53 protein-coding genes and 17 pseudogenes (2 of these 70 only partly in view) are annotated in these 56,687 nt (G+C 66.0%); 38 read left to right on the top strand and 32 right to left on the bottom strand.

The genetic code is table 11. The annotated features are described in order from the left end of the window. From M5I08_RS19305 to M5I08_RS19260, 10 genes and pseudogenes are all read left to right on the top strand, one after another. On the top strand, positions 1-512 hold the 3' end of the coding sequence (locus M5I08_RS19305) for a penicillin-binding transpeptidase domain-containing protein (protein WP_219065538.1). Its footprint begins 1,300 nt before the window's first position; 512 of the gene's 1,812 nt are visible here — the last part of the coding sequence; its start codon lies beyond the left edge, outside the window; it ends in the stop codon at positions 510-512. Between the two features lie 220 nt (positions 513-732). Continuing rightward, entirely contained in the window at positions 733-1,590 is an 858-nt protein-coding gene (gene map / locus M5I08_RS19300) for a type I methionyl aminopeptidase (RefSeq protein WP_219065537.1), read from the top strand. A 70-nt stretch (positions 1,591-1,660) separates the two neighbouring features. Beyond that, positions 1,661-3,160: a cobyric acid synthase gene (locus tag M5I08_RS19295; protein WP_219065536.1), complete on the top strand. Its 1,500-nt coding sequence runs from the start codon at positions 1,661-1,663 to the stop codon at positions 3,158-3,160. A gap of 204 nt (positions 3,161-3,364) precedes the next feature. After that, entirely contained in the window at positions 3,365-3,916 is a 552-nt protein-coding gene (locus tag M5I08_RS19290) for an alpha/beta hydrolase (RefSeq protein ID WP_219065582.1), read from the top strand. A 383-nt stretch (positions 3,917-4,299) separates the two neighbouring features. Next, positions 4,300-4,830 (top strand): hypothetical protein, encoded by a 531-nt coding sequence (locus M5I08_RS19285; RefSeq protein ID WP_219065535.1) that lies wholly within the window; start codon positions 4,300-4,302, stop codon positions 4,828-4,830. 26 nt (positions 4,831-4,856) lie between these two features. After that, a pseudogene (locus tag M5I08_RS19280) lies at positions 4,857-5,094 on the top strand (type II toxin-antitoxin system VapB family antitoxin). Then, a pseudogene (locus M5I08_RS19275) lies at positions 5,091-5,201 on the top strand (type II toxin-antitoxin system toxin ribonuclease C21); the annotation flags it as partial. The pseudogenes M5I08_RS19280 and M5I08_RS19275, both read left to right, overlap by 4 nt. Before the next feature lie 139 nt (positions 5,202-5,340). Continuing rightward, the gene (locus tag M5I08_RS19270) at positions 5,341-6,717 is read left to right on the top strand and encodes a glutamine synthetase family protein (protein WP_249762905.1); all 1,377 of its coding nucleotides are present in this window, start codon (positions 5,341-5,343) and stop codon (positions 6,715-6,717) included. A 10-nt stretch (positions 6,718-6,727) separates the two neighbouring features. Further along, complete coding sequence (locus M5I08_RS19265) at positions 6,728-7,498, top strand: gamma-glutamyl-gamma-aminobutyrate hydrolase family protein (protein WP_219065580.1); 771 nt, start codon at positions 6,728-6,730, stop codon at positions 7,496-7,498. Then, complete coding sequence (locus tag M5I08_RS19260) at positions 7,495-8,271, top strand: 3-oxoacyl-ACP reductase (protein WP_219065579.1); 777 nt, start codon at positions 7,495-7,497, stop codon at positions 8,269-8,271. The genes M5I08_RS19265 and M5I08_RS19260 overlap by 4 nt, the downstream gene beginning before the upstream one ends. A gap of 9 nt (positions 8,272-8,280) precedes the next feature. Here M5I08_RS19260 and M5I08_RS19255 read toward each other — a convergent pair whose 3' ends face one another. The 6 genes and pseudogenes from M5I08_RS19255 to rpmB all read right to left on the bottom strand — a co-directional run bounded on the left by M5I08_RS19255 (position 8,281) and on the right by rpmB (position 10,273). Then, positions 8,281-8,919: a PE/PPE C-terminal domain-containing protein gene (locus tag M5I08_RS19255; RefSeq protein ID WP_219065534.1), complete on the bottom strand. Its 639-nt coding sequence runs from the start codon at positions 8,917-8,919 to the stop codon at positions 8,281-8,283. Next, complete coding sequence (locus tag M5I08_RS27015) at positions 8,916-9,134, bottom strand: integrase core domain-containing protein (protein WP_219065533.1); 219 nt, start codon at positions 9,132-9,134, stop codon at positions 8,916-8,918. Before M5I08_RS27015 ends, M5I08_RS19255 begins: the two co-directional genes overlap by 4 nt. Then, the gene (locus M5I08_RS19250; protein WP_219065532.1) at positions 9,082-9,348 is read right to left on the bottom strand and encodes an ANTAR domain-containing protein; all 267 of its coding nucleotides are present in this window, start codon (positions 9,346-9,348) and stop codon (positions 9,082-9,084) included. Before M5I08_RS19250 ends, M5I08_RS27015 begins: the two co-directional genes overlap by 53 nt. Positions 9,349-9,573: 225 nt before the next feature. Then, positions 9,574-9,879, bottom strand: coding sequence for a 30S ribosomal protein S14 (rpsN, locus tag M5I08_RS19245; protein ID WP_219065578.1), 306 nt, complete (start codon positions 9,877-9,879; stop codon positions 9,574-9,576). Between the two features lie 6 nt (positions 9,880-9,885). After that, a pseudogene (gene rpmG / locus M5I08_RS19240) lies at positions 9,886-10,042 on the bottom strand (50S ribosomal protein L33); the annotation flags it as partial. Positions 10,043-10,047: 5 nt separating this feature from the next. Further along, positions 10,048-10,273: pseudogene (gene rpmB, locus M5I08_RS19235) on the bottom strand (50S ribosomal protein L28). Positions 10,274-10,380: 107 nt separating this feature from the next. Here rpmB and M5I08_RS19230 point away from each other — a divergent pair. The 6 genes and pseudogenes from M5I08_RS19230 to M5I08_RS19205 form a co-directional block, all read left to right on the top strand. Beyond that, positions 10,381-10,590 (top strand): annotated as a pseudogene (locus M5I08_RS19230) (ribosome hibernation factor-recruiting GTPase MRF); the annotation flags it as partial. A gap of 38 nt (positions 10,591-10,628) precedes the next feature. Then, positions 10,629-10,937 (top strand): WhiB family transcriptional regulator, encoded by a 309-nt coding sequence (locus M5I08_RS19225; protein ID WP_219065531.1) that lies wholly within the window; start codon positions 10,629-10,631, stop codon positions 10,935-10,937. Between the two features lie 43 nt (positions 10,938-10,980). Next, complete coding sequence (locus M5I08_RS19220) at positions 10,981-11,328, top strand: PIN domain-containing protein (RefSeq protein ID WP_219065530.1); 348 nt, start codon at positions 10,981-10,983, stop codon at positions 11,326-11,328. Beyond that, positions 11,324-11,520: pseudogene (locus M5I08_RS19215) on the top strand (WXG100 family type VII secretion target); the annotation flags it as partial. The gene M5I08_RS19220 and the pseudogene M5I08_RS19215, both read left to right, overlap by 5 nt. Positions 11,521-12,084: 564 nt before the next feature. After that, entirely contained in the window at positions 12,085-13,506 is a 1,422-nt protein-coding gene (locus M5I08_RS19210; protein ID WP_219065528.1) for a DDE-type integrase/transposase/recombinase, read from the top strand. Continuing rightward, positions 13,494-14,302, top strand: a pseudogene (locus M5I08_RS19205) (ExeA family protein). The gene M5I08_RS19210 and the pseudogene M5I08_RS19205 overlap by 13 nt, the downstream one beginning before the upstream one ends. 61 nt (positions 14,303-14,363) lie before the next feature. Here M5I08_RS19205 and M5I08_RS19200 read toward each other — a convergent pair. Next, positions 14,364-15,278 (bottom strand): annotated as a pseudogene (locus tag M5I08_RS19200) (IS256 family transposase); the annotation flags it as partial. A gap of 84 nt (positions 15,279-15,362) precedes the next feature. Here M5I08_RS19200 and M5I08_RS19195 point away from each other — a divergent pair. The 5 genes and pseudogenes from M5I08_RS19195 to M5I08_RS19180 all read left to right on the top strand — a co-directional run bounded on the left by M5I08_RS19195 (position 15,363) and on the right by M5I08_RS19180 (position 20,507). Further along, positions 15,363-18,320, top strand: coding sequence for a Tn3 family transposase (locus M5I08_RS19195; RefSeq protein ID WP_219065527.1), 2,958 nt, complete (start codon positions 15,363-15,365; stop codon positions 18,318-18,320). A 162-nt stretch (positions 18,321-18,482) separates the two neighbouring features. Then, positions 18,483-19,054 (top strand): annotated as a pseudogene (locus M5I08_RS19190) (recombinase family protein). 244 nt (positions 19,055-19,298) lie between these two features. After that, the gene (locus M5I08_RS19185; RefSeq protein ID WP_219065526.1) at positions 19,299-19,556 is read left to right on the top strand and encodes a DUF3761 domain-containing protein; all 258 of its coding nucleotides are present in this window, start codon (positions 19,299-19,301) and stop codon (positions 19,554-19,556) included. Positions 19,557-19,579: 23 nt separating this feature from the next. Further along, positions 19,580-19,897 (top strand): annotated as a pseudogene (locus M5I08_RS27010) (DUF4236 domain-containing protein); the annotation flags it as partial. Between the two features lie 46 nt (positions 19,898-19,943). Then, the gene (locus M5I08_RS19180; protein WP_219065525.1) at positions 19,944-20,507 is read left to right on the top strand and encodes a TM2 domain-containing protein; all 564 of its coding nucleotides are present in this window, start codon (positions 19,944-19,946) and stop codon (positions 20,505-20,507) included. On the opposite strand, the gene M5I08_RS19175 is transcribed toward M5I08_RS19180, so the two are convergent. From M5I08_RS19175 to M5I08_RS19160, 4 genes and pseudogenes are all read right to left on the bottom strand, one after another. Further along, the gene (locus M5I08_RS19175; protein WP_219065524.1) at positions 20,476-20,793 is read right to left on the bottom strand and encodes a DUF4158 domain-containing protein; all 318 of its coding nucleotides are present in this window, start codon (positions 20,791-20,793) and stop codon (positions 20,476-20,478) included. The genes M5I08_RS19180 and M5I08_RS19175 overlap by 32 nt on opposite strands. A 91-nt stretch (positions 20,794-20,884) precedes the next feature. Further along, a pseudogene (locus M5I08_RS19170) lies at positions 20,885-21,229 on the bottom strand (transposase); the annotation flags it as partial. 513 nt (positions 21,230-21,742) lie between these two features. Continuing rightward, positions 21,743-22,078: a YlcI/YnfO family protein gene (locus tag M5I08_RS19165; protein WP_219065523.1), complete on the bottom strand. Its 336-nt coding sequence runs from the start codon at positions 22,076-22,078 to the stop codon at positions 21,743-21,745. Positions 22,079-22,188: 110 nt separating this feature from the next. Further along, positions 22,189-22,449: a hypothetical protein gene (locus M5I08_RS19160; protein ID WP_219065522.1), complete on the bottom strand. Its 261-nt coding sequence runs from the start codon at positions 22,447-22,449 to the stop codon at positions 22,189-22,191. A gap of 56 nt (positions 22,450-22,505) precedes the next feature. On the opposite strand from M5I08_RS19160, the gene M5I08_RS19155 reads away from it, so the two are divergent. The 3 genes from M5I08_RS19155 to M5I08_RS19145 all read left to right on the top strand — a co-directional run bounded on the left by M5I08_RS19155 (position 22,506) and on the right by M5I08_RS19145 (position 25,237). Next, complete coding sequence (locus tag M5I08_RS19155; protein WP_249762904.1) at positions 22,506-22,907, top strand: DUF6941 family protein; 402 nt, start codon at positions 22,506-22,508, stop codon at positions 22,905-22,907. Positions 22,908-23,275: 368 nt separating this feature from the next. Next, positions 23,276-24,349, top strand: a complete 1,074-nt coding sequence (locus M5I08_RS19150; RefSeq protein WP_219065520.1) for a class 1 fructose-bisphosphatase — start codon at positions 23,276-23,278, stop codon at positions 24,347-24,349. Positions 24,350-24,415: 66 nt separating this feature from the next. Then, a complete protein-coding gene (locus M5I08_RS19145; RefSeq protein WP_249762903.1) occupies positions 24,416-25,237 on the top strand; it encodes a phosphoribulokinase in 822 nt (273 codons plus the stop codon). Positions 25,238-25,256: 19 nt separating this feature from the next. Here the strand turns inward: M5I08_RS19145 and M5I08_RS19140 are convergent. Further along, positions 25,257-25,529, bottom strand: a pseudogene (locus M5I08_RS19140) (alpha/beta hydrolase); the annotation flags it as partial. 38 nt (positions 25,530-25,567) lie between these two features. Beyond that, a complete protein-coding gene (locus tag M5I08_RS19135) occupies positions 25,568-26,236 on the bottom strand; it encodes a response regulator (RefSeq protein ID WP_219065517.1) in 669 nt (222 codons plus the stop codon). 142 nt (positions 26,237-26,378) lie between these two features. On the opposite strand from M5I08_RS19135, the gene rpe reads away from it, so the two are divergent. The 3 genes and pseudogenes from rpe to M5I08_RS19120 all read left to right on the top strand — a co-directional run. Then, on the top strand, positions 26,379-27,065 hold the full coding sequence (gene rpe, locus M5I08_RS19130) for a ribulose-phosphate 3-epimerase (RefSeq protein WP_219065516.1): 687 nt from the start codon (positions 26,379-26,381) through the stop codon (positions 27,063-27,065). 115 nt (positions 27,066-27,180) lie between these two features. Further along, positions 27,181-27,225: pseudogene (locus M5I08_RS19125) on the top strand (hypothetical protein); the annotation flags it as partial. A gap of 34 nt (positions 27,226-27,259) precedes the next feature. Continuing rightward, positions 27,260-28,054 (top strand): annotated as a pseudogene (locus M5I08_RS19120) (thiamine pyrophosphate-binding protein); the annotation flags it as partial. Positions 28,055-28,310: 256 nt separating this feature from the next. On the opposite strand, the gene M5I08_RS19115 reads toward M5I08_RS19120, so the two are convergent. From M5I08_RS19115 to M5I08_RS19045, 15 genes and pseudogenes are all read right to left on the bottom strand, one after another. Then, positions 28,311-29,057 carry a DUF6390 family protein gene (locus M5I08_RS19115; RefSeq protein WP_219065514.1) on the bottom strand — a complete coding sequence of 249 codons (747 nt, stop codon included), beginning with the start codon at positions 29,055-29,057 and terminating at the stop codon, positions 28,311-28,313. A 2-nt stretch (positions 29,058-29,059) separates the two neighbouring features. After that, on the bottom strand, positions 29,060-30,199 hold the full coding sequence (hypD, locus tag M5I08_RS19110) for a hydrogenase formation protein HypD (protein WP_219065513.1): 1,140 nt from the start codon (positions 30,197-30,199) through the stop codon (positions 29,060-29,062). A 12-nt stretch (positions 30,200-30,211) separates the two neighbouring features. Then, positions 30,212-30,484 carry a HypC/HybG/HupF family hydrogenase formation chaperone gene (locus M5I08_RS19105; protein ID WP_219065512.1) on the bottom strand — a complete coding sequence of 91 codons (273 nt, stop codon included), beginning with the start codon at positions 30,482-30,484 and terminating at the stop codon, positions 30,212-30,214. A 21-nt stretch (positions 30,485-30,505) separates the two neighbouring features. Further along, positions 30,506-31,618: a hydrogenase expression/formation protein HypE gene (gene hypE / locus M5I08_RS19100; protein ID WP_219065511.1), complete on the bottom strand. Its 1,113-nt coding sequence runs from the start codon at positions 31,616-31,618 to the stop codon at positions 30,506-30,508. Continuing rightward, positions 31,615-32,280, bottom strand: coding sequence for a D-sedoheptulose-7-phosphate isomerase (locus M5I08_RS19095; RefSeq protein ID WP_219065510.1), 666 nt, complete (start codon positions 32,278-32,280; stop codon positions 31,615-31,617). Before M5I08_RS19095 ends, hypE begins: the two co-directional genes overlap by 4 nt. Continuing rightward, on the bottom strand, positions 32,277-32,996 hold the full coding sequence (locus tag M5I08_RS19090; protein WP_219065509.1) for a HypC/HybG/HupF family hydrogenase formation chaperone: 720 nt from the start codon (positions 32,994-32,996) through the stop codon (positions 32,277-32,279). Before M5I08_RS19090 ends, M5I08_RS19095 begins: the two co-directional genes overlap by 4 nt. Beyond that, positions 32,993-35,335 (bottom strand): carbamoyltransferase HypF, encoded by a 2,343-nt coding sequence (hypF, locus tag M5I08_RS19085; protein WP_219065577.1) that lies wholly within the window; start codon positions 35,333-35,335, stop codon positions 32,993-32,995. The genes M5I08_RS19090 and hypF overlap by 4 nt, the downstream gene beginning before the upstream one ends. Then, positions 35,328-35,468 (bottom strand): annotated as a pseudogene (locus tag M5I08_RS19080) (HypC/HybG/HupF family hydrogenase formation chaperone); the annotation flags it as partial. The gene hypF and the pseudogene M5I08_RS19080, both read right to left, overlap by 8 nt. 3 nt (positions 35,469-35,471) lie before the next feature. Continuing rightward, a complete protein-coding gene (locus M5I08_RS19075; RefSeq protein WP_219065576.1) occupies positions 35,472-35,972 on the bottom strand; it encodes a hydrogenase maturation protease in 501 nt (166 codons plus the stop codon). Positions 35,973-36,096: 124 nt separating this feature from the next. Continuing rightward, positions 36,097-37,145: pseudogene (locus tag M5I08_RS27005) on the bottom strand (NifU family protein). 3 nt (positions 37,146-37,148) lie between these two features. Continuing rightward, positions 37,149-37,552: pseudogene (locus tag M5I08_RS19065) on the bottom strand (nickel-dependent hydrogenase large subunit); the annotation flags it as partial. A 213-nt stretch (positions 37,553-37,765) separates the two neighbouring features. After that, on the bottom strand, positions 37,766-38,053 hold the full coding sequence (locus M5I08_RS19060; protein WP_219065508.1) for a hypothetical protein: 288 nt from the start codon (positions 38,051-38,053) through the stop codon (positions 37,766-37,768). Continuing rightward, entirely contained in the window at positions 38,035-38,613 is a 579-nt protein-coding gene (locus M5I08_RS19055) for a hypothetical protein (RefSeq protein ID WP_219065507.1), read from the bottom strand. Before M5I08_RS19055 ends, M5I08_RS19060 begins: the two co-directional genes overlap by 19 nt. A 185-nt stretch (positions 38,614-38,798) precedes the next feature. Then, positions 38,799-39,548, bottom strand: a complete 750-nt coding sequence (hypB, locus tag M5I08_RS19050) for a hydrogenase nickel incorporation protein HypB (RefSeq protein ID WP_219065506.1) — start codon at positions 39,546-39,548, stop codon at positions 38,799-38,801. Positions 39,549-39,560: 12 nt separating this feature from the next. Next, positions 39,561-39,896 (bottom strand): hydrogenase maturation nickel metallochaperone HypA, encoded by a 336-nt coding sequence (locus tag M5I08_RS19045; protein WP_219065505.1) that lies wholly within the window; start codon positions 39,894-39,896, stop codon positions 39,561-39,563. A 265-nt stretch (positions 39,897-40,161) separates the two neighbouring features. Here M5I08_RS19045 and M5I08_RS19040 point away from each other — a divergent pair, with 265 nt between their 5' ends. After that, positions 40,162-40,266, top strand: coding sequence for a DUF6400 family protein (locus M5I08_RS19040; RefSeq protein ID WP_249762902.1), 105 nt, complete (start codon positions 40,162-40,164; stop codon positions 40,264-40,266). Between the two features lie 86 nt (positions 40,267-40,352). Here M5I08_RS19040 and mtr read toward each other — a convergent pair whose 3' ends face one another. Beyond that, positions 40,353-41,732: a mycothione reductase gene (mtr, locus tag M5I08_RS19035; protein WP_219065504.1), complete on the bottom strand. Its 1,380-nt coding sequence runs from the start codon at positions 41,730-41,732 to the stop codon at positions 40,353-40,355. A gap of 12 nt (positions 41,733-41,744) precedes the next feature. Then, positions 41,745-42,767 (bottom strand): alpha/beta hydrolase, encoded by a 1,023-nt coding sequence (locus tag M5I08_RS19030; protein WP_219065503.1) that lies wholly within the window; start codon positions 42,765-42,767, stop codon positions 41,745-41,747. 540 nt (positions 42,768-43,307) lie between these two features. Here M5I08_RS19030 and mqo point away from each other — a divergent pair. From mqo to M5I08_RS18990, 8 genes are all read left to right on the top strand, one after another. After that, on the top strand, positions 43,308-44,753 hold the full coding sequence (mqo, locus tag M5I08_RS19025) for a malate dehydrogenase (quinone) (RefSeq protein ID WP_249763406.1): 1,446 nt from the start codon (positions 43,308-43,310) through the stop codon (positions 44,751-44,753). A 49-nt stretch (positions 44,754-44,802) separates the two neighbouring features. After that, complete coding sequence (locus tag M5I08_RS19020; RefSeq protein ID WP_219065501.1) at positions 44,803-45,267, top strand: GNAT family N-acetyltransferase; 465 nt, start codon at positions 44,803-44,805, stop codon at positions 45,265-45,267. Beyond that, positions 45,264-47,102: a magnesium chelatase subunit D family protein gene (locus tag M5I08_RS19015; protein ID WP_219065500.1), complete on the top strand. Its 1,839-nt coding sequence runs from the start codon at positions 45,264-45,266 to the stop codon at positions 47,100-47,102. Before M5I08_RS19020 ends, M5I08_RS19015 begins: the two co-directional genes overlap by 4 nt. A 21-nt stretch (positions 47,103-47,123) precedes the next feature. Next, positions 47,124-47,738 carry a cob(I)yrinic acid a,c-diamide adenosyltransferase gene (gene cobO / locus M5I08_RS19010; protein ID WP_219065499.1) on the top strand — a complete coding sequence of 205 codons (615 nt, stop codon included), beginning with the start codon at positions 47,124-47,126 and terminating at the stop codon, positions 47,736-47,738. A gap of 88 nt (positions 47,739-47,826) precedes the next feature. Further along, positions 47,827-49,203, top strand: coding sequence for a cobyrinic acid a,c-diamide synthase CobB (locus M5I08_RS19005; RefSeq protein ID WP_219065498.1), 1,377 nt, complete (start codon positions 47,827-47,829; stop codon positions 49,201-49,203). After that, on the top strand, positions 49,200-50,411 hold the full coding sequence (gene cobA / locus M5I08_RS19000; RefSeq protein WP_219065497.1) for a uroporphyrinogen-III C-methyltransferase: 1,212 nt from the start codon (positions 49,200-49,202) through the stop codon (positions 50,409-50,411). The genes M5I08_RS19005 and cobA overlap by 4 nt, the downstream gene beginning before the upstream one ends. A gap of 105 nt (positions 50,412-50,516) precedes the next feature. Further along, positions 50,517-52,031, top strand: a complete 1,515-nt coding sequence (locus M5I08_RS18995; protein WP_370328511.1) for an MFS transporter — start codon at positions 50,517-50,519, stop codon at positions 52,029-52,031. Positions 52,032-52,188: 157 nt separating this feature from the next. Then, positions 52,189-53,940, top strand: coding sequence for a proline--tRNA ligase (locus tag M5I08_RS18990; RefSeq protein ID WP_219065495.1), 1,752 nt, complete (start codon positions 52,189-52,191; stop codon positions 53,938-53,940). A gap of 78 nt (positions 53,941-54,018) precedes the next feature. Here the strand turns inward: M5I08_RS18990 and M5I08_RS18985 are convergent, their stop codons facing one another. Both M5I08_RS18985 and M5I08_RS18980 read right to left on the bottom strand, forming a co-directional pair. Beyond that, positions 54,019-54,465, bottom strand: coding sequence for a ferritin-like domain-containing protein (locus M5I08_RS18985; protein ID WP_219065494.1), 447 nt, complete (start codon positions 54,463-54,465; stop codon positions 54,019-54,021). Beyond that, positions 54,462-54,998, bottom strand: coding sequence for a hypothetical protein (locus tag M5I08_RS18980; protein WP_370328510.1), 537 nt, complete (start codon positions 54,996-54,998; stop codon positions 54,462-54,464). Before M5I08_RS18980 ends, M5I08_RS18985 begins: the two co-directional genes overlap by 4 nt. A gap of 128 nt (positions 54,999-55,126) precedes the next feature. Here M5I08_RS18980 and rimP point away from each other — a divergent pair, with 128 nt between their 5' ends. After that, positions 55,127-55,660 (top strand): ribosome maturation factor RimP, encoded by a 534-nt coding sequence (gene rimP, locus M5I08_RS18975; protein ID WP_219065493.1) that lies wholly within the window; start codon positions 55,127-55,129, stop codon positions 55,658-55,660. Beyond that, on the top strand, positions 55,657-56,687 hold the 5' portion of the coding sequence (gene nusA, locus M5I08_RS18970) for a transcription termination factor NusA (protein WP_219065492.1). Its footprint extends 13 nt past the window's final position; 1,031 of the gene's 1,044 nt are visible here — the first part of the coding sequence; its start codon is at positions 55,657-55,659; its stop codon lies off the right edge, out of view. Before rimP ends, nusA begins: the two co-directional genes overlap by 4 nt.

Below are 56,687 nucleotides of genomic sequence, written 5' to 3'. Positions count from 1 at the left end.
TGACACAGGAGGCAAGCCAGTACGGCATGGGGCTGGATTACCAGGTGGACGGCATCAGCACTGTCACCGGATCGGTACCGCCGACGGTCGATCTGACCGAGCGGACCGAGGACGGCTTCGGTCAGGGCAAGGTGCTGGCGTCGCCGTTCGGCATGGCGCTGGTCGCAGCGACGGTGGCCGCCGGAAAGACGCCGGTGCCGAAGCTAATCGAGGGGCGGTCGACGGCAATCACCGGCGACACCACACCGATCAGCCAGAAGGTGATCGACGATCTGCGTCCGATGATGCGGCTCGTGGTGACCAACGGCACCGGCAAGGAGATCGCCGAGTGTGGCGCGGTGTACGGGAAGACCGGTGAGGCCGAGTTCCCGGGCGGGTCGCACGCCTGGTTCGCCGGCTACCGCGGCGATATGGCGTTCGCTTCGCTGATCGTGGGGGGCGGCAGTTCGGAGTATGCGGTGCGGATGACGAAGTTCATGTTCAACTCGTTGCCGGGCGACTATCTGACCTGAAAGTGGTTGCGCGGCCACGTTTCTGCTAAGGGCCGGGACGTAGCCGGGCGAGAAGCGCTCGCGGCCAAAATCTCGTTATCCAACGAGTGTCAAATAGATTGCTTGCCGACGATGCAGGAAATCGGTAACGCTCTTCGGACCGCACTCCCCTGAGCGAAGCCCTCGCCGGGCCGTTGCCCGACCCACATCGTCGCGGGGCAACGGCGGATACCATGGTCGCATGCCTGTTCGTTCTGCGCTGTCCGCCGGCGCGCTCTCGCCGACACTGCCGGTGCCCAAGTCGATCGCGCGCCCGGAATACGTCGGCAAGCCGACGGCGCGGGAGGGCACCGAGCCGTGGGTACAACCGCCCGACGTGATCGAGAAGATGCGGGTGGCCGGCCGGATCGCGGCCGGGGCGCTCGCGCAGGCGGGCAAGGCGGTCGCGCCCGGTGTGACGACCGACGCGTTGGACCGCATCGCCCACGACTACATGGTCGACCACGGCGCCTACCCGTCGACACTGGGCTACAAGGGTTTTCCCAAGTCCTGCTGTACGTCGCTGAATGAGGTCATCTGTCACGGCATCCCCGACTCGACGGTGATCGAAGACGGCGACATCGTCAACATCGACGTCACCGCCTACATCGACGGTGTACACGGTGACACCAACGCCACGTTTCTTGCCGGCGACGTGGCGCAAGAGCACCGGCTGCTTGTCGAGCGCACCCACGAGGCGACGATGCGGGCGATCAAAGCCGTCAAACCGGGCCGTGCGCTTTCGGTCGTCGGGCGCGTCATCGAATCCTACGCAAACCGGTTCGGCTACAACGTCGTTCGCGACTTCACCGGTCACGGCATCGGCACCACGTTTCACAACGGGCTCGTTGTCCTGCACTACGACGAGCCGTCTGTCACCACGATCCTCGAGCCGGGCATGACGTTCACCATCGAGCCGATGATCAACCTCGGCACGCTGGACTACGAGATCTGGGACGACGGCTGGACGGTGGTCACCACAGACCGCAAATGGACCGCGCAATTCGAGCACACGTTGCTGGTCACCGAGTCCGGCGCGGACATCCTCACGTGTCTCTAGCGCGAGCAGACGCTGAATCGCACGATCACGGGGCGGAAAATGCGATTCTGCGTCTGCTCGCCACAGAAAGGTGAGCGGTGCGCTGCTGGTCGCCGGCACCAGCTCCGACGCCGGGAAGTCGACGGTGGTCGCAGGACTCTGCCGGTTGCTGGCGCGCAAGGGCATTCGAGTCGCGCCGTTCAAGGCGCAGAACATGTCGAACAATTCCGCGGTCACTGTCGAGGGCGGTGAGATCGGTCGAGCCCAGGCGATGCAGGCCCGCGCGGCCGGCCTGGCGCCCAGCGTGCGGTTCAACCCGATTCTGCTCAAACCCGGCAGCGACACCACGTCGCAACTGGTGATCCGCGGACAGGCCGCCGACTCGGTGACCGCGACCGGATACTGGTCGCACCCCAACCGGCTGCTCGATATCGTGCTCGACGAATTATCGCAACTGCGAAGCGAATTCGACGCGGTGATATGCGAAGGAGCCGGATCGCCGGCCGAAATCAACCTGCGCGCAACGGACTTGGCTAACATGGGCCTGGCCCGCGCTGCGAATGTGCCGGTGATCCTGGTCGGCGACATCGACCGCGGCGGTCTGCTGGCGCATCTGTTCGGGACGGTGGCGGTGCTCGAGCCCGACGATCAGGCGCTGGTCGCCGGGTTCATCGTGAACAAGTTTCGCGGCGACGCGGCGCTGCTGGAGCCCGGGTTGCGGCAACTCGCCGAGCTCACCGGTCGCCCGACCTACGGCGTACTGCCGTACTGCGACGACCTGTGGCTCGACGCCGAGGACTCCGTCTCGGCGCTGGCCCACCGGGTCATCGGCAGGCCGCAGCCACCGCGCGGTTCGGGGTGGCTGCGGGTCGCGGTGCCGCGGCTGCCGCGGATCTCCAACTCCACCGATATCGAAGCGCTGGCCTGCGAACCCGGCGTGCTGGTGCGTTGGGTCAGCCAATCCGCCGACCTGGTCGACGCCGACGTCGTCGTGCTGCCGGGCACCAAGGCCACCGTCGCAGACCTGGGCTGGCTACGGGAGCGAGGGCTGGATTCGGCCATCGCCGCGCATGCCGCGGCCGGGCGCACGGTGCTGGGTATCTGCGGTGGCTTCCAGATGCTGTGTCGCTGGATCGACGACGCGGTCGAAAGCGGGTCAGGCCGGGTCGCGGCGATCGGGATGCTGGACGCCGACATCGTGTTCGCCCCCGACAAGGTGTTGCGCCGCTGGCAGAGCACACTCCACGGCTACGAGATTCACCACGGACGCCTGTCCCGCTGCGCGGAGGCCGGCTGGTTCGAGGTGAATGGATTCCCGCAGGGCTATCGGCGCGGCCAGGTTTTCGGAACGCACTGGCACGGCCTGTTCGACAACGACGACTTCCGGCGCCGTTGGCTGACCGACGTCGCGGCGGCAACCGGCCGCGACGGGTTTGTGGTAGCTGATGACATTGACGTTCCCGCGCGCCGGGATGGCCAACTGGATATGATGGCAGACCTGTTGGACGCCCACCTCGACGTCGATGCAGCCATCGGATTATTAGGCAGTGGCCCGCCGCCGCGCCCGACCGTCATCGCCGCCCTGCACTGACAACGTCGCCGGCCGTTTCAAAACGGCGGTCAGTCAAAAGCTTCAAAAGGGCCGTTCCCTTATCGTCGCGGTCATCGTCGCAAATTGACGCGCCAGTTCTATGTTGCAAGAACGTTTCCAATTGCAACTGTGTCAACACACTGCGCGAAAACGGCCCGCGCGCGGGCTACTCGACTGTAATTTACTCTAGTGCCTTCGACGATGATGACAACCGTCGACGGGTTTCCCATCCAGGTGAGTGATACCGGTCCGGATCAGGGCTCCGTCGTGGTATTGCTGGCTGCCGCGCAGCGCGCGCCTGCCGCGTACGACGCGGTCTGCGGTCGCCTGCATACCGCGTCGCTGCGGACGATTGTCGTCGGATCAGACCCACGCCTGACGCCGAAGTCGGTCATGGGCATTCTCGATGTGCTTGACATCGACTGGGGCGTGCTGGTCGGCGATCGGGTCGGCGGCGAGCTGGCCTGGGAGCTGGCGGCGACCAGGCTGGACCGCTTCACCGGTCTGGTGGTCATCGACCGGGGGCATCCGCGGGTCGCCGACGCCGCCGGGGTGATTCGCGACAACCACTGTCCACCGGTCGAGATCAACACAACCGCGCTGGTCAGCATGCCGGCTACGCAGGCGGTGGCCCGTGCCAGCCAACGGTTCGTTTACGGCGATTACCGCGTTGTCGAATTGCTTACCCGGCGCAACGCGTACGAGTCGACGGCCCAGTTGGCCGCCGAGATCGTCCTGCGAACCAGCACCTGGTGACCCGCGAGCCGGATCAATCCCGCTACGGAAGTGGTTGTTGCGCCCGATGACCTGATCGCGTACTTCGACGCCGCAACAATCGCAAGCCTTGTACACATTTTGGGGTGATTGTGACTTGATCGGCGTGTCGTCGTGATCAGGCGGTGATCATGAAGAAAGCATCGGCGGGTGACATGTACTCGCCCAGATGTTCGAGACGCCGCCGATGCTTGCGGCCTGAGCTTACCGGCCTCGTGGCGTGAACTGCTGGCAACACTGCGGCCGGTGTTTGGCCGGTCGGCCACGTTCGGGATGTTCGCGCTGCTGGCAGCCGGGCTTGTCGCCCGCGCGGCTGATCGTCGAGCGGGTGCTCGGCGCCGGCGCGGCGGTCGCAGCCGCCGTCGATGACACCTTGTTTCGGCGCTGGGGCAAAAAGGTCCACCACGCGTTTTGGGCCCGCGACGGCGCCGCGCAAGGACCGGCCGAACTCGGCCGCGGCAACCGGCTGCGTTGGCCGGCAGCCGGGTGGTGATCGTGGCACCGACACCGCCGCCGGCACCGCGGGCATCATCGCCCGCTACGCCGAGCGCTGGTCGATCGAACCGGCCAACGCCGCCGGCAAACAACTGCTCGGGGCCGGCCAGGCCCGCAACCGTGTGCAACGCGCCGTGGAGCGCACCGTGCTCTTCGGGTTCTTGATCCAGACCCTGGTGATCATCTGGCACATCCTGTTCGGCTATCGCCCCGATGACCTCACGGCCCGCCACTCCGCCGGGCCCTGGTATGACCACAAGGCCCAACCCGCCTTCGAAGACACGCTCGCCAAGCTCCGCCGCGCCCTGATCGCCGCCCGATTTAACGGCATTGGCCCAGCTCAACCCGATCCCCACAAATACCGCGACTACAAACTGGCCTGCGCCGCAGCCGCCGCATAACTGCGAAAGTCGCGTATACCAGTGATATGTTAAAAGGCGCGAATCGCACCATGATTGACCTCGACGACGACCTACTGGCGCGTGCGGCCGAAGGAACTCGGTACTACGACGAAGAAAGACACCGTTCACGCCGCCCTACGAGCCGCGGTCCGGGCAAGCGCGGCTCAGCTGCTCATCGAGGCGATGGCTGCAAATACCGCTGGTATCGAAGACGAAACGTTGGTCAATGCGATGTGGCGAGACCGCCAGCCAGACGCCACCTGACTACTCGCTATCTTTTGGACACTTCCGCGGCTACTCGAATCCACATTCGAGTAGTCCGAGCCCGGGTAGGCCCCTTGATGGAACGTGGTCTGCTCGCGATCACTGGCCAACCCATTGAATGGGTTGGCCCAGCAGGATCTACGTAGAGACCGCAACTGTTCGTCCCGAACAGCAATACCGAGCAGAAAGACAAAGACACAGTCTGATGGGGATTCTCGCAATCCAGAGGCGCGGTAGGAAGGCCTTGTGACCGGCGCCAGATGCGGCGCATTGTTGCCCGACGAGCTCGCGCGGCTGGTAGCCGCCGGTGACGTCGACACCGTGATCGTCGCGTTCGCCGACATGCAGGGCCGGCTCATGGGCAAGCGGGTCGCGGCGCGCTTCTTCCGCGACGAGGTCTCCGAACACGGCGCCGAATGTTGCAACTACCTGTTCGCCGTCGACGTCGAGATGACCACCGTCGGCGGCTACGCGATGTCGAATTGGGACGCCGGGTACGGCGACATGGTGATGCTGCCCGACCTGACGACGCTTCGGCTGATTCCGTGGCTGCCCGGGACCGCGCTGGTGCTGGCCGATTTGGCGTGGCACGACGGCAGCCCGGTCGAGCCGGCACCGCGTCGCGTCCTGCGTCGTCAACTCGACCGGCTGCATCAACGCGGGCTGCGCGCCTATGTCGCCACCGAACTGGAATTCCTGGTTTTCCACGACACGTATCGGCACGCCTGGGCGAGTGGTTATCGCGGGCTGACTGCGGCCAGCGACTACAACATGGACTACGCGGTGCTGGGCTCCACCCGCGTCGAGCCGCTGCTGCGCGACATCCGACAGCACATGGAAGGTGCGGGCCTGCGCTGGGAGACTTCCAAGGGCGAATGCAATAAGGGCCAGCAGGAAATCGGGTTCCGCTACGACGAGGCGCTGGTCACCTGCGACAACCATGGTATTTACAAGAACGGGGCTAAAGAAATCGCCGACCAGCACGGCAAGTCGCTGACTTTCATGGCGAAATACGATGAGCGCGAGGGCAACAGCTGCCATATTCACATGTCACTTCGGGCGACGGATGGCTCGGCGGTGTTCGCCGACGAGCAGCAGCCGCGCGGCATGTCGCAGACGTTTCGCAGCTTCCTCGCCGGCCAGTTGGCCACGTTGCGGGAACTGACGCTGCTTTACGCGCCGAACATCAACTCCTACAAGCGGTTTGCCGATCGCAGCTTTGCACCTACCGTGGTGGCGTGGGGTTTGGACAACCGGACCTGTGCACTGCGTATTGTCGGTGATGGCGACAATACGCGGGTGGAATGCCGGGTCCCCGGCGGCGACGTCAACCAGTATCTGGCTGTTGCGGCGCTGATCGCCGGCGGGCTGCACGGTATCGAGCACGGCTTGCAGCTGCCCGAGCCGTGCTCAGGCAATGCCTATCGGACTGCCGGCGACGTCGAACGGCTGCCCGGCACGCTGGCCGAGGCGGCGGAGCTTTTCGAGGCGTCGACGGTCGCCCGGCAGGCGTTCGGGGAGAATGTGGTGAACCACTACGCCAACAACGCCGACGTCGAGGTGGCGGCGTTCAATGCAGCGGTCACCGACTGGGAGAGGGTGCGCGGGTTTGAACGGTTTTGATCCGGCGACGATGCGGGCCGGGACGGCCCGAGGAGGAGCCGGGCAATCAAGGTGTAGACCGCCGGTGATCGGCTTGACCACTTATTTAGACCAAGCACAGATGGGCGGGTGGGATGTTCGCGCGAGCTTTCTGCCCGCCGGCTATTTCCAGGGCGTGATCGCGGCTGGCGGGGTGGCCGTGTTGCTACCGCCCCAGCCGGTCGGTCCCGACATCGCGGAACGGGTGCTCGACGGCCTGGACGGGCTGCTGATCACCGGTGGCCAGGACGTCGACCCCGCGGCCTATGGCCAGCAGCCTCATCCGGCCGCCGAAGCGCCCGATCGTCAACGCGACGCCTGGGAATTCACGCTGCTGGCCGCGGCGCTGCGGCGCGAGCTACCGGTGCTGGGCATCTGTCGCGGCGCGCAGGTGCTCAATGTCGCGCTCGGCGGAACGCTGCATCAGCACCTGCCGGACGTCGTCGGACACAGCGGGCATCGGGCCGGCAACGCAGTGTTCAGCCAACTGCCGGTGCGCACGGTCGCGGGTACCCGGCTGGCCGCATTGGTTGGTGAATCCGTCGACGCGCAGTGCTATCACCATCAAGCCGTCGCCGAACTCGGCGAGGGCCTGGTTGTCAGCGCATGGGATGCCGACGGTGTGGTCGAGGCGCTGGAATTGCCCGGGGACGCACTTGTGCTCGCGGTGCAGTGGCATCCGGAGGAGAGTTTGGACGACCTTCGACTCTTCTCGGCGATCGTGGAGGCAGCGCGCTGCTATGCGAGCGGACGGGTGGGCTGATGGATCTTACGCGGCGGTTGGCCGGCAGGATCGCCGTTGTCACCGGCGGGGGCGGCGGTATCGGCTTGGCGTCGGCGCGGCGGCTGCACGCCGAGGGAGCGACCGTCGTCATCGGCGACATCGACAAGCGGAGCGGTGCAGCGGCCGCCGACGAACTGGGCGGCCTGTTCGTCGGGGTGGACGTTTCGGATGAAGCAGCGGTCAACGCGCTGTTCGACACCGCGGCGCACGCCTACGGTTCGGTCGACATCGCGGTCAACAACGCAGGCATTTCGCCACCGGAGGACGGTCTGATCGAGAACACCGAGCTGCCGGTTTGGCAGCAGGTGCAAGACGTCAACCTGACATCGGTCTACCTGTGTTGCCGGACGGCGTTGCGCCACATGGCGCCTGCGGGTAAAGGCTCGATCGTCAACGTGGCGTCGTTCGTCGCAGTGATGGGATCGGCCACCTCCCAGATCTCCTACACCGCATCCAAGGGTGGGGTGCTGGCGATGTCACGGGAGCTCGGCGTGCAGTTCGCTCGCCAAGGTGTCCGGGTCAACGCGCTGTGCCCCGGGCCGGTGAATACCCCACTGCTGCAAGAGCTTTTCGCCAAGGATCCCGACCGCGCGGCCCGGCGGCTGGTGCACGTGCCGATGGGCCGCTTCGCCGAAGCCGACGAAATCGCAGCAGCTGTCGCATTTTTGGCCAGCGACGACGCCTCGTTCATCACCGCGGCGACGTTCTTGGTGGACGGCGGTATCAGCGCCGCCTACACCACCCCGCTGTAAGGCTGCCGGTTACCCCGCTGCCGGTGAATGCGCCACCACCGTCGGGCGGAACCCGTATTTGGGAACGGAGCCGTTGAAGTGGTTTCCGGCTGCGCTGGTAGCCGGCATTCCCGGCATGCCGGGCACTGCGGGTGGGGCGCTGATCGGGGCGCCTCCCAACAACGGGGCGATAGGGCTTGTCGTCGGCGCGATCACATCCCAGCTCGGCGGCACGGCCAGCGCTCCGATCACCGTACCCCGACCCAAGGCCGCCGACACCGCGCCGCCGAGCCCGCCGGTCGGGACCAGCAGGGCACGTCCGCCGAGCCCCTCGGCTGCCGCCGCCCCATCGGCCGCAGTCCCAGTCCCGAGGAGCCCGGGGATCTCCGACAGGATCCCGATCCAGTTGCCCGGCATGTAGACGCCGGACGAGAAGATGGTGTTCCAGATGCTGCTGTTCAACCCTAAGCCATTTGAGCTGAACAGGTCGTTGAAGACTGCCGACAGGCAATGTTCCGGATCCTTCATCTGTACCGGGGAAAATCGCGTTGGGACTGACCGCCTGCCGCAGCCGGTGTCAAGGCTGGCCGTAGGCCACCGGTAGAGCTTGGCCTTGACGCCGGCGAGGACACCTCCATACTGCTCCTTGCCGGGGTGCGATGCACTCATGACGCTTGCCCGGATTCGGACCTGCCGTTACGGAGCTGCTGTTCGTGCTGCGGCGGAGATCGCATGTTCAGTGCCGAATGACGACGATCAGTGTTGTAGTCCTCGATCCAGGCGACCAGCTCACGGCGGGCCTGGACCTTGGTCCAGTGATCCTCCCGAGGTCTAATCCTGTGCCGGTGAACGCAGTAACGCGTCCCAGTGGACGCGGGCCACACCCACTACAACGTCACAAGAGCCGTCGGTGACCAGTTCGAGCAATGCGCAGGATGCTTCTCCCAGTCCGACCCCGCTGGCGCGCACGACGTCGATGATTTCATTGAGTGCTTGCTCGGCCGAACAACGACGAATGCCCATGACGACGCCGATCGCCTGGTCGATTTCCCGTCTGGACCGGTGGTCGGCGGGCCGGTAGTTGGTTGGATGGATCATGTTCGCTCCCAGCGGTGTGAAGTTTCTTCGAGGATTCAGTGGGCATGAACGACGTCCCACGGTGGCAGCGGATCGGGGTGGTCGACCCACCGCCGAGGACCTTGGGCCAGTTCGCTGTCGGTCAGCGACGCCGCCCGCATAAGGCCTAGCACATCGAGAAGATTCTTCTTAGGCGCGCGGCCGGCCAAAGGAGCGGACCTGCCTGTTCGCGCGGGTTTTTGGCCATCACCAGCTCGTCTTTCGCACGCCCGGGAGCTGTCCGGCGTGCGCAAGTTCGCTGACCCGGACTCTCGACAACCCAAATTTGCGGACGTGGCCGCGTAGTCGCCCGTCGACGGCGTCGCGGTTGTGCACCCGCACCATGCCGGCGTCTCGAAGTTGGCGCGCCAACTCGTTTTGCGCCGCGATGCGTTGCACGGGGGCGCTCCGCGGCGAGCGAATGATCTCCTTGATCTCGGCGCGTCGTTGGGCGTAGCGCGCGACAGTATTGCGACGGCGATCGTTCCTGACGACCTGGGATTTCTTGGCCATGCTTAAGCGCTCCTCTCGAAATTCGACGTCCTGGCGGATCACCCGGTCATACGTGCGGAGCACCAGCCGGTCGGGGTCATTGCGCCGGTTCTTTCGGGTCATATAGGTGTAGCCGGTCCCTGCGGTGGACCGAAGTTTGGGGTCGGATCTCGTTGCGCACCATCAGATTCACTGTCCTTGGTGACGCAACCGCGCCACCACTGCCTCGATGCCGTCCCAGTCGATCACTTTGATTTGCACTGACCCGTAGCCGAATGCGACGGCCCTCAGACAGCAGGTAGTACGTCTTGAGTTGGATATTCGGTGACCACCGCCGACGGGTGCGGCGACGGGAATGCGACACGGCGTTACCGAAACCCGGGATACGGCCGGTCACCTGGCAGTGGGCGGACACTGCACACCTCCATAGGAATACTTATTGAAAATTATTCTCGACAAGATCTGTCGAAGACGCTACCGTACGGAGGGTCTAGATGACAATGATTCTCAACAAGGAGCCTGATGCGGACGCCCGTCATCCTGTTCGCCGGCCAAACGGACACAGATCCGGTCGTGGGTGCGCTGCTGCGCAGCCCGGGACGCTGGTCGTCGAGCACCGCATGGACGCTCACGTGGTGGTTCGAACGACGGTGATGCTGCAGCGAGGCGCGCCTTGACGACCCCAGGAGTGCGCTCGAATTGGCGCACGGTATGCCCGACGCACCTGTTCGCAAACTGGCCTGACCGTGAGCGTGTAGAGAGGGACTTCAATGCCACAGCCGCAGCAGCTATCAGGCCCCAACGCCGATATTTGGGAATGGCAGTTGCAAGGCCTTTGCCGTGGGGCGGACTCGTCGGTGTTCTTCCACCCGGACGGCGAGCGCGGCCGGCCCCGCTTGCAGCGCGAGCGGCGCGCCAAGGAGATGTGCCGCCAGTGCCCGGTCATGGCGCAGTGCCGCGCACATGCCCTGGAAGTCGGCGAGCGGTATGGCATCTGGGGTGGCCTGTCGGAGACCGAACGTGAGCTGTTGCTCAAGCGCGAGATCGGCGTGACGCGCAGCATCCGCCGCACCGCATAGTCGGACAACGGTTTCGGCTTCACTGCCAGCCAGGCAACGGACGATGAGTCGCTGGACGTCCAGCTGTACGACCAGAACCCCTGGTAACGCCGCAAGCTTCGATCAGTCGGCCTTCACGTTCGAACTCACCTACGACTTCACCAGCCTGGATTACTTCCTGGTTGTCACGTCGGCTGAGGTGATTCAGGAACTGCTGCACGCGTACCTGCCTGCCGGCCGGGCAGCCGCGCTGGACGCAGCGCTCACCTTGACACGGTCGCTGGTCGAAAGCTGGCCTGTCGAGCCTGCGGAGGTCTATCACGCTCGAAGCCTGCACAACTGCCTCGGTCTCGGCGCGCGCGATCTGCTCCACCTGGCGTGCTGCCGGCGTCGCGGCGTCACCCGGATCTGAGCAGGCGGCGTTGTCGGCGGGCTGGCAGGGTGACACCGGGATGAGCTATCAGAGGCGTGGCAGGCCCAGTGGAATCAGACCACGGAGCAGTTGGTGTTGGCCTACCGCGCGATGGCCGGCACCCGCGAAAACAACACCACCTCGATGCTGGCACGCGACCAAGCCGAAGGTGCCAAATGGGGCGGCGGCTAGTTGCGAGAGCTGTTGGTCCCAGCGAATTTAGTTGCGATCGCAGGTGTCGCGGGAGGGTGCCAATGTTCCAGCCGCCGCGCTCAAGCCAGTTCCGCACAACTTCTGCATCCGCCAAGTTGCTGAGGGGTCCGATCCATCGCGGTGGGCCGACGGGTGATCAGTCTGTGAAGCAGGGCTGCAGCAGCACCATGGTGCCCGAGCCGTCGGTGCGCGCCGCGCAGGTGAGCCTTCCCAGCAGGCACGGCGCGGAGGCCAGCATGCCGTGCCGGCAGCGTCGGATGCTCTCACGAAGGCCCTGCAGGACGGATAGCCCGGGCTCGGCCGCGCAGCAGGAGCAGACGATGACAGTGAATGCGCGGTCGGTCGCGCGGCGCCCGGATGTCACCGCAGTGCTTTCGGGCAGGGCAGTAGCGCCACCTCACGCGCATTCTTGATCGCAGTGGCAACTTGGCGCCGGGCTGGCCCGGCGAGCCCTTGCAACACGAGTCGACCCTGCCGCCGACGTCGATGAGGCCGTAAATCTTTGCGCTGTTGTGTTTTCAAGGACAGCAAAGGAGGCAATCGGTGGCGGTTGGCGATGATGAGGCCAAGGTTCGGGGCGAACGGGCCCGGGCGATCGGGTTATTTCGGTATCAATTGATTCGCGAGGCCGCCGATGCGGCGCTTTCCACCAAGGCGCGGGGAAAGGTGGTGCGCGAGCTGGCCTGCCGTGAGCACACCGACCCGTTTGGGCGGCGGGTGCGCATTTCCCGGCAGACCCTCGACCGCTGGATCCGCGACTGGCGGGCTAACGGGTTTGATGCGCTGGTGCCCAGTGCGCGCCAGTGCACCCCGCGCACCCCAGCCGAGGTGCTGGAGCTGGCGGTGGCGCTGCGCCGGGAAAACCCGCAGCGCACCGCCGCGGCCATTCAGCGGATCTTGCGCACTCAGCTGGGCTGGGCGCCCGATGAGCGCACCTTGCAGCGCAACTTTCACCGGCTGGGGCTGACCGGCGCCACCTTCAGGCCGGCACCGGCGGTGTTCGGCCGGTTCGAAGCCGAGCACCCCAATAGTCTGTGGACTGGGGATGCGTTGCACGGCATACGGATTCAACTCCGCAAGACGTATCTGTTTGCGTTTTTAGACGATCATTCCCGGCTGTTGCCGGGCTACCGGTGGGGTTATGCCGAGCACACCGTGCGCCTGGCCGCCGCGCTACGCCCAGCACTGGCCTCCCGCGGTGTCCCCAAGGCCGTCTATGTCGATAACGGTTCGGCCTACGTCGATGCGTGGTTGTTGCGGGCATGCGCGAAACTCGGTGTGCGCCTTGTTCATTCCACACCAGGTCGGCCCGAAGGCAGGGGGAAGATAGAGAGATTCTTTCGCACGGTGCGTGAGCAGTTCCTCGTCGAGATCACCGGCGAACCCGATGTCGTCGGCCGGCATTACGCCGCTGATCTGGCCGAATTGAACCGGCTTTTCGCGGCCTGGGTCGAGACCGTCTATCACCGCACGATTCATTCCGAAACTGGGCAGACCCCGCTGGCCCGCTGGTGCGCCGGCGGCCCGATTCCGCTGCCCGCCCCCGAGACGCTCACCGAGGCGTTTTTGTGGGAAGAACACCGCCGCGTGACCAAGACCGCGACCGTCTCGCTACACGGCAACGCCTACGAGGTCGACGCCGGCTTGGTGGGGCGGAAAGTGGAGCTGGTGTTCGACCCTTTCGATTTGACCCGCATCGAGGTCCGCCTGGCCGGCGTCCCGATGGGACTAGCGATTCCGCATCACATCGGCCGGCACTCGCATCCCAAAGCCAAACCCGAAACACCCACCACACCAACGCAACCCACCGGCATCGACTACGCGCAGCTCATCGAGACCGCCCATGCCGCTGAGCTGGCCCGCGGCGTCAACTACGCCGCCTTCACCGGGGCTGCCGACCAGATTCCCGGCCAGCTCGACCTGCTCACCGGCCAGGAGGCCCAACCGCAACGATGGACAAACTGATCTCCTACTTCGGGTTTTCGCGGACCCCATTCGGCCGCGATCTGGCCCCGTCCATGCTGCACCGCCATGCCGCCCATAACGAAGCGGTCGCGCGCATCGGCTGGTGTGTCGCCGACCGCCGCATCGGGGTGATCACCGGCGAAGTCGGCGCCGGCAAAACCGTCGCCGTGCGCGCCGCGCTGGCCGCCCTCGATGCCAGCCGCCACGCCGTCATCTACCTGCCCGACCCCACCGTCGGGGTCCGCGGCATCACCACCGCATCGTCGCCTCCCTCGGCGGGCAACCCCTGACCCATCATGCAACTTTGGCTCCCCAAGCCGCCGACGCGCTGGCCGCCGAACAAGACGAGCGGGGACGCACCCCCATAGTGGTCGTCGAGGAGGCACACCTGCTGGGCTACGACCAATTGGAAGCGTTGCGGCTGCTGACAAACCATGACCTCGACTCCTCTAGCCCCTTCGCGTGCCTACTCGTGGGCCAGCCCACCTTGCGGCGGCGGATGAAACTCGGCGTGCTCGCCGCCCTCGACCAGCGCATCGGACTCCGATATGCCATGCCGCCGATGACCGACCAGGAGACCGGCGGCTATCTGCGCCACCACCTCAAGCTCGCCGGACGTGACGACACACTGTTCTCCGACGACGCCGTCGGGCTGATCCACCAGACCAGCCGCGGCTACCCCCGAGCGGTCGACAACCTCGCACTCCAGGCACTTGTCGCCGCGTTCGCCGCCGACAAGGCCATCGCCGACGAATCCTCCACCCGCACAGCCATCGCCGAAGTCACGGCAGACTGAACACCACCCCGACACCCCGAACGGGGCTGTCAAGTTAACGGTGTAACTGGTTGTTGTGGTGTTACTTTCGGCCTGGGCTTAGTCGTCCCGGGAAGGCCAGCTCGAACGCGTTGAGCGGTGCCTTCCATCGATTCATCCAGCGTTGCCGGCCCTTGCCAGTTGGATCGAGGCTCATGATCGCCAGGTAGACGCACTTGAGCGCGGCCTGCTCGGCCGGGAAGTGACCGCGGGCGTTGACCGCCCTGCGGATGCGGGAGTTGAGGCTTTCGATGCTGTTGGTCGTGCAGATGACTGTCCTGATCTCGGTGTCGAAGGCGAGGAATGGGACGAACTCGGCCCACGCGTTGTCCCACAGCTTGATGATCGCCGGGTAGCGCTTCTCCCATTTCTCGCTGAACGCGACGAACGCGTCCAGCGCCGCAGCCTCGCTGGCCGCGGTGTACACCGGCTTGAGATCTTTGGCGATCGCCGCCCAGTCTCTCTTCGACGCGTAGCGAAAGCTGTTGCGCAGCAGGTGAATGACGCAGGTCTGGGTGATCGCGGCCGGCCACACGTTGGCGATGGCGTCGGGCAGCCCCTTCAGGCCGTCGCACACCACGATGCAGATGTCCTGGGCGCCCCTGTTTTTGATCTCCGACAACACCCGCAGCCAATACTTCGACTATCCCTCCCCGTCGCCGTGTTCGCCGGCCCACGGCCCCAGCACGTCGCGGGTGCCGTCCACAGTGACACCCAGCGCGACGTAGATCGGCCTGTTCGCGACGTTGCCCTCTCGGATCTTGACATTGATGGCGTCGATGAACACCACCGGATACACCGCATCCAGCGGCCGGTTGCACCACTCGCTCATGCCCTCGATCACCCGGTCGGTGATCGTGGAGATCATCTGCTTGGACACCTGCGCGCCGTACACCTCGGCCAGGTGCGCGCAGATCTTGCCATGGGTCAATCCCTTGGCCGACAACGAGATCACCAGTCGGGGCGCCGGTAAGGATCGTGTCACCAGGTACAAACGGCGTTTCGGGCGTGGCGCGTGGCCTGTGGCTGTAGCTTCTGCGGGGTGGCTCGCGAGGTTGACCGGGATGAGCTGATCGACTGCTGGACGCTCGTCGGTGATGAGTTGCCGCTGGTGGTGGGTAAGCGCGGGCCAACGAAGCTGGGCTTTGCGGTGCTGCTGCGGTTCTATGCCGAACGGGGCTGCTTTCCGCGCGGCCGTTCAGAGATTCCCGATGCCGCCGTTGATTATGTGGCTCGCCAGGTTGGAGTGGAGCCGACCGAGATCGCGTTTTACGAGTGGGCGGGCCGAAGCAGCAAGTTTCATCGGACCCAGATCCGCCAGGCGCTGGGCTTCCGGGAGTGCACGGTTGGTGACGCTGAGGCGTTGACCAGCTGGCTGGTCGAGCACGTCACTCAAGTCGAGCGCAGCACCGATCGGGTACGTGAGCACCTGCTGGACGAGTGTCGCCGGCGGCGGGTGGAGCCACCGACTGCCAGGCGAGTCGATCGGATCGTGCGGTCGGCGTTAAGCCGCGGTGAGGACGTTTTGTTCGACCGGGTGGCGTCGCGGCTGGCCGAGCCGCAGCGGCAGCGACTGCTCGCGCTGATCGAGCCCGATGGTGACGAGGACGGGGAAATCGAAGATGGTGCGGCGGTATTGGCCGCGATCCGTTCCGATCCGAGCAACGTCAGCCTCAACACGATGCTGACTGAGATCGCCAAACTGGAGGCGGTGCGTGAGGTCGGAGTGAACGCGGATGTTTTCGCCGATGTGGCGCCCAAGATCGTGGCCGGCTGGCGGGGTCGGGCGGCGGTGGAGTCGCCGTCTCACCTGCGTGAGCACCCTTTGCCGGTGAAGCTGACCTTGTTGGCCGCGCTGCTGTTTTGCCGGCGCCGCGAGATCACCGACACCCTGGTGGAGTTGCTGTGCTCGACTGTGCACCGGATCAACGCCCGCGCCGAGGTGCGGGTCACCAACGAGTTGATCAAGGAGTTCAAGCGGGTCACCGGCAAGGAGAATCTGCTGTTCCGGGTCGCCGAGGCCACCGTCGACGCCGGCGACAAGCTGGTCCGCGACACCGTGTATCCGGTCGCGCCGCCGGCCGTACTGCGTGACCTGGTGACCGAGTTCAAGGCATCGGGTCCAACGTATCAGCGCACCGTGAAGGCCACCCTGCGCGCCTCGTATACCAATCACTACCGGGCGGGGTTGATCAAGCTGCTGTCGGTGTTGGAGTTTTGCTCCAACAACACTGCGCACCGGCCGGTGCTCGACGCGTTGGAGCTGATCGGCCGCTACGCCAGCGCCGGGAACCTGCGCTACTACCCGCGCGACGAACCGGCACCGGTGCACCGGGGCCTCTCGGGTGACTGGGCGCAGTTGCTTCATCACACCGACAAGCGTGGGCAGCGGCGGGTGGTGCGGATGGTCTATGAGATCTGCACGTTTCAGGTGCTGCGAGATCAGCTGCGGTGCAAGGAGATTTGGGTGTCAGGTGCCGACAAGTGGCGCAACCCCGCCCAAGATTTGCCGCTCGACTTCGAGGAAAACCGTATCGAGCACTACCAGGCGCTGCGTAAACCGTTGGACCCGAGTGAGTTCATCGACGAGCTGCGTAAGCAGATGCACACCGAGCTCGACGCGCTGCACGCCGCGCTCCCTGAGTGCGGTTGGCTGCAGGTCGCCGATCGCCGTCAGGGTGCGATCAAGTTGACACCGCTGCCTGCGGCGGCAGAGCCCCGCAACCTGCGCCGGCTGAAAACCGAGATCCGGACGCGCTGGGGTGCGGTGCCATTGATCGACATCCTCAAGGAGACGGTGCTGCGCACCGGCTGTCTCCGGGCGGTCACCTCGGTCGCCGACCGCGGCACCCTGCCCGAGCATGTGCTGGCCGAACGGCTGCTGCTGGCGATCTATGCCTACGGCACCAACACCGGCATCCGCGCGGTCGCCGGCGGGGCCCACGGTCACGATGAGGACGAGATCCGCTACACCCGCCGCCGCTACCTGACCGTCGAGGCGGCGCGGCGGATCGCGATCGAGATCGCCAACGCCACCTTCGCCGCCCGCCGCACGACGATCTGGGGCGAGTCGTCGACGGCGATCGCATCGGATTCCACCCATTTCGGGGCGTTCGACCAGAACATCTTCACCGAGTACCACTCCCGCTACGGTCGCCGCGGCGTGCTCATCTACTGGAGCGTGGAGAAGGGCTCGGTGGTCATCCACTCCCAGCTGCTCAACTGCTCGGCCTCCGAAGTGCATGCCATGGTCGACGGCGCGATCCACCACGGCACCGAGATGGCGGTGGAAGCCAACTACGTGGACACTCACGGCCAATCCGAGATCGGGTTCGGCATCACCAAACTGCTCGGATTCGATCTGCTGCCCCGGATCAAGCGCATCAACAAGGTGAAGCTCTACCGGCCCGCCACCGGGGAGCCGGACTTGTGGCCAGGGCTCAAACCGGCGCTGACCCGCCCGATCAACTGGACGAAAATCGCCGAGCAATACGACCAGATGCTCAAGTACGCCACCGCGATCCGCACCGGCACCGCCTCCACCGAGGCGATCCTGCGGCGGTTTATGAAGGCCAACGCCGCACACCCCACCTATCAGGCGATGATCGAGCTGGGCCGGGCACAAAAGACGGTGTTTTTGGCCCGCTACCTGCGCTCGCGTGGGCTGCAACGTGAGATCAACGACGGGCTCAACGTGGCCGAATCGTGGAACCGCGCCAACTCGATCATCTTCTACGGCAAAAACGCCGAACTCGCGTCCAACCGACGCGACGAACAGGAGATGAGCGTGCTGTGCCTGCGGATCTGCCAAGCGGCGATGGTCTTCGTCAACGTCCTCATGATCCAAGACGTCTTGGCCGATCCGGACTGGAACGGCGTACTCACCGCCGAGGACGAGCGCGGCCTGACACCGCTTTTCTGGTCACACGTGCTCCCGTACGGCGAGGTCAAACTTGACATGAACACCCGACTTGCGCTGAGTGGATCACCGACCGATTAGGGATCGCTAAGCGGACACCCCGTCACCGGCGCTATCCGAGCCGCGGACAACTCACGACCAGGAGCGACATGTGACCAGGGCATTCTCAGATACCTGGTCCGAAATCATTCTCATTGAAGGGTGGCTATCCGTTACACTGTCCGGGTGGCCTCCGGCGCACTCATCGGCTACGCCCGATGCTCCACTGACGCCCAGGACCTCACCGCACAGCGGCAACGGTTGGGTGAACTCGGCGTCACCGAAGCCCGGATCTACCTGGATCACGGCTACACCGGCGCCAGCCGAGCCCGCCCCGGCCTGGATCAGGCCCTGGCCGCGGTCCGCGAAGGTGACACCTGGTGGTGCCCAAACTCGACCGGCTCGCCCGCTCGGTGCCCGACGCCGGCGCCATCGGCGACGACCTGGCCGCCCGCGGCATCAAACTCTCCCTCGGCGGACAGGTCTATGACCCCACCGACCCGATCGGCAAGATGTTTTTCAACATCTTGGCCACCTTCGCCGAATTCGAAGTCGACCTGCTGCGCGCCCGCACCCGGGAAGGAATGGCCATCGCCCGCGCCAAGGGCCGGCTCAAAGGCCGCCGACCCAAACTCACCGCCAAACAACAGAAGGAGCTGCGCCGGATGCACGACACCGGCAACTACACCATCACCGACCTTTCCGAGCTGTTCAAAATCTCCCGCCCCACCGTCTACCGCACGATCGACCGCGCGCCAGCTGCGCAAACCCATTGAAACTGCGAGCAAAATGAACTGGGTCACCCGAGACGGCGCGAGTTGGCGGGTTGGCGCGGACACAGACATCGCCTGGATCGACGCGTTCACAACGATCGACTGTCACGATTACCTCGGCGATCCCGCCAGGTTTTGACGCTTACGCCACGCGTCGGTGGGTACTTCGTCAATCGCCAGTGATCAAGCCCGCCTCCGCCTTACGCTGCCATCCGTTCGGCAACGTCACACAAGGAGGTCGGGCGCGATGCTTCTCCGTGTTGCAACCCTCGTCGCGGTCGCGATCGCTTCCGCCGTAATCGGGTCGACATCGCCGGCCAACGCTGTGATGCAATGCTCTAAGGGCTATTACAAAGCCGCCTCCGGCGACTGCGTTCACCGCCCAGTATGTGGCGTGCCCTCGCCACCTCCGGGTGCCACCGCTAAATGCGCGGACGGCTGCTACACGTTCAGTGAAACCCTCGATGGCGATTCCACCTGTCACGGCCACGGCGGCGTGGCGTGAAACTGTACTTGTAGGCTCAGCTGATGGTCCAATATCGCAAGCAAAAGAAACTCGGCCCCTTTCGGTTTACCGTCAGTCAGCGTGGAATCTCGACAAGCTTTGGGGCTGGACTATTCCGTATCAGTAAGGGCGCGGACGGCAAGGTTCGGCGAACTGTCCGCATCCCTGGCACTGGCATTTATGACACCAAGGTCGTAAGCAGACCACCACGGAAACATGCCAGCGGAAAGGAGATGAACAGCATCATGCCTCCAAACCAGCACCAACCACCAGTGGGTCCACCATCGGCTGGTTGGTATCGCGACCCTGGCGGCGGAGCGTTTCGTCGATATTGGGACGGACACCAATGGACACAAGCGACCGACGAGCCGCCGCAACCACCGCCTAATGTCGCCACCACGCCGGAAAATAAACCCGAAAGCTTTCTCCGACTCACGGTGGCCCTACCCGGGCGGCCAAGAACAGTGGCCCTACCCGGGCGGCCAAGAACAACCAAACCCCGTACCGCCACCGCCGCAGGGGTATCCGACCTATTCCGGTCAGCCGGATCACCCCTACCCGCCACCGCCGCAGGGATATCCGAGCTACCCCGGTCAGCCGGATCAGCACTCCGGCGCGGGCTGGGGCGTTGACTCCGAGGCACCGTACGGACGCGATCAAGTCACGGGTAAACCACTGTCCGACAAAAAAGCCGCGACTGCCGGATTGTTCCAGTTATTCCTCGGCATGTTTGGCGCCGGCCGTTTCTACATTGGCTCCAAGGCCATCGGAGGTTGCCAGCTAGGTCTGACCGTCCTCGGCATCGTGCTCGCGCAAGTGACCGCATCTTCCGACAACGCCTCAGGGCTGGTCGGTCTCCTGTTGGTCGGTGTGATCATTTGGGCGATCATCGACGCCGTCCGGATATTTAACAAATCAGTTAACGACGGCCAGGGCCGCAAACTGCGCTGAAACGCGGGCGTTGCCCAGAACACGGCGAGCTGACCGGTGGTTTGCGCCCCGACCACTCGTAGAACGCGATGTCGGTGGGCGTCACACCCACCTGGCGGGCGACGTACTCGACAGCGGCATCCGGGATCTCACCCCGCCCATGCGGGAACCGACCGCACTCGACGTAGAACCGCAGCAACAGAGCAAACCCCAACCGGGTCGCACCCCGCTTGCCCGAAACCAACTCCAGCTCATCGCCAACAAGCGTCCAACGGTCGATCAGCTCGTCCTGATCCAACTCCCTCATCACGCGCGGAAGCTACACCGCAAACCACCCACTCACATCACGAATGCTCGTTTGCGGCTGGTGACACGATTCTTACGGGCACCCCCAGTCCATCGATCCCGGACAGCCGGCGTTGCCGCTTGCGCACGATCTGCGGCTCGAACGTGCCGTCGCGGTCGCGTGGCATCGCGACCTCCACCGGCCCAATGTCGGTGAGCACCGTTTTGGCGCGCGCTCCGTTGCGGGAGTTTCCGCCGTCGCGGCCGGCCGGGTCGTGCTTGGCGTAGCCCAGATGGACGTCCATCTCGCCCTCGGCCGCGGACTCGATGATCCGCTTGGTCAACTGAGCCAGCAGGCCGTCCTCGCCGGTCAGCCGCAGCCCTTCCGAACGGGCCCGATCCACCAACTGCCCGATCAGCTGCTCGTCGAGGTCGTCCAGCCGGACCATGCCCTGCATGTCGGGCCGCTCGACGATCTTCTCGTCCATAATCACATCAGTCACAGTGCTCTCCTTCTTCCTCAGGAGTTACACCGTTTAACTTACAGACCCCCCCGAACACCACCGACCCCGCCGGACACCCACCGGCGGGGTCATTTCATAGCCGCACATCCTCACCGCCAACGCCGCCATCATGCTCATCCTGAATGCCGGTCAACAGACCACTTCCAGATGCAGCCGCCGCTGTAGCCACAGATTTATTCACCCATTCTCGGGCGTGTCCGCGATAGCGTTGATCGCATGGGAGTAATGACCTGTCAGCAACTGCAAACACGCCTCCGGTCGGTTCTCTGAGCACGCCCCGATCTTGGGACCGTCTGACTGACGGCGGCAATCGGTGCCGCGGCTGCCCCGAGTGCCGCCGGTTGGCGTCGAAGGGTTCGGACGACTAGCCGAGCGGCTGTAGCCACGCCGCGGCTGCACCTGCCATTTTGCTGGCATAGAAAACGGGCTGTCGTGTCCGAACGACACCTAGACCAGTTCGGCATCCTTGGTGGCAACGGTCGAGGGCTGCGATGTGAGATCACCCGACGCAGTGATGGTCCAGTTCTGGCCGGTGCTGGAGGCGACGCTCTGCGGCCAGCGCGGGCGTCGGCGCTCCACTTCGGCACCGACCACGTCTCTGACCCACGTGCTGACCGTCTTGCGGTCCTTCTCGGCCAGTTGCTTCACATCGGCGATCATCTCGGGCGTGAACCTGATCGGGACGTGCGTCGACTTGGCCGTGCGGCTACGACCGGGGCCTGCCGGCACCTGGTTCTTGGGGTCGGCGTAGTACTCGCACGCCTCATCGTCAGCAGCAGCCATAGTCGTCACCTTGTCTCGCGGGTCATTCGATCTGTCCAGTATCACGGAGATACATCGTCTTGGTCAGGCCAGTTGCGGGATAGATACTGATCGGCCTGGCCTTGGTTGGGTCACCGCTGTTCGGGGCCGCGAGCGGCACGAGCAACGGCTGTTCGCCCGGCGGCTGGCCGACCATTCAGCCACTGGGCCCTGCGCCGCCCGTCGATTATCTCCTCCCCTTCGCCCGTCGGGTAGAACTTCGCGTCGCTGTCGAAGATGATGTCGCGCAGGTCAGCCTCGCTATACGGAGGGTGACCGCACAGGTGGGGGCGGTTGCCTTCATCGAGTTCGAACGGATCCTCGGGGTCGAGGTCGTTCGGGTCGGATGGCATGCCCCCAGTGTACACCTCGCTGTGTTACGATGTAACACATAAAAGTCAGTTCAATCATGTTGGCCGACGCGGCGACCGTTGCGGACGGCAAGCTCTTCGTTCATGGCGGCTGCTGGAACACGATCATCACGCCGCAGATCCCCGCCGTCCACCCGACGCTGGCGCTGGCGCTGGTCTTCAAAATCAACTGGCACGAGGCCAACGAGGATCTCCCCGTGGCCCTTGCGCTGGTGACCGAGGACGGTCAGCCTGCGGGGTTTCGCATCGAACTGAAACTGCGGGTCGCGCCGACGGTGTTCACGAAGAAGGGCACCGACCTCTACCAAGCGAGCGCCCACACCATCCAGGGGCTGACGTTCAACGCCTATGGGTCATATTCGTTTCAGGTCAGTTCCGGCGATCAGATTCTCGCGTCGGTGCCGCTGACCGTCGGGCCGCCGGGAGCGTTCTCGGCCTAGCCCGTCACCGCATCCGCGCCGGGCCGTCCAGAATGGCGCAGTCGACGCCGAGCGCCGGGCCAAACGTGATTGGCCGCACGTGTTGCAGGCCCACGACAAATGCCGGTAGCCGCACGAGCAGGGCCGCGCGGCCAGATGCAATTCCCGGCCCCAGGACTCTGGACATAGAGGCGGCTCCCTGCTGACGAGTTTGGCGTTTTTCCTGGTAGCCGCCTGTTTCTGGGTGTGTCGTTAGCGGGATTCGATTGCGGTTTATGCGATCATTCATGTGATGATTTGTCTCGGATCGATGTGGTCCAACTAATGGCAGTGGTTGGCCACCCAGGCGGGGGATGCCCGGTTGCCTGGAACCGGGATATCCTTTAGCCATGCTGAGAGAGCACACCACGCTGGTGCACTTCCTGATCGAAGCGCGTCGGCGCCATCCCGGCGCCTCCGGAGACCTTAATGGACTGATCCTCAATGTGGCGGTGGCCTGCAAGGCTATCGCGAATCGGGTAGCGGTCGGCGCCTTGGGCGGTTTGCTGGGCTCGGCCGAGCACATCAATGTGCAGGGCGAGGTGCAGCAGAAGCTGGACGTGTTGGCCAACGAGTACTTCTTGCGCGCCACCGAGTGGGGCGGCCAGGTGGCCGGCATAGTCTCCGAGGAACTGGCGGACCCCTATCAGCTGCCGACCGAGTATCCCAAAGGCAAGTATCTGCTGGTGTTCGACCCGCTGGACGGTTCGTCGAACATCGACGTCAACATGTCGGTGGGCAGCATCTTTTCGATCCTGCTGGCGCCCAATCCCGGGACGGATGCGCAGCGAGAGGATTTCCTGCAACCTGGCACGGAACAGGTGTGCGCCGGATACGCGATCTACGGCCCATCGACGATGCTGGTGCTGTCCGTGGGAACCGGCGTTCACGCGTTCACGCTGGACCCGAGGCTCGGCGAGTTCATCCTCACCCGCGAATCTATCCAGATTCCGCCCGCAGGCAAGGAATTCGCGATCAACTCATCCAACCAGCGGTTCTGGGAATCGGCGGTGCAACGCTATGTGGACGAATGCCTGGCTGGCCGGTCGGGGCCGCGGCACAAGGACTTCAACATGCGCTGGGTCGCCTCGCTGGTGGCAGAGATCCACCGTATCCTTACCCGCGGCGGGGTGTTCCTCTACCCGCGCGACTCCCGCGACCCGGCCAAGCCCGGCAAGTTGCGGCTGCTATATGAGGCCAACCCGGTGGCGTTCCTGGTCGAACAGGCCGGCGGCGCGGCAAGCACCGGGCGCGGCCGAATGCTCGACGTCGTGCCCGAGGATGTGCACCAGCGCATTCCGCTAGTCTTCGGCGCCCGCGACGAGGTCCAGCGTATCGAGAGCTACCACGAAGAGATTTACGACCCACCGAACGCCTGGCCAATGTATGGAACCCGTGGCCTGTTCCGCGCCCCTGCGGGTTGAGCGACCATGTCACGTCAGCATCCTATTGTCTCAGTCACCGGTTCTTCCGGGGCGGGCACCACGTCGGTGACACGCACCTTCGACGAGATCTTCCGCCGCGAAGGTGTCAACGTCGCCTATGTCGAGGGTGACAGCTTCCACCGCTATGACCGCGCCGAGATGAAAACAGCCATCGCGGATGCCCGTGCCCGGGGCGATCATGGTTTCAGCCATTTCGGCCCGCAAGCCAACCTGTTCGAGGAACTCGAAAAGCTGTTCCGGACGTACGGCGAGACCGGCACTGGCCAGATCCGCAAATACCTGCACGACGACGTGGAGGCCGAACCGTACGGTCAAAAGCCCGGCACATTCACACCGTGGGAAGAGCTGCCGGACACCGACATGCTGTTCTACGAGGGCCTGCATGGCGCCGTCGTGACCGACACCGTCGACATTGCCCGCCACGCCGATCTGCGCATCGGCGTCGTCCCGGTGATCAACCTGGAATGGATTCAGAAACTGCACCGCGACAAGGTGGTTCGTGGATACACAGAGGAGGCGGTGACTGACACGATCTTGCGCCGCATGCCGGACTACGTGAAATATATCTGCCGCCAGTTCTCCGCGACCGACGTCAACTTCCAGCGCGTCCCGGTGGTTGACACCTCAAACCCCTTCATTGCCAGGACGATTCCAACCGCCGATGAATCCATGCTGATCATCAGGTTCCACGACCAACATGGCATCGATTTCCCGTATTTGCTCTCGATGCTGCACGATTCGTTCATGTCGCGGGCGAACACGATTGTCTGCCCGGGCGGCAAGATGGATCTGGCGATGCAACTCATCTTCACCCCGATGATTCTGCGGCTCATCCAACGGCGCAACGCCGAGCTCGCCAACCACTGACCAAGGGCGGCCACTTCTATCACCAAGAGTGCGAGCGCAGCACGATCTCGGTCGCCAGTTGGACAGTGAAATGGCGGGAGCCTCGCCAGCCGGCCAGCTCCACCAGCCGGAAGTCGCCTTGCACATATCGCCTGCTTGCTTGAGCGACCGTGCGCGCCGCCGGGGTGCTGGCCAGTGCGGTGGTGTCGACCTGGACGTGCGGGCAATCCTCGTCGCGGACCACGCCTTCCACGTCGGCGACCCGAGGATGCCCGCCGTCGACCACCACTAGCCCGGTGAAGCGTTCGGGGCGATCACTTCGGTCGGCTAGCCGCGCTAGAGCTGGATAGGTCACTGGTCGATACCTTCTCGCAGCGCAGTCGCCACGGCGCTGGCCCGGTCGGCGACTTCGAGCTTGCGGTAGATAGCCCGAAGGTGACTTTTAACCGTCTCGTCGCCGATGATGAGCTTCGTGGCGATACGACGACTGGACAGGCCGCGCACCATATGCGACAGGATCTCGCTTCCCCGCTGGGTCAGACCATGCCGCGCGCCCGGCCAAAACCGGTCCCGCTGCAGCCGCGCCGCGGTGTCGACACCGCGCGCCGCCAGCCCCGGGTCGATCGCTGTGGTCCCACTGCGCACAACTTCGAGCTGGCGGACCAGGTCGTCGCTGCCGATGCTCTTGAGCAGATAGCCTGACGCGCCAACGCGCAACGCTTGAAAGAGGTATTGCTCGTCGTCATAGACCGACAGCATCACGATCTTGCGTTGCGGATCGCGTTGGCGCAGGGTCAAACACAGATCGAGTCCACTGGAGGCCTGCATCCGCACGTCGCACAGCACCACGTCGGGATCGAGGCTGTCGACTACCTTTACCGCTTGCTCGACCCCCACGGCCTGACCGACGACACGTACCCGGCTTTGAAAGCCGGCCAGCATCGCCTTGAGACCCTCGATGACCACCTCGTGGTCGTCGACCAGAACAAGTCGCACTGGACCTGTGACAGTCGTAACCATGGCGACACCGTATCGACGGAAGATAGGCGCTGTCATCCGGCTCTGGGGGTTACCATCGGTTTAACCCGCTCAATCCCCCGCGCGGGGGAAACCGCGGCAGCAGCGGCGCTCCTAGCGTCGCCGGTAACCCTGAGGAGGTTGGATGGATACGCGCACGCCGACGCTCGTCGCTTCGGTCCTGCCAGCGGACTTTTCAAAATTGGGCCAACAAGTCAAGCAGCTGGAGAAGGCTGGAGTCGACCGGATCCAGTGGGATGTCATGGATGGCCGGTTCGTGCCCAACCTCACCTTCGGCCCAGATGTCATTGCCGCGAATCGCGGGCAAGTGACGCTGGGCTTCGAGGCGCATTTGATGGTCGAGGATCCCGACCCGATGCTGCCGCGGTGGGTTGAAGCGGGCTGCGAGATGGTCATCGTTCACGCCGAGGCGACCCGGCACCTGCATCGGACTCTGTCTGCGATCACCGATTCGGGTGCGAAGGCCGGTGTCGCGTTGAACCCAGCCACGCCGCTAGAAGCCGTCACGAACGTGCTGCACCTCGTTGATCTCCTGCTGGTGATGACGGTCAATCCCGGATTCGGTGGCCAGCAGTACCTGTCCGCGATGGAAACCAAGATCGCCGCCGCACGCGCCGAAATCGACCGGCGCGGTTGGGAAATCGAGCTTGAGGTCGACGGTGGGATCGCCTGCGCCACGATTGGCGACGCGGCACGCGCCGGTGCGGATGCGTTCTGTGCCGGCTCGGCGCTATTTAGCGGCCCGGGAACGATGGCGGACCGCGTCGTGGCGCTGCGCGCCGCGGCCACCGCCGGGATGAAGCAAGGATGAGCATCGCGCCCAGCACGACAACGAATCAGGAAGTGCTGACCGACGAGACCGACCGACTGGCGATCACTGCGTCGTCGACCACCGCACCTGGGTGTTAGCCAGCGATGGCGACCTGATGGAGGGGATAAGCCATGAGGCCGCCTCGCTAGCCGGACGGCTCGGGCTGGGCCGGTTGACGGTCATCTTCGACGACAATGACGTCACCATCGACGCTGCGGACGACGATCGGGTACGGCGCACCGGCGGCGGAAGGCACCTCGAAGGCGCACGGCAGTCCGCTGGGTGTCGACACGCTTGCGGCGATGCGCGTCCGGTTCGATTGGCCAGACACATCGTTCCATGTCCCTGCCTCTGTCCGGTCCGCCACGGCCGCGGTGGCTGCCGAAGGTGCTGCCGCACGGGCGGATTGGCTTCGCGGGTACGCCACCTGGTGTGCCGACCACCCGCAACTCGCTGTTGACTTCCCGCTCGACCGGACGCCGGCCCCCAAAGACCTCGGGGTGCTGGCGGCGCTCGCCGACACGACGGCCGGTAGCCGCGCCGCGACCCGCCAGGCATCGGGCGCAGCGCTGGGCGCACTAGCCGGCGCATTCCCGGCGCTGGTCGGTGGATCCGCCGACCTGGCCTCATCGACTAACACCGCCATCCCCGGCGGCGATGTCAGCACCGACAGCTATGCCGGCCGCACCATCCATTTCGGGATCCGTGAACACGCGATGGCCGCGGCCCTGAACGGGATCGCGTTGCACGGCGGTCTGCGGCCGTTCGGCAGCACATTCCTGGTCTTCGCCGACTACCTTCGACCGGCGCTGCGGCTGTCAGCATTGATGCGTCAGCCGGTCATCTACATCTTTACCCATGATTCTGTGTACGTCGGACAGGACGGGCCGACTCATCAGCCGGTCGAGCATGTCGAATCGCTGCGTCTGATACCGGGGCTGACGGTGCTGCGACCGGCCGACGCGGCCGAGACCGCGCTGGCGTGGGAAATCGCCGCGCACAACCTGTCGGGGCCGACCCCGCTGGTGCTGACCCGTCAAAACCTGCCGGCCCTGGGTGGCGCGGGGCTTGCCGACATCCGCGAAAACGGCTTCCGTGCCGTGCGCGGCGCGCTGGGCGAGGCCGACGTTGTCCTCGCCGCGAGCGGTTCGTCGAGGCGCTGTCGAGCGGGGGTTTTTCGCTGCCCGACGTCCCGGTGGTTTGGACCGAAGCCGGCGTTCAGGGGGACGCAGCCCGCCCACCAAGCTAGACCTGCGCCAGCCTCCGATTGGTTACTCGCAACTGGCGGGCGGTGGCATCGGCCAGCGTCCGAGCCTGCTCGGGGCCCAACCGACCACACACCCGGCTCCAATGGATCGCGACTGTGTCGCCGGCGGCGACGTCGGCCACTGCGCTATACCCGTCAGCCCAGACGTCGAGCCGGCGCGCCGACGGTTCGGACAGGGCCAGCGCGTGACCGTCCCATATCAGCCGCCGACACGACACCTCGACATCGTCGCCGTCGCGGGAAAGTACTGTGCCCCAGGTGATTCGGCAGTTGTCCAGCACATTTACTGGTTGTTCGGCGATGCCCTTGCCGAGGAGTCTGGACCATGGGTAGACCCCGAGCACGTGGAAGCAGTGGTTGGCGGCCACCTCGCACCTCAATTGCGGGTTGAGGTGCGCCCAGTAGTGGCCGGCCTGTGGGCCGATGATCGCGAGCAACTCGGCGATGAATTCGGTTGCGTCCAGCTCGGCGCCGACGCCGCCGCCGAGCCAGTAGGATTCGACGAGTCGGTGATCGAGCGGGTCGGCGATGCCGGTCATCTTCGATAGCACTTGCAGATAGGGCCAGGCACCGGAGAATTGTTTGGCCATGGCTTCGATGCGCTCTCGCGATCCGCTGGTCAGTGCCGCTGGATCGGGTGGGCCGCAGTAGCCCAGCGCGTTGGGGGCATACGCGTAGCGGGCGAACATTTGTGTTCCTCGGGTGTCGACGGTGGGTGCGGCCATGGTCACGTCCGTTTGGCGGAGGTCACGAGTTTGACGGCGTCGCGGTGCATGCGGCCGAAGTTGTAGTAGGCCGCGCAGGCTCCCTCGGGTGACACCATGCACGTGCCGATTGGGGTCTCCGGGGTACACGCGGTGCCGAAAACCTTGCATTCCCAGGGTTTCAGCACACCCTTGAGCACTTCGCCGCACTGGCAGGCTTTCGGGTCGGCGACCCGTACGCCGGGCATCGCGTATCGCAGCTCGGCGTCGAAGTCGGCGAAGTCGTCGTGCAGCCGCAGCGCGCTCTGCGAGATGAAGCCCAGCCCACGCCATTCGAAGTGCGGACGCAGCGCGAACACTTTGCCGAGGAGCGCCAGCGCCGCCGGGTTGCCGTTTTCGGGCACCACCCGCTTGTATTGATTTTCCACCTCGCATCGGCCTTCGCGGATCTGGCGCAGCAGCATGGTGACCGCCGCCAGAATATCCAGCGGCTCGAACCCGGCCACTACCAACGGCTTTCGGTACACCTCAGTCACGAACCGGTACGGCCGGTTGCCCACCACCGTCGACACGTGCCCGGGGCCGATGAAGCCGGATAGCCGCAAATCCGGCGATTCCAGGATGGCCTTGATCGGCGGAACGATCGTGACGTGGTTGCAGAACACGCTGAAATTGCGCAGGTGCAGCTCGCGTGCGCGCACCAGCGTCACCGCGGTAGACGGCGCGGTGGTCTCGAAACCGACGGCGAAGAACACCACGCTTTTGTCGGGGTTGTCGATCGCGACCTTGAGCGCGTCGAGCGGCGAGTAGACGAACCGCACGTCGGCGCCGCGCGCCTTGGCGTCCAACAGGCTGCCGGCCGACCCGGGGACCCGCATCATGTCACCGAAACAGGTGAAGATCACGTCGGGTTGGCCGGCCAGCCACATCGCGTCGTCGATACGGCCCATCGGAATGACGCAGACCGGGCAGCCCGGCCCGTGGACCAGTTCGACGTTGTGCGGCAGCAGATGTTCGATGCCGTGCCGATAAATGGTGTGGGTGTGCCCGCCGCACACCTCCATGAACTTGAAGTGCTCGGGACCGATTCCCGCCAAGTGCTCGATGGCAGCCAGCAGCTTGCGGGCCGCAGCCGGATCGCGGAATTCGTCAACGAATTTCATCGTGGTCTCCCTTTAGACAATCGCCGACGAGTCGAAGGCTTCGATTTCGGTCGTGTATGCCTCGCCCAGCTTCTTGACCGCGGCCAGGGTCAGCAACGCCTCGGTCTCGTCGATCTTGGCCATCGCGAACCCGACATGGACCAGCACCCAGTCGTCGGGCTCGGGCATGTCGTTTTCCAGCAGCCGCACACTGATGCTGCGCTGCACACCGCTGACGTCTACTTTCGCCAAATAGTTGGCGGGATCGGTGATTTCAACGATCCGACCCGGAATCCCAAGACACATCGACGGTCTCCTCCTCTTCGCTCAGCAGATTCGCGGCAGCGGGTCGCCGACAAGCATGTCGACAATCCGGGTACCGCCGAATCCGGTACGCAGGACCACGCTTTCCGCCGGTTCGGTGACGATTTGCCCGACCTCGGCGGCGTCGGCGCCCAGCGGATGCGACCGCAACGCGGCCAGCCCCGCCTCGGCTTCTTCGGGCGCGACGACGGCGACAAACTTGCCCTCGTTGGCCACGTAGAGCGGATCGATGCCGAGCAGCTCGCACGCGCCATTGACCATGGGCGCCACCGGCAGTCGCTCCTCCTCGAGCAGCACCCCCAGACCACAAGCCTGAGCCAATTCGTTGCAGACGGTGCCGACCCCGCCCCGAGTCGCGTCCCGCAGCCAGCGGGTGGATGGCGCGGCCGTCATCAGCAGTTCCACCAGCGGGCTGAGGCAGGCGGTGTCGGAATGGATTTCGGCCTCGATGGCCAGGTCGCCGCGGGCCAGCATCACCGCCATGCCGTGGTCGCCCATCGAGCCCGACAGAAGCACCTTGTCGCCGGCGCGGATCGACGCGGGCGAAAGGCTGCGTCCTGCGGGAATGACACCGACCCCGGTGGTGGTGACGAACACGCCATCGGCGGCGCCCTTGGGCACCACCTTGGTGTCGCCGGTGACGATCTGCACTCCGGCGTTGACTGCCGCCGCGGCCATGTCGGCGACGATCTCCTTCAGCTCGGCGATCGCAAAACCTTCTTCCAGCACGAATGCCGCCGAGATCCAGGCCGGCACCGCGCCGGTCATCGCAACGTCGTTGCAGGTGCCGTGCACAGCGAGCTCGCCGACGGAGCCGCCGGGAAAACGCCTGGGCGCCACCACAAATGAATCGGTGGACATCGCCAGCCGGTCACCGCCGGGCAGCGTGAGAACTGCGCCGTCGCCAAGCGACTCCAGCAGCGGGTTGCGAAACGCCTCCACAAACACCGCGTCGACCAGCGCGGCCGAGGCCTTGCCGCCCGCTCCGTGCCCCAGGTTCACGTGGTCATCAAGCAACCGGGGGCGGCGCCGCCGGAACACCTCGATCCGCTCGATCACCTCGCCCTCGGCGAACCCCGGTCCCGACGACAGGTATTCACCTGCTGACTTGCTCATGCGGCCCCCAAACCTGGATCGTCGGCCCGTTGCTGGATGGCCAACCACAGCCTATAGCCCAGCAGCGCTTGCGATTCCTGAATCCGATGCACGCTTTGCGAGCGAACGGTGAAGCAGATGTCCACATTTGGGTTGTCCGCGAACGCGCCGCCGTCATATCCGGCGAAACCGGTGGTGTACAAACCACGCTGGCGAGCCTGCGCCAGCGCGGTAAGCAGGTTGGGCGAATTTCCGCTGGTCGACATCGCGATCGCGATGTCGCCGGCCTTGGCGCGGGCGATCAACTGGCGGGCGAACACCAACTCGAACCCGACGTCGTTACCCAACGCGGTCATAATCGCCTGATCGGCCGTCAACGACCAAGCGGGTAACGGCTTTCCGGCAGGCGGACGGGAGAACAGGGCGGCCAACGTGGTGGAATCGGTGCAGCTGCCGCCGTTTCCGAAGGTGAACATCCGGCCGCCGGCCGCGAAGCGGCGTGCCATCTCGCTAGCAGCCGCCTCCAGCAGGTCGGCGTTGGCTTCCAACGTGCCGCGCCGCAGCGCCAGGCTCTCGGTGGCCTTCGCCTGTGCTGACGCGGCGAGGTCGGCAAGTAGCGATTCCAGGTTGTCTTCCTGTGCGTCGATGAACGGATACAGGAAGTTGGTGGGCTCTTCACTCATGGGCGCCGCCGCTCCTCGATGCGACTGATCGCGGTCCCCGCGTGCACCAGGACCAGCTCGCCGGCGGCGACCGGGTCGATCAGCGTCGTCGCCACGTTCTCGACGCCACGCGCGGTGCGCACCGCGGCCATCCCGTCGGTCGACGGCGACACCACCTCGCCCAGCCTTCCCTCGTCGCTACACGTGACGCAAACCTGCTCGGCGGATGCGGGTTTGAGCAGTCCCGAGTGCTCGAAACACACGTGGGTGAGCTCCCACAACAGGTGATAAAACAGCACAAAGCCGCCCGTCGCGGGGATCCGGGGATCGGGATCGTCGAGCCACAGCACGTGATCGGCCACACCGGCCGGGGGCCGTTCACCGCTGCCGATCCATACGGTGGTGGCGCCCCAGGCCGGGCTGCGGCGCATCACCGAACCCAGGCTGGGGTCATCGGCGCCACCAACCCCGATCACGATGTCGCCGGGCTGCACCGACACCCGCGCCAGATCGAGCAGGTCCGGTCCGGTCAGGGCAACGGCCGGCAGTGCGCGTTTGCCCATGATCACCGGATGCACGAACTCGACCGCGATGTGCAGCGCATGCGGCTCCCACAACGGCGCAATGGACCACATGGTCGCACCCGCCGCGAACCGCTTGGCGAGGGTGAAGGCGGCGGCGGCCAGATCAGCGGCCAGCTCGGCGCCAACCCCGCGATCGATCGCAGTGATCGTCATCGCAACTCAGCCTCTTCCAAGGCGGTCAGCACGGAAATCGCGGCCTGGCCCAGCGCCAGCCCGCCGTCGTTGGGTGGCACGGTGTGATGGGTGAGCACCTCGAACCCAGCCTGCTGCAACCGTTTCCGAGACTCCTGCAGCAGCAACACATTCTGGAACACCCCGCCGGTGAGGCCCACCAACCGCACCGGCCCGGCGACCTTTCCCACCGCCTCGGTGACGGCGACCGCGACCGCGCGGTGGAACTCGGCAGCCAGCACCGCCGGTTGCAGACCTGCGCGCAGGGCCGTCACCATGGCCCGCAGCATGCCGGCGGGATCGATCACCCCGTCGGGGCGTACCGCCAGCCGCAGCGTCGGTCCCGCCGTGTCGCCGATCGAGTCGGCGAGTGCCTCGAGCTCGATGGCGGCCTGGCCTTCGTATTCGATGCGGTGTCGCAGCCCCAGCAGGGATGCGACCGCGTCGAACAGCCGCCCCATGCTCGAGCACGGCACGCATCCGGCGCCGGATTCCAATTGCGAGCGGATAAGGCGCAGTTCGGCTGGCGTCGCCGCAGAGACCGGGGGTAGGTCCGGTGTCCAGTCGATCTCCGCCGCCCACATCTGCGACAGCGCCATCCGGCACGGATTGCGCACGGCGGCGTCACCGCCGGGTAGCGGTACCGGCATCAGGTGGCCGGCCCGGACAAACCGGTGACTGTCACGGCCGAGCTTGAGAATCTCGCCGCCCCAGATCGTTTGATCACAGCCGTAGCCGGTGCCGTCGAACGAAACCCCGATCACGGGCTCACCGATACGGCCGTGCTCGGCCAGCAGTGACACCACGTGCGCGTGGTGGTGCTGAACCAGATCCAGCGGTCGATCGCCCGCCCTGCGCTCCGCCCAACCGCGGGTGTGATACCCCGGATGCAAGTCGGCGGCCAATCGCACCGGCGTGCAGCGGATTTCGCTGAGTTGGTTAACCGCGCGCTCGAACGCCCGCAGGGTCTCCAGTGTCTCCATGTCGCCGATGTGCCCGGACAGGTATGCGCGGGAGCCGTCGGTGAGGCAGAAGGTGTTCTTCAGTTCGCCGCCGACCGCCAGCACCGCCGGTCCGTCTCGGCCGAGGTCGACGGGCAGCGGCGCGTATCCGCGGGACCGGCGGATCGGCAGTTCCCGATCGTCCACCACGCGGACCACCGAGTCATCGCACGGTACGTGGATCGGCCGGTCGTGATCGAGGACCGCGTCGCACAAGGGGGCGGAAGGCCGCAAAAGCCTGAGCGCGGCATCATCCTCCGTGAAGCAGATCGGGTCGTCGGAGCGGTTGGCGCTGGTCAGCACGAGGGCGTCCGGTGCCGGTGCGTCGACACCCGGGACGGGCGCGAGCAGTAAGTGATGGATCGGTGAGTACGGCAGCATCAGGCCGATGAGTGGGCTGCCGGGGGCGACGGCCTCGGCGAGCGGCGCGTCCCGGCGACGCCGCAACAGCACGATCGGCCGGGCGGCACTCGAGAGTACCGCGGCTTCGGTGGCGTCGACGCGCGCGTAGCGGCGAGCGACGGTGAGATCACGCACCAGCACGGCGAATGGCTTGGCGGCGCGGGCTTTTCGGGTGCGCAGCGCGGCGACTGCCGCCGCGTCGTCGACCCGACAAGCCAGGTGATAGCCGCCGATGCCCTTGATCGCGACCACGGCGCCCGCGGCCAGCGCCTGCTGGGTGGCCGCCAGCGCGGCATCGGATCCGTCGACCCGCTCGCCGTGCGCGGCGAACCACAGCAGGGGCCCGCAGTCCGGGCAGGCGATCGGCTGCGCGTGGAAGCGCCGGTTGGCGGGGTCGCGATATTCGGCGGCACACCGCTCACACATGCTGAATGTCGACATGGTGGTGGCCGGGCGGTCGTAGGGCAGGGCGCGGATGATGGTGAACCGTGGACCGCAGTTGGTGCACGTCACGAAGGGGTGCCGGTAGCGGCGGTCGTTCGGGTCGAACAACTCGGCGATGCACTCGTCGCAGACGGCGATGTCGGGCGGAATCGGGGTGCTGACACCGGCGACCGGCTGACTCTCCACGATGCGAAAGCCGCTGTCGGACAGCGTGTCGACATCGACGACGTGGACAGCGTTGATCGCCGCCAACGGCGGTGCCTCGGCGCGCAGCCTCCGACCGAATTCGTCGATGCGTGCACCGAGTCCCTGCACTTCCAGGAAGACCGCGCCGGAATTATTGCCGACGAATCCGGTGAGCCCCAGCTCGGTGGCGATCCGGTGGACGAACGGGCGGAACCCCACCCCCTGCACGACACCGGTCACGGTGAACCGTTGCCGGACGTCGACGGGTCGCATGAGCGTGTCAGTCATCATCGCGGCCCCGGCCCATCAACTCCAGACCGGCCATTGCCTGCTCGGCGCCGGCCCGGTCGGTCTTTTCGACGACGAACCCCATGTGGATGATCACCCAGTCGCCGGGCGCGAACGTTTCCTCCAGACACATCGCTCAGCCCTGCCCTTCGACGGATGCCGCCGGTAACCGAGACCGCAGACCCGCGACGACCTCCGCAACGGCGTGGACGGCCCGTGGCACCGCGCCCGCGACGGCGTCGGTGAGGCCGATGCCGTCGTCGACGCTGCCGGCCTCGCAGCCGATGACGACCGTGTAGGGCGGTCTGCCGCCGAGTGCCTTCAGGCTGTCGAAGACGGCCGCGGGATCCATGCTGTGGGCGTCCAGAGCGGCCGTGGCCGAATGCGATTCATGGTCGGCCTCGAAGACGTGCAAAGCGCCCGGGCTGCCGCGACCGGGGACCGCGTCGACGATGACCAGCGCATCCCAGTCGTCAAGCAGGTCGTAAGCCAAGTGCATGCCCCCGGTCCCGTAGTCGACGACCCGCACGCCCGGATCGTCCTGCTGGACTGGGACGTGCCGGACCACCTCGGAGCCGAACCCGTCGTCGCCGAGGAAGATGTTGCCGATGCCGGCCACCAGAATGCGCAATGGAATCGGACCGTCCGGCGACGCTACATGTGCCGGATCTTGAGGTACCGGCGGGCGTCCGGAAGGGATATCAGCCCTATCACGACTCCGATCACAACGAACAGGCCCAGCAGGAAGATGAACACCCATCCTACGATCGCCATGACGAATCCCTTCTGTGGTGGTGGTGGTGGTGGTTTCGAGCGGCTCGACTTCGTCGGGGGAGAAGTACAGGTAGCGGCCGTACCAGTCGTGTAGGTCGGCCGCCGGATCGTCCTCGACCACGAGGCGCGACATGGCTTCGGGCGACATGGCGTCACAGCGGTCGATGATCTGCGCGGCCAGCGGGTCGGTCGCCCGGGCCTGCGCCTTCTCTTGGTCGGTCATCGTCATCACCCGCAAGGTCAGGATCTCGTCGATCTCGGTGCGGTCGTATAGCGCGGTTTCGCTCTGCTCGGCGATCTCGGGGTGGTCGTAGAGGATGATCGGGGAGATCAGCAGCAGATCCGCAGCGCCCGGCGCGCCGGCCAGCACCGGGAAACAGCGGCGCCGGCTACATCGGGATGCCGCGTCAGCGGCGGGTAGCGGTGGTTCGAGCAGCGAGACGAACTTGCCGCCAATGACGTGCGCGATGACGTGGGTGCCGATCAGGGAACGCGCGATCGCGCCGACAGGACCCAAAACGCCCCATTGCCAACGTGATCGGTTCCTGCTCGACGTCGACGAAATCTCCGGTGCGGCGGCGCGAATCGCATCCTCCACCGCCAGCTCCAGCGTCACCGCCGACGACGGACAACTCTTACAGCTACCGGCGAACGCAAGCTGCACGGTGTCGCCGGCGACGTCGAGCAGGTGCACATCGCCGCCGTGCGAGCCTAGATATGGCCGGACCCGGTCGAGCGCATCGGATACCCGACGTCGCACGGTGTGCGGGTGCAGGCCATGGACGAGCAGCAGGCTGGCCACCAAGTCGTCGGTGACCAGGCGATCAACGGTGCTGGGATCCGCCCGATCGCCTACTGCCGCCATGATCCGCGCCAAGCCCGCGCCGTACAGGTCGACCACCTCGCGAACCAGCTGCTCGGCGCGTTCACGCGCGACCGTTCCGCCGGACGACGTCGCGTCTAGCAGCGTCTGGATTCGATCACCCGCCGAGCGCCAGTGCGTGTCCCCCTGCAACTCCTCGGGGCGATCAGCCATACATCACTCCCCGGTCGCTGCTTGTGTTGGTGAATGCAGCCGCTCCAGTGTCTTGCCCTTGCCCAGGTACATGTGCACGCCGCAGGCAGGCACGGGTCGAAGCTGCGCACCGTGCGCATGATGTCGATGCCCTTGAAGTGCTCCCGGTCGTTCTCCTCGAAGATCGGCTGGCCCTGCACCGCGTCCTCGTAGGGGCCCGGCGTGCCAAAGCTGTCGCGCGGGTTGGCATTCCACGGGGTGGGCGGGTACGGGTGGTAGTTGGCGATCTTGCCGTCGCGAATCACCATGTGGTGGCTCAGCACCCCACGCACCGCCTCGGTGAATCCGCAGCCGATGCCCTCATCGGGCACGGTGAACTTCTCCCAGGTCTTAGTGCGACCGGCCCGGACTTCCACCAGTGTCTTCTCCCTGACGCCACGGGGGTCGACGGTCGGCCCGCTTACGCGGCGCTGTTTTCTGGGTCTACCCTCGCTCAACTACCTTGTCAACGCTGTATTGGCAAATTCGGAAACCCCGTACGGGTTTTCCGGATTTTCGGCATGACTTCGGCGGTCGAGGGGTATTCTGAGCGCCGATCGCAGTCGGCGCGTGCCCATCAGCAACACAATTAGTCTTGCCAATTAGTTGCATGTGTTGTCGCTCGGCTTTCGCGGTTGTGCGGCGGCTGCGGCGCAGGCCAGTTCGTTGTCGCGGTATTTGTGGGGATCGGGTTGAGCTGGGCCAATGCCGTTAAATCGGGCGGCGATCAGGGCGCGGCGGAGCTTGGCGAGCGTGTCTTCGAAGGCGGGTTGGGCCTTGTGGTCATACCAGGGCCCGGCGGAGTGGCGGGCTGTGAGGTCATCGGGGCGATAGCCGAACAGGATGTGCCAGATGATCACCAGGGTCTGGATCAAGAACCCGAAGGGCACGGCGGCGACGCCAAAGTGCGCAGGGCTGCGTTGGCCGGCAGCCGGGTGGTGATCGTGGCGCCGGGCATCGGCAGCGGCTTGCCGTGGCAGGCGGCGTCGCCCGCAGCGTGGATCTGCTTGTGCCAGAACGCTTGCGCAAGCACGGCGATCATATCGCGGGTCGGCCGCACCGGGGAGGCGGCGCCTTTGCCGGCCCAGCGCCGAAACAAGGTGTCATCGACGGCGGCGGCGACCGCCGCGCCGGCGCCGAGCAACCGCTCGACGATCAGCCGCGCGATCGCCAGGCCCGGCTGGCCGGTGTCCCGGCGATAGGTGCAGAACAACCGGCAGTCCGAGTGAAACGACACCAGCGCGGCCATTCCCGCGCCGGCGGGCATGCTGGCTACGGTGCGCCCCATGGTGCGGGCGACAAGCCCGGCTGCCAGCAGCGCGACCACCCCGAACGTCGCCGACCGGCCAAACACCGGCCGCAGTGTTGCCGGCAGTTCACGCCACGAGGCCGGTAAGCTCAGGCCGCAAGCATCGGCGGCGTCTCGAACATCTGGGCGAGTGCATGCCATCCGCCGATGCTTTCTTCACGATCACGGCCTGATCACGGCCTGATCACGACGACACGCCAATCAAGTCACAATCACCCCAAAAATCACACCCGCCACACTGACCAAACTGCGAAACTCAAGTTGTCAGGTAAGCGATTAAACGCTCCGGCGGTATACGCCACTAAAACGCCGGCCCACGGTTGCTTTTAGCCGACGTGGCCCACCGTGAACCGTCGCAGCCAACCGAACCAGTCGGCCATGCCGGCACCGGTGCGGGCGCTGATCGGCAAAACCGTCGCTGTCGGGTTGACGGCGCGGACCCGGGCGATGTACGTGCCGACATCGACGTCCAGGTAGGGGACCAAGTCGATCTTGTTGAGCAGCACCACGTCAGCGGCGCGGAACATCACCGGGTACTTCAACGGCTTATCGTCGCCCTCGGTGACCGAGTACACCATGGCTTTTGCATGCTCGCCAACGTCGAACTCGGCTGGGCAGACCAGGTTTCCGACATTTTCGATGATGACGAGATCGAGGCTGGCCAGATCCAGTCCCTGCAGCGCGCGGTTCACCATCGGTGCGTCGAGGTGACATTCGCCGCCGAACCCGTTGCCGGTATTGAGCAGGGATATCTGGGCGCCTCGGCCACCGAGCTTGGCCGCGTCCAGGTCGGTGGCGATATCGCCCTCGATCACCCCGACGGCGATCTCGTCGGCCAGTTCGTCTAGGGTGGCCTGTAACACCGTCGTCTTGCCCGAGCCGGGGGAGCTCATCAGGTTGACAGCACGAACTCGGTTGTCTTCGAACGCGTGTCGGTTAAAGTCGGCCCGGATGTCGTTCTCGGCGAAGATCGCCTCCAGCACGTCGATCCGCTGGGAACCGGTGTGATAGCCACTGTGATCGTCGTGGTCGTGGGTATGCGCGGTTCCGTCGTCGTGCCGATGAAATCTACCCATCGCCAATTCCTTTCACGAGACCTCCAATGACGTCACCAAGAACTCGTTGCCGTGCAGCACCTCGACGTCGGCACTCTCGCAATGCGGGCATAACAATGACCAGCGCGAGTCGATCGTCGACTGGTGGCCGCAGGAGCGGCAGCTCACTTCGGCGTTGACGAACTCGAGCTCCAGCTCGGCGTCGGGCATGTCCTCGTAGTCTCGGACCAGCATCCAGCAAAACGACAGCGAGTCGGGGACCACCTGGCGAAGGGCGCCGATCGTGACCCGCACGACATCGACGTGGCGGCCGTCTGCGTATGGCTTGACCACACCGGCAATCGCTTGGCACAACGACAGCTCGTGCACGGCGGATCACCGCCGCGGCGCACTGACGGCAGCAGAGCCCACAGGCACTGTTCTACACCTGGGAGCCCGCCGAGATTTCACAGCCGCCAAACACAGCGCGGGGGCAGGTGGCCAGGCGTTGGTTTGGGTCACCTGCGCCTGCGTACGCCGATAGTGGCCTCTCACGCAAAACTGCGGCGGGCCTACGCTCATCCCGTCTGCGGGGGTCGCGCGCCGCCGGGCTGCCATCCTGGCGGCGATCGGGGAGGACTGGGACCCACGGGCGGTGCTGGCCGAGGAGGATCGCGCCTACGCGATGTTGTATTCCGGCCTGGATGACGAGCAGCAGCGCACGCTCCCGGATCGGGCGGCCGGTTGTGTTTCCGATTGATCCCACCGCTGATCCGGGGCGCCGGGCGTGGTTCGGCTGATCGGCAGTGCGACCACGGCGCCCTAGGCTCAACCCGCCGGCGGGACTCACGACAGGTCGAGTAGCGCGTTCTCGACGACTTCTGGCAGCGCCGGGTGAATCCAGTACTGACCGCGAGCCATCTGCTGGGCAGGCAGTCCGAAGCTGATCGCCTGGATCAGCGGCTGAATGATCGACGATGCCTGGTGTCCCATGATGTGCGCACCGAGCAGTCGCCCGGTCCCGCGGTCGGCGACCAGTTTGACGATGCCGGTGCTGTCCTCCATCGCCCAGCCGTAGGCGACACCCCCATAATTCTGAATAGCGCATGATACGTCGAAACCCTTCGCGACAGCTTCATTTTCACTCAGCCCGATGGTCGCGATCTGCGGATCGGTGAACACCGCGGCGGGAACGTAGCGGTGGTCGGTGGCGACCAGCGCCTCGGCGTCGTCCCAGTCGCAAAGCAGATTGTGCTGCACGACGCGCGCTTCGTGGTTGGCCACGTGCTTGAGCTCGTAGGGCGACGACACATCGCCGAGCGCGAAAACGTTGCGCGCCGAAGTTCGTTGGTATTCATCCACGACGATTCGGCCGTCGTCGACCTCGATGCCGGCTTGCTCGGCGTCCAGCTGATCGCCGTTGGGGCGCCGGCCGGTCGCCACTAGCAGCGCGTCGGTGCTCAGCGTCGAACCGTCGTCGAGTTCGAGCACGATGCGGGAGCGGTCTTGCTGGGCGCCGATGAGGTTGCGGTGGGTGCGCAGTTCCCATTTGGTCGATGCGATGCGGGTAAACCTTTCGCACAGCGTGTCATCGAGGTGGCGTAACAGGGCGCCGCCGCGGATCACCAGGGTGATCCGGACGCCCAGTGCGGAGAAGATGTGCGCGAATTCGGCTGCCACAAAACCGCCCCCGACGATCACCAGGTGCGCGGGCAACTCGGGTACCCGCATGACGGTGTCACTGGTGTAGTAGCGGACTCCGCATTCGACGACGGCCGGCGGGATCATCGGTCGCGCGCCAGCGGCAATCACCACCTGCTCGGCGGTGAACTCGTCGCCGCCGTCGGTGCGCAGCAGGTACCGACCGTCGGGCTGGACCGTGCCGAATCGGGTGTGCCGGTCGTAGACGTCAACATTGGGTGAGGCTCGTCGATAGTCCTCACCGCCGATCGCGATCGGGTCGATGCGCCCGAAGACGCGCGAGACGATGTCGTCCCAGCGCACCCGGTCGATGTGCGCGTCGATGCCGTAACGGGCCGCAGCCCGGATGATCTCGGCGACTTCGGCGGCGTAGACGAACATCTTGGTGGGGATGCATCCGACGTTCAGGCAGGTTCCGCCGAATGTTCCCTGTTCGCAGATCGCGACTCGTTTGCCGGCGTAGCGTTCGTCGAGAATGCTGTTGCCCGAGCCGGTTCCGATAATCGCGAGGTCGTAGGTCTCCATCTGTCTGCTCCCTCAACCGCTTTCGGACGTGACGTTGGAGGTGGCACCCAGGTAGTCATCAAGCCAAGTGTCCAGCTGTCGGTAGGCTACCTTCCGCGGCTGCGGCATCGACAAGAACACGTCGTGCTTGGCGTCGGTCACCGGAACGATGGTGCTGTGGTTGCCGATGCAGCCGGCCCAGCGGGCGATATGTGCCACGTTGAGAACCGCGTCACCGCATTGCAAAGCGATTGGGTCCGCGGTTTCCGGCACGCTGCGATCTGACCGCAAGATCAGGTTCGGCACGCCGACGTCGAGCCCGCGGTGCAGCCGCGCCAGGCCACGCTGGATCGCGCGCAGCCAGCCGAAGGTGATGGGGAAGCCGCCCAGCGGTTTCCACTGCAGGTTGTAGTCGAACTCGCCGTAGTAGTCGCGGTGCAGGCTGGCGCCGTAACCACCGGCATTTTCGCTCGGGGAGCGGGCGACCCGCTTAACGCCGGTGCAGGCGATCGCGGCGATCAAGGCTGTCGTCGTCGGCCAGCGCAGCACTGCCGGGCCGGGCAGATCCAGGAACGGGCTGTTGAGCACCAGTCCCGTCACGCCGGCGCGTGCGGACGCGCCACTGCTGCTGCGTCTCCGACGCAACCGGTCCAGCCACAGCGACACGATCAACCCGCCGGCGGAATGGCCGTACACCAGCACCCGCGCCGGACCGGTCTGCTCGCCGATCACCGCGAGCGCGCGGTCGAGTTCGGCGTCGTAGCGGGCCAGGTCGGTGGTGAAGTGCGGGGTTTGGCCGGTCCGCCACGACCGCCCGCACTTCTGCAGGTCGAGCGCATAAAAGGCGAATCCGCGGTCGGCAAAGTGGTCGGCGAGCGGGGTGTGGAAGAAGTAGTCGGTGTATCCGTGCACGGCCAGCACGGCATCGGTGGTCCTCACTTCGTCACCACGGCGCAGCAGGGTCGCGACGACGTCGCCCTCGCCGTCGGGATCGTCACCCAACGGGATGGTGAGCTGCCAGTAGCCGGGTAGGACGTCGGGGTGCCAGCCAGTCACGCACGCCAGCGTAAAGCGTGCGAGATTCAGCCGGGTCGAGCCAAAACGACCGGGCCGGCGGAGCGCAAGCCGTTGCCGCCGTCCGTGCACAAGCTACTCGGCACCGGCTGCTCAATACTTGCCTCGTATCGGGCGAGGTGGATTCGGAAACGGGCGAGTCGCAGCGACCGACGGCGACCGCCTCGCCGGGCGCCACACCCCATTCCCGTCGTTCGTTGCGGCGCAACACATCGGCGATGGCTGGGCGCTCAGCCACCCGGGTTGCTTCCCGCAGCATGTACTCCGACAGGGAGAGCCCGACCGCAGCGGCCTTCGAACGCAGGGCGGCATGGACGTCCTCGGGCACGTCGCGGATTGGAGCGCATCCTAGGGCCATCAGGATGATGCGGGCGGCATAGGCGGCGACACCGGTGTTGAATCCGTCGCCGCGGGATAGGGTGGAATGCGGCCCGTTCACGCGAGCAGGTAAGGACCAGCAACCCGGTGTCAGACCCAGCGGCAACCGCGAAGGCCGATGTGGTGTTGGTCGGGGCGGGCATCATGAGCGCCACCCTGAGCGTGTTGTTGCGGCGGCTGGAGCCCGGGTGGTCGATCACTTTGGTGGAGCGGCTGGACGCGGCCGGGGCCGAGAGCAGCGACGCGTGGAATAACGCAGGCACTGGACATTCCGGGCTCTGCGAGCTGTTTTACACACCCCAGCAGCCGGACGGCTCGGTCGACGTCAGCAAAGCGGTGCGCGTCAACGAGCGATTCCAGCTCACCCGTCAGTTCTGGGCTTATGCGGCCGAAAACGGCATCCTGTCGGATGTGCGCGGCTTTCTGCGCCCGGTTCCGCATGTCAGCTTTGTGCAGGGCGCCGATCGTGTCGACTATCTGCGCCGCCGCCGCGAGGCGTTGGCGCCTAATCCACTGTTTGCTCGCAGCGAATGGATCGACGACGCCGACGAGTTCGCCCGCCGGCTGCCGTTGATGGCCGCCAAACGCGACTTTTCCGAACCGTTCGCGCTGGATTGGGCCGCCGATGGCACCGACGTCGACTTCGGTGCCCTGTGCCGGCAACTCATCGGCTTTTGCGTGCGCAACGGGACGGCGGCGTTGTTCGGTCACGAGGTGCGCAACCTGTCCCGTCAGCATGACGGCAGCTGGACGCTGACCGTTCGCAACCGCCACACCGGCGAAAACCGCAAGCTGACCGCCAAATTCGTGTTCGTCGGTGGCGGCGGGCAGGCGTTGCCGCTGCTGCAGAAGTCCGGCATCGCAGAAGCCAAGGGATTCGGCGGTTTCCCGATCGCCGGCAAGTTTTTGCGCAGCGGCAGACCCGCGATCGCCGCTGGGCACCGGGCGAAGGTCTACGGCTTACCCGCGGTCGGCGCGCCGGCGATGACGGCGGCACATCTCGACGCGCGGATTGTCAACGACAAGCCCTGGCTGCTGTTCGGGCCCTTCGCCGGGTGGTCGCCGAAATTCCTCAAGCACGGCCATATCACCGATCTGCCCCGCTCCATCAGGCCGGGCAACCTGGCGGTCATGATCAGCGTCGGCGTCACACAGAGGAAACTGGTCAACTACTTGATCGGCCAGCTGCGGCTTTCGCATTCCGACCGGGTCCGTTGGCTGCGCGAATTCGTGCCCAGCGCAGTGGATTCCGATTGGGAGCTGACGACGGCCGGTCAGCGGGTGCAGGTGATTCGGCCCACCAAGCGCAGACGTGGGGAACTCGAATTCGACACCACGGTGCTAAGTGCCGCCGACGGCAGCATCGCCGGTCTGCTGGGAGCGTCACCGGGGGCCTCGACGGCGGTGTCGGCGATGCTCGACGTGTTGGCCCGCTGCTTTCCCGGCCGGTATCAGGCGTGGCTGCCTACCCTCAAAGACATGGTGCCGTCGTTAGGAGCCACCCTCTGCGAGGAACCGGGGCTGTTCGAAGAGGTGTGGTCATGGGGCGCCAAGGCGCTGCGGCTGGACGACCCGGCGGGCGCGTCATGACCCGCGTCCGCGACGATGCAGCGCCAAGCGGTGAGGAGCAGCGACGCGCATGACTGCGACGTTGCACCGCGCGTGGGCCAAAGACCTTGACGTTGCGACACTTTACGCGCTGCTCAAGCTGAGAGTGGAGGTCTTCGTGGTGGAACAGGCCCGCCCCTATCCCGAATTGGACGGGCGTGATCTGCTCGCCGAAACCCGGCATTTTTGGCTGCAAGCCCCCGACGGCGCGGTGATCTGCACCCTGCGGTTGATGGAAGAACACGCGGGCGGGAAGAAGGCATTTCGGCTTGGGCGGTTGTGCACCGAACGCAGTGTGCGCGGTCAGGGCCACACCACTCGGCTGCTTGACGCGGCGCTGGCCGAGGTCGGCGACTATCCTTGCCGCATCGACGCGCAGACCTATTTGACGGACATGTATGCCCAGCACGGATTCGTCCGGGACGGCGACGACTTCGTCGACGACGGCGTTCCGCACGTGCCGATGGTCAAACCGGGTTTCGCGGGGCAGCTGTGAAAACGTACCCGTTCAGCGCGATCGTCGGCCACGACCAGCTGCGGCTGGCGCTGATTTTGTGTGCGGTGCGCCCGGAGGTCGGTGGCGTGCTGATCCGTGGCGAGAAGGGCACCGCCAAGTCGACGGCCGTGCGTGGCCTGGCCGCGCTGCTGTCGACGGCGGATGGCTCGGCCGACGCGCGTCTGGTCGAGCTCCCGATCGGCGCCACCGAGGACCGGGTGGTCGGTTCGCTGGATCTGCAGCGGGTATTGCGCGACGGCGAGCACGCGTTTTCACCGGGGCTGCTGGCCCGCGCCCACGGCGGTGTGCTCTATGTCGACGAGGTCAACCTGCTGCCCGACCACCTGGTCGATTTGCTGCTGGATGCCGCCGCGATGGGGCGGGTGCATGTTGAGCGCGACGGGATTTCGCATTCGCACGAGGCACGGTTTGTCTTGATCGGCACGATGAATCCCGAAGAAGGCGAGCTGCGCCCGCAGCTGCTGGACCGGTTCGGGCTCACCGTCGACGTGCATGCGTCTCGCGACGTCGATGTGCGGAGCCAGGTTGTCCGGCAGCGAATGGATTACGAGGCCGACCCGGACGCTTTCGCGCAGCGCTACGCCGCCGACGACGCCGAGCTGGCCCGCCGGATCGCCTCCGCGCGCCGGCTTGTCGGCGGTGTGACGTTGCCGGACAAGGAGTTACGGCGGATCGCTGCGCTGTGCGCCGCGTTCGACGTCGATGGCATGCGCGCTGACCTGGTGATCGCCCGGACCGCGGTTGCGCACGCCGCCTGGTGTGGCCGTGACACGGTGGGCGAAGACGATATCCGGGTGGCAGCCGAGTTGGCGCTGCCGCACCGCCGCCGCCGCGACCCGTTCGACGATCCCGGAATCGACCCGGGCCAACTCGACGCGGCGTTAGCCGCCGCCGACCCGGACCTGGCCGGGCCGCCCGATGACCCCGATCCCGAACCTGACCCGCCCGGCGCCGGACAAGGCATGAACGATGCTGAGCCGCAGCTGAATTCGTCGCGCCCACAAACATCGAGGCCCAGTGCGTCACCGTCGGCGACGTTTCGCACCCGCGCGCTGACGGTGCCCGGCGTGGGCGCGGGTGCGCCGGGGCGTCGGTCGCGGGCCCGCAACGCAACCGGTGCCGCGGTGGCCGCCACCGAAGACGATACGGCCGGGTACGGCCTGCATCTGTTCGCCACGGTGTTGGCCGCCGCTGGGCGCGCCGAGGGGGCCGGGCGACTGCGGCTAGGGCCCGGCGATGTCCGCCGAGCGGTACGGGAAGGCCGCGAGGGCAACCTGGTCATCTTCGTCGTCGACGCATCGGGATCGATGGCGGCCCGCGACCGGATGGCCGCAGTCAGCGGCGCCACGTTGTCGCTGTTGCGCGACGCCTATCAGCGCCGCGACAAGGTCGCCGTGATCACCTTCCGCGGGCAGGACGCGCAGCTGCTGCTGCCGCCGACGGCATCGGCGCACATCGCGGCGCGCCGGCTGTCGCGTTTTGACACCGGCGGCCAAACGCCGCTCGCGGAAGGTCTGCTCGCCGCACGCGAACTGGTGGTCCGCGAGAAGGTCCGTGACCGGTCGCGGCGCGCCTTGGTGGTGGTGCTCACCGACGGCCGGGCCAACGCGGGACGGGACCCGTTGGGCCGCAGCGGGTCTGCGGCGGCGCTCATCGTCGCCGAAGGCGCCGCCGCGGTCGTCGTCGATTGTGAAACGTCGTATGTGCGGCTTGGGCTGGCCCAGCAGCTGGCGGCGCAGCTGGGTGCGCCGTCGGTGCGGCTCGAGCACTTGCGAGCCGATCATCTGACCTATGTCGTGCGCAGCGCGGCCTGAATCGCCGAGAGGTAAGCGCTCATGCCGCAGGGCCGTCCGCTTTCCGTCCCCGACGACGGCCTGACCACCCGGGCCCGACGCAACGTGCCGGTGCTGGCAGTGCACACGGGTACCGGCAAAGGAAAGTCGACGGCCGCCTTCGGAATGGCGTTGCGGGCATGGAATTCGGGCTTGAGCGTCGCGGTGTTCCAGTTCGTCAAGAGCGCCAGGTGGAAGGTCGGCGAGGAGGCGGCGTTCCACCAGCTGGGGCGACTGCACGAGGAGCACGGGCTGGGTGGCCCGGTGGAATGGCAGAAGATGGGCGCCGGCTGGTCCTGGACGCGTAAGACCGGCGGCGGCGACGACCATGCCGCGGCGGCCGCCGACGGCTGGGCCGAGATCAGCCGTCGGCTGGCCGCTGCGCAGCACGACTTCTACGTGCTCGACGAGTTCACCTATCCGCTGAAGTGGGGCTGGATCGACGTCGACGAGGTGGCGGAAACCCTGCTGACGCGACCGGGCAATCAGCATGTGGTGATCACCGGTCGTGACGCTCCGCCGCGTCTGCTCGAAGTCGCCGATCTGGTCACCGAGATGACCAAGGTCAAGCACCCGATGGATGCCGGCCGCAAAGGGCAGAAGGGCATCGAATGGTGACCCCACGTTGCCGCGAGCGCGCGTGTTTGTACGCCGACACGCCGCCGCGACTGTCATTTTGCGCGCGCTCACGCACGTGGGGCAGAGCGTGAGTGTCCCCGCCGTCATGGTCGCCGCGCCCGCGTCGGGCAGCGGAAAAACCACCGTCGCGACGGGGCTGATCGGCGCGCTGCGACAGGCAGGCCATGCCGTCGCGCCTTTCAAGGTCGGCCCGGACTTCGTCGACCCGGGATATCACGCGCTGGCCGCCGGGCGCGTCAGCCGCAACTTGGACCCAGTCCTGGTCGGGGAGAAGCTGATTGGGCCGCTGTACGCGCACGGCGCCGCAGGTGCCGACATCGCCGTGATCGAAGGGGTGATGGGTCTTTTCGACGGCCGCATCGACGCGCAAGCGCGCATACCGGCATCCGGGTCCTCCGCGCATGTCGCTGGTCTGCTGGGCCTCCCGGTCATCCTGGTGGTGGATGCCCGGGGCCAAAGCCACAGCATCGCCGCGCTGCTGCATGGGTTTTCGACGTTCGACAGCGCGACGCGCATCGCCGGTGTCATTCTCAACCGGGTGGGTTCGGCGCGCCATGAGCAGGTGTTGCGGCAGGCGTGCGAGCAGGCCGGTGTCCCGGTGCTGGGCGCGATTCCGCGCCGCGATGAACTAGAAGTGCCGTCAAGGTATCTGGGCCTGGTGACCGCTGTCGAGTACGAGCGGCGGGCTGATGCCGCGGTCGAGGCGATGACGACGCTGATCGCCCGCCACGTCGATCTGCGCGCAGTATCGCGGCTCGCCCGAAGCCTTGTCACCGATCCGGCGTGGGACCCGTCGACCGCCGCGGGCCAACCGGTCGCAGCGCCGGTCAACGTGGCGCTGGCCAGCGGGAAGGCGTTCAGCTTCGGCTACCCCGAACATGCCGAACTCGTGCGGGCATGCGGCGCGGACGTCACGGAGTTCGACCCGCTCGTCGACCCGCTGCCCGACGGTACCGATGCGGTGTTGCTGCCCGGCGGATTCCCCGAGCAGTTCGCCGCCGAGCTGTCCGGCAATGACATGGCCCGCCGGCAGATCAACGCACTGGCTGCCGCCGGTGCGCCGATCCAGGCCGAATGCGCTGGACTGCTGTACCTGGTTTCCCAGCTCGACGGGCATCCGATGTGCGACGTGCTGGCCGGATCGGCCTCGTTCACCGAACAGCTCACGCTGGGCTATCGCGACGCGGTGGCGGTGGCCGATTCGGTTCCCTACCGTGCCGGCCAGCGGGTGGTCGGACACGAATTCCACCGCACCGCGGTCAGATTCAGCGGCGGCTACCAGCCGGCGTGGATGTATCGGGGTCAGCGCAGCGACGCTGTGCGCGATGGCGCGGTGCACGGGGGAGTGCACGCGTCGTATCTCCACACTCACCCGGCTGCGACCCCTGATGCGGTGGCGCGCTTGGTGGCTCACGCTGCCGCAAAGTCTAGAATCGGCGGGTGACGTCGCCCGAGGATCCTTATCTGGCCGGCTTGCGGCTGACCGGTAAGAAGGTCATCGTGGTCGGCGGCGGCACTGTGGCTCAGCGCCGACTTCCGTTGCTGATCGCCAGCGGAGCCGGCATCCACGTTATCACCCGAACGGCCACCCGCGCGGTCGAGGCGATGAGCGGAATCACCTTGTCGCTGCGGGAGTATCGCGACGGCGACTTGGCGGGTGCCTGGTATGCGATCGCGGCCACCGACGACGCGCAGGTGAACGAGGCGGTGGTCGCCGAGGCTGACCGGCGCCGAATCTTCTGCGTGCGCGCCGATATCGCGGTCGAGGGCAGCGCGGTGACCCCGGCTACGTTCGACTACGCGGGGCTGTCGGTGGGAGTTTTGGCCGGCGGCGAGCACCGCCGCTCCGCCGCGATCCGCTCGGCGATCCGCGAGGCGCTCCAGCGGGGGGTCATCACCGGCGAAAGCGTCGAGAGCAGCGACGTCGTGCATGGCGGGGTGGCGCTGGTCGGCGGGGGCCCCGGCGATCCGGAACTGATCACTGTCCGCGGCCGGCGTCTGCTCGCCCAGGCCGACGTCGTCGTCGCCGACCGGCTGGCGCCCCCGGAGCTGCTCGCCGAGCTCCCCCCTCACGTCGAGGTGATCGACGCCGCCAAGATTCCCTACGGACGGGCGATGGCGCAGAACGCCATCAACGAGGTCATGATCTCCCACGCCCGCGCCGGACGGTTTGTGGTGCGCCTCAAGGGGGGCGATCCGTTCGTGTTCGCCCGCGGATACGAGGAAGTGCTGGCGTGCGTCGAGGCCGGCGTTCCGGTGACGGTCGTGCCCGGTGTGACGAGCGCCATAGCAGTACCCGCGTCAGTGGGTGTTCCGGTCACTCACCGCGGCGCGAATCACGAATTCGTGGTGGTCAGCGGCCACCTTGCGCCAGGGCACCCCGAATCGTTAGTGAATTGGGACGCATTAGCGGCGATGTCGGGCACCATCGTTTTGCTGATGGCGGTGGAGCGCGTCGAGCTTTTCGCCGAGGTCCTGCTGAAAGGCGGCCGACCTGCGGAAACGCCGGTGCTGGTGGTCCAACAGGGAACGACGGCCGCAGCGCACGTTTTGCGGGCCACCCTCGCTGACGTACCGGAAAAAATACGTTCAGAGGGAATTCGACCCCCGGCGATCATCGTGATCGGCACGGTAGCGGGATTCGGCGCTTAAAAGATTCCTAAGACTACTGTAGGGTAAGTTCTTATGACGGCTCTCAACGACGCAGAGCGGGCTGTCCACGAATGGACGTCTGAACCCTCGGAGCGAGAAGTCCATATGCCCCCAGTGCACGCCGCTAAAACCGCCGTGAATTCCGCGAGCAGATCTTATCCGACGTGGCTGCTCTCGTGGAGGTTCATCGCTGCAGTCATCGCGATCGGCGGGATGCAGTTGATGGCGACGATGGACGGCACCATCGCGATCGTCGCGCTTCCTAAGATCCAGAACGAGCTCGGCCTCTCGGATGCCGGGCGGAGCTGGGTGATCACCGCCTACGTGCTGACCTTCGGGGGACTGATGCTGCTCGGCGGCCGCCTGGGCGACACCATCGGCCGCAAGCGCACCTTCGTCGTCGGCGTCGCGCTGTTCACCATCGCCTCCGCGCTGTGCGGTGTCGCATGGGACGACTTCACCCTGGTCACCGCCCGGTTGCTGCAGGGCATCGGCGCCGCGATCGCCTCGCCGACCGGCTTGGCGCTGGTGGCTACCACCTTCCCCAAGGGGCCGGCGCGCAACGCCGCGATGGCGGTGTTCGGCGCGATGACCGGCGTCGGCTCGGTGATGGGCTTGGTGGTCGGCGGTGCGCTGACGGAGGTGTCGTGGCGCTTGGCGTTCCTGGTCAACGTGCCGATCGGGCTGGTGATGCTCTACCTGTCCCGCACCACGCTGCGGGAGACCAACCGGGAGCGGATGAAGCTGGACGCCACCGGAGCGGTGCTGGCCACCTTGACCTGTACCGCCGCCGTCTTCGCGTTCTCGATGGGACCCGAGAGGGGCTGGATCTCGGCTACCACCATCGGTTCCGGCGCGGTGGCCCTGGCTGCATTTATCGCGTTCGCCATGATTGAGCGCACCGCCGAGAACCCGATCGTCCCGTTCGACCTGTTCTTCGACCGCAACCGGCTGGCCACCTTCGTGGCCATCTTCCTGGGCGGCGGCGTGCTGTTTACCCTGACCGTCACGATCGGGCTGTACGTGCAGGACATCATGGGCTACAGCGCGCTGCGAGCCGGTGTCGGCTTTATCCCGTTCGCGATCGCGCTGGGCATCGGCATGGCTGGCTCCTCGCAGCTGGTGTCGTGGTTCCCGCCGCGGGTCGTGGTGATCAGCGGCGGGATCCTGCTGCTGGGCGCGATGATCTACGGTTCGACGCTCGACGGCGGCATGCCCTACCTCGACTTGGTGGTGCTGATCACCGTCGGCGGGATCGGGATCGGGATGATCATCATCCCGCTGGCGCTCTCGGCGATCGCCGGCGTCGGCTTCGACCGGATCGGACCCACCTCCGCGATCACGCTGATGCTGCAGCAACTCGGCGGCCCGGTGGTTTTGGCGGTCATCCAGGCCGTCATCACGTCGCGCACGCTGTACCTGGGTGGCACAACCGGCCCGGTCAAATTCATGAACAAGGCACAGCTGCGTGCGCTCGACCACGGCTACACCTACGGTCTGCTGTGGATGGCCGGCGTGGCCGTTGTCGTCGGTGGAGTCTCTCTGCTCATCGGCTACAGCGCCGCGCAGGTGGCCCGCGCGCAGGAAGTCAAGGAGGCGATCGACGCCGGCGAGCTGTAGTTCGGCGTTCGTGAGATTGCAGTCAGGGTCGTGATCTGCCGCGGAAAGCAGCCCTGACTGCAATTTGGCGGATACACAGGCCCACCGTGATTGGTGGCGGCGACCCGCCTCGCCCGGCTGGCAGCCGCGCTCGCACTCGCCGCTAGGCTGTCGCGCTGTGATCACCCGGATGTCCGAGCTGTTCTTGCGCACGCTGCGCGACGCCCCCGCCGACGCCGAAGTTGCCAGCCACAAGCTGTTGATCCGGGCCGGCTACATCCGACCGATCGCGCCCGGCCTGTACACCTGGCTGCCCCTGGGGCTGCGGGTGCTGCGCAACATCGAACGCGTCGTGCGGGAAGAGATGAACGCGATCGGCGGGCAGGAGATCCTCTTCCCGGCGCTGCTGCCGCGTGCGCCTTACGAGACGACCAACCGCTGGACCGAATACGGCGACAGCATTTTTCGGTTGAAAGACCGCCGCGGCAATGACTACCTACTCGCCCCGACCCACGAAGAAATCTTCGCCCTCACGGTGAAAGGGGAGTACAGTTCCTACAAAGACTTTCCGCTGGTGCTCTACCAGGTCCAGATCAAGTACCGCGACGAGGCGCGGCCTCGGGCCGGCATTCTGCGGGTACGCGAGTTCGTGATGAAGGACTCCTACTCCTTCGACATCGACGATGCCGGGCTCAAGAACGCCTACCAGGCACACCGAGAGGCCTATCAGCGCATCTTTGAGCGGCTCACGGTGCGTTACGTCATCGTGTCGGCGGTGTCGGGGGCCATGGGCGGCAGCGCTTCCGAGGAGTTCCTGGCCGAAAGCACGGTTGGTGAGGACACCTTCGTTCGCTGCCTGGAGTCCGGGTACGCGGCTAACGTCGAGGCCGTGGTCACCGCTCGCCCCGAGGCCCGGCCGGTCGACGGCCTGCCCGAGGCGGTGGTCCACGACACCGGTGACACCCCGACCATCGCGACCCTGGTCGAGTGGGCCAACGGCGCCGACCTGGGCCGCACGGTCACCGCGGCCGACACCCTGAAGAATGTGCTGCTCAAGGTGCGCCGACCGGGCGGGGACTGGGAGCTGCTGGCCGTTGGGGTGCCGGGCGACCGTGCGGTCGACGACAAGCGGTTAGGCGCGGCGCTGGAACCGGCCGAATACACGCTGCTTGACGATGCCGACTTCGCCAGGTATCCGTTTCTGGTGAAGGGATATATCGGCCCGAAGGCGTTGCAGGACAACGGCGTTCGCTATCTCGTCGACCCGCGGGTAGTGGATGGCACCAGCTGGATCACCGGCGCCGACAAGCCGGGGCGCCACGTCGTCGGGCTGGTCGCCGGCCGCGACTTCACCGCCGACGGCACCATCGAGGCCGCCGAAATCCGCGACGGCGATCCGTCTCCGGACGGCGCCGGAACTCTGGTATCAGCTCGCGGCATCGAGGTCGCTCACATCTTCCAGCTCGGCCGTAAATACACCGACGCCTTCACCGTCGACGTACTCGGCGAGGACGGCAAGCCGGTGCGGCTGACCATGGGCTCCTACGGCCTCGGGGTGTCGCGGCTGGTGGCGGTCATCGCCGAACAGCACCACGACGAGCTGGGGCTGCGCTGGCCGGCCGAGGTCGCGCCCTTCGACGTGCATGTGGTGATCGCCAACAAGGATGCGCAGGCGCGCGGCGGGGCCACCGCGCTGGCCGCCGATCTGGACCGGCTGGGCATTGAGGTGCTGCTCGACGACCGGCCGGCCTCGCCCGGGGTGAAGTTCAAGGATGCCGAGTTGCTCGGTGTGCCCTGGATCGTCGTGGTGGGCCGCGGCTGGGCGGACGGGACGGTCGAGTTGCGTAATCGGTTCACCGGCGAGACCCGCGACCTGGCGATCGGCGCCGGGCTCGCCACCGACATCAGGGTTGCGGTATCGGGGGGCTAGCCTCAGCCGGCCGAGCAGACGCAGAGTCGCATTGCGCAGGCCTTCCGCGTGCGATTCTGCGTCTGCTCGGCGCTACTGCTAGTCGCCGCCGGGGAACGCCGTGGTGATCGGGTCGGTGCCCGACACCTGGTTCCAGCGGGCGGCCAGCACCGCGCTTTGAGTTAGCGCGGTCACGGCGAACTGGCGGTCCTGCGGCGTCTGAGCCTGTTCGATCACCGCGCGCCAGGCCACCTCGGTGTCCTTCTCCATCCGCACGGCCAGCCGGTTCGCATCGGTTGGGTTGTTGACCGGCATCGGCAACTGGTAGCCCACCGCGGCCACCGGGGGGGCCACCGAGCGGCCGCCGAGTGTGGCAATCACCTGGTCGCGACGCTGCCGATGCTGACTCAGCGAATAAGAGACCAGGCTGTTGACGTCGGGTTCGCAGTGCGCAGACACGATGCCGTAGCCGTAGATGACGGCGTATTCGGTCGCCAGCGCAGCGCACAGTGCCGAGTCGGCCGGTAACGCCTCCGCCGATGTCATGACGCCGATCCGCCGAACACCAACGCAACGCTGTACGAGGCTGTGCACGCGGCGGCGATCGAGCCGAGCAGGCCCGCCCGATAACCCGAGGACGTCATCGCCACGTGACTGGCGCTGGCCGCGGACCCGCGCAAGGAATTGATCACATCCGACAATGTCGGTGGTGGCGCCGCCGCAGCTGACGTGGGGGGTGTCGGGCTGGTGGTCTGACCCGACGTCGACGTCGGGTTGACGGCGAGGCGGGCGATCTCGGTGGCCAGCGCCCGCGCGTGTTGAGTGCGTTCGGCGGCGACCTCGGTCAATGCGGCGTTGACCGGGTTGGCTGCCGCCGCGGCCGCCGCGGCCGCCAGCTCGCTGTCGCGCCGGGCCAGCATCAATTGCGATTCGAGCTCGTCGACCGCGGGCGGAGCGGGCGGCGAACTGCAGGCCGAGCCGGCCATCGCGAACACGGCGAGCGCGGCGCCGGCGGCCAGCATCCCTCGCCTGCCGAAAACCGGTCTGACGGGCCCTACTGCGGGCAGCGTGCGTGGCACAACAACATCCTGCCATCACGGCTGATACCGGTTTCCTGGCGTATCGTTGATGGCTGGCTCACCGGGAACGTGCATCACTGCCAGCCGCGGAGCCGCCTGACCGGACAACTCAAGATGAGGATCCCGCCGTGGCCAGCAGGCTACCGTCACAGACACAAGTGATCGATCTACTCGATGGTGAGTTCGCGCGTGCAGGCTACGAAATTGAAGACGTTGTCATCGATCCGGGAGCCCGCCCGCCGCGGATAACGGTCATCGCCGATGGCGACACTCCACTTGACCTGGACACGGTCGCTGAGCTGTCCCGTTCGGCGTCGGCCCTGTTGGATGCGCTCGATTGCACTGCGGGTCGCTATCTGCTCGAAGTCAGCTCGCCCGGGGTGGACCGCCCGCTGACCAGCGAGAAGCACTTTCGCCGGGCGCGGGGCCGCAAAGTCGAAATAGCCCTGGCCGATAAAACGATCGTCACCGGTCGAGTCGGCGAGATATCCGACAACACGCTGCTGGTGGTGGTCCGCGACGATCAGCGCCGCGACTGGACGGTGCGCCCGGTGTCAATCGGGGAGATCGTAAAAGCTGTTGTCCAGGTTGAGTTTGCGCCTCCTTCGCGACGAGAACTTGAGCTGGCGGCCGCCGACCGTAGTGCGGAGGGCCCCACATGAATATCGACATGGCGGCTCTGCACGCGATCGTCGTGGAACGAGGAATCTCGTTCGACGACCTGCTCGAAGACGTCAAGGCCGCGGTGCTGAGCGCATACCGGCACACCGAGGGCCATCAGCCGGACGCGCGCATCGAGATCGACCGCAAAACCGGTGCAGTCCAAGTTTTCGCTCGCGAGGTCGACGAAGACGGCAATGTGCTGTCTGAATGGGAGGACACCCCGGAGGGTTTCGGGCGGGTTGCGGCCACGACCGCACGGCAGGTCATGCTGCAGCGGCTCCGCGACGCCGAGAACGAGCGCACATTCGGCGAGTTCTGCACTCGCGAGGGCGAGATCGTTGCCGGTGTGGTGCAACGAGATAACCGGGCCAACGCCCGCGGTTTCGTCGTCGTTCGAATAGGCAGCGAGACCAAGGGGTCCGAGGGCGTGATCCCAGCCGCCGAACAGGTTCCCGGTGAGGTTTATGAGCATGGTGAACGGCTGCGCTGCTATGTGGTGGGCGTCAGCCGCGGTGCCCGCGAACCAGTGATCACATTGTCGCGCACCCATCCCAACTTGGTGCGCAAACTGTTTTCGCTGGAAGTCCCCGAGATAGCCGACGGGTCGGTGGAGATTGTCGCGGTCGCGCGCGAAGCCGGCCACCGTTCGAAGATCGCGGTCGCGTCCCGGGTTTCGGGCCTGAACGCCAAGGGCGCCTGCATCGGCCCGATGGGTCAGCGGGTACGCAACGTGATGAGCGAGCTGTCCGGGGAGAAGATCGACATCATCGACTACGACGAGGACCCGGCCCGGTTCGTCGCCAACGCGTTATCACCGGCCAAGGTATTTTCGGTGACGGTCATCGACCAGAACGCCCGGGCGGCGCGGGTCGTGGTGCCCGACTTTCAGCTGTCGCTGGCCATCGGCAAAGAGGGCCAGAACGCGCGGCTAGCGGCCCGGCTCACCGGATGGCGGATCGACATCCGCGGTGATTCGCCCGACCAGCCCGCAGACCATCCCGGGCACGGCGCCACTCACGGCATGGC

Origin of the sequence: Candidatus Mycobacterium methanotrophicum (assembly GCF_023515995.1) — a bacterium.
In the GTDB taxonomy this organism is placed as follows: domain Bacteria; phylum Actinomycetota; class Actinomycetes; order Mycobacteriales; family Mycobacteriaceae; genus Mycobacterium; species Mycobacterium methanotrophicum.
This window is presented reverse-complemented; position numbering and strand designations above follow the sequence as displayed.

Coding starts and splice junctions, on each gene's coding strand:
- map (WP_219065537.1), top strand. CDS start 733: ATGCCTGTTCGTTCTGCGCTGTCCGCCGGCGCGCTCTCGCCGACACTG.
- M5I08_RS19290 (WP_219065582.1), top strand. CDS start 3,365: ATGACAACCGTCGACGGGTTTCCCATCCAGGTGAGTGATACCGGTCCG.
- M5I08_RS19285 (WP_219065535.1), top strand. CDS start 4,300: ATGACACCTTGTTTCGGCGCTGGGGCAAAAAGGTCCACCACGCGTTTT.
- M5I08_RS19265 (WP_219065580.1), top strand. CDS start 6,728: ATGCGGGCCGGGACGGCCCGAGGAGGAGCCGGGCAATCAAGGTGTAGA.
- M5I08_RS19255 (WP_219065534.1), bottom strand. CDS start 8,919: ATGAGTGCATCGCACCCCGGCAAGGAGCAGTATGGAGGTGTCCTCGCC.
- M5I08_RS19250 (WP_219065532.1), bottom strand. CDS start 9,348: ATGATCCATCCAACCAACTACCGGCCCGCCGACCACCGGTCCAGACGG.
- rpsN (WP_219065578.1), bottom strand. CDS start 9,879: ATGGCCAAGAAATCCCAGGTCGTCAGGAACGATCGCCGTCGCAATACT.
- M5I08_RS19225 (WP_219065531.1), top strand. CDS start 10,629: ATGCCACAGCCGCAGCAGCTATCAGGCCCCAACGCCGATATTTGGGAA.
- M5I08_RS19220 (WP_219065530.1), top strand. CDS start 10,981: ATGAGTCGCTGGACGTCCAGCTGTACGACCAGAACCCCTGGTAACGCC.
- M5I08_RS19185 (WP_219065526.1), top strand. CDS start 19,299: ATGCTTCTCCGTGTTGCAACCCTCGTCGCGGTCGCGATCGCTTCCGCC.
- M5I08_RS19180 (WP_219065525.1), top strand. CDS start 19,944: ATGTCGCCACCACGCCGGAAAATAAACCCGAAAGCTTTCTCCGACTCA.
- M5I08_RS19175 (WP_219065524.1), bottom strand. CDS start 20,793: ATGAGGGAGTTGGATCAGGACGAGCTGATCGACCGTTGGACGCTTGTT.
- M5I08_RS19165 (WP_219065523.1), bottom strand. CDS start 22,078: ATGGCTGCTGCTGACGATGAGGCGTGCGAGTACTACGCCGACCCCAAG.
- M5I08_RS19160 (WP_219065522.1), bottom strand. CDS start 22,449: ATGCCATCCGACCCGAACGACCTCGACCCCGAGGATCCGTTCGAACTC.
- M5I08_RS19155 (WP_249762904.1), top strand. CDS start 22,506: ATGTTGGCCGACGCGGCGACCGTTGCGGACGGCAAGCTCTTCGTTCAT.
- M5I08_RS19150 (WP_219065520.1), top strand. CDS start 23,276: ATGCTGAGAGAGCACACCACGCTGGTGCACTTCCTGATCGAAGCGCGT.
- M5I08_RS19135 (WP_219065517.1), bottom strand. CDS start 26,236: ATGGTTACGACTGTCACAGGTCCAGTGCGACTTGTTCTGGTCGACGAC.
- rpe (WP_219065516.1), top strand. CDS start 26,379: ATGGATACGCGCACGCCGACGCTCGTCGCTTCGGTCCTGCCAGCGGAC.
- M5I08_RS19115 (WP_219065514.1), bottom strand. CDS start 29,057: ATGGCCGCACCCACCGTCGACACCCGAGGAACACAAATGTTCGCCCGC.
- hypD (WP_219065513.1), bottom strand. CDS start 30,199: ATGAAATTCGTTGACGAATTCCGCGATCCGGCTGCGGCCCGCAAGCTG.
- M5I08_RS19105 (WP_219065512.1), bottom strand. CDS start 30,484: ATGTGTCTTGGGATTCCGGGTCGGATCGTTGAAATCACCGATCCCGCC.
- hypE (WP_219065511.1), bottom strand. CDS start 31,618: ATGAGCAAGTCAGCAGGTGAATACCTGTCGTCGGGACCGGGGTTCGCC.
- M5I08_RS19095 (WP_219065510.1), bottom strand. CDS start 32,280: ATGAGTGAAGAGCCCACCAACTTCCTGTATCCGTTCATCGACGCACAG.
- M5I08_RS19090 (WP_219065509.1), bottom strand. CDS start 32,996: ATGACGATCACTGCGATCGATCGCGGGGTTGGCGCCGAGCTGGCCGCT.
- hypF (WP_219065577.1), bottom strand. CDS start 35,335: ATGACTGACACGCTCATGCGACCCGTCGACGTCCGGCAACGGTTCACC.
- M5I08_RS19055 (WP_219065507.1), bottom strand. CDS start 38,613: ATGGCATGCACTCGCCCAGATGTTCGAGACGCCGCCGATGCTTGCGGC.
- hypB (WP_219065506.1), bottom strand. CDS start 39,548: ATGGGTAGATTTCATCGGCACGACGACGGAACCGCGCATACCCACGAC.
- mtr (WP_219065504.1), bottom strand. CDS start 41,732: ATGGAGACCTACGACCTCGCGATTATCGGAACCGGCTCGGGCAACAGC.
- mqo (WP_249763406.1), top strand. CDS start 43,308: ATGAGCGCCACCCTGAGCGTGTTGTTGCGGCGGCTGGAGCCCGGGTGG.
- M5I08_RS19020 (WP_219065501.1), top strand. CDS start 44,803: ATGACTGCGACGTTGCACCGCGCGTGGGCCAAAGACCTTGACGTTGCG.
- cobO (WP_219065499.1), top strand. CDS start 47,124: ATGCCGCAGGGCCGTCCGCTTTCCGTCCCCGACGACGGCCTGACCACC.
- M5I08_RS18995 (WP_370328511.1), top strand. CDS start 50,517: ATGCCCCCAGTGCACGCCGCTAAAACCGCCGTGAATTCCGCGAGCAGA.
- M5I08_RS18985 (WP_219065494.1), bottom strand. CDS start 54,465: ATGACATCGGCGGAGGCGTTACCGGCCGACTCGGCACTGTGCGCTGCG.